Genomic DNA, 57,671 nt, shown 5'->3' on the forward strand with positions numbered 1-57,671 from the left:
TAATGGAGCTTTGATGACTTACAATAGTATTAGGAGGTATCGATTCTGCGATCCAAACATTAGCCCCAATAATACTATTTTCTCCTATCACAATATCACCTCCTAAAATGGTAGCATTTGCATAAATAGTCACATTATTCTCTATTGTAGGATGTCTTTTTGTATTTGCCAATTCCTTACTTACCTGAACACCTCCAAGTGTTACACCTTGATAAATAGACACATGATTTTTAATCACAGAGGTTTGTCCTATCACAATACCTGTAGCATGATCTATAAAAAAAGACTCTCCTATTTGAGCACCGGGATGAATATCTGTTCCTGTTACGCCGTGTGCATATTCACTCATCATACGCGGTAAGATTTGTACGCCCATATTTAATAAAACATGGCTCATTCTATAAATAGCAATCGCATAAAAACCTGGATATGCTAAGTATACTTCTTTGATGCTTGTCGCTGCTGGATCTTTATCATAAGCAGCTTGCGCATCTAGTGCTAATTTTTTATGAATTTCAGGAAACTGTCGTATAAACTCATACCATATATTTTGAGTATTTGCGTAATCTAATTGTTTGAGGATTTCAACAAATTGTTTTTTAATTTTCTGCGATTGTTCACTTTCTACATTTGTAATTTCATACAAACTATAAAATAATTCTTTTGTAAATGCTTCTACTTTACATTTCAGTCGGAGTGGCCAATTGGGTGTTGAATCCATGTGTATGTCTTTTATACTTCTTGAGCTATTGTTAGTTTTAATCCATTGAGTTGTTCTGTGATAGGTATCTGACAGCTTAATCTACTATTTTCTTGTACGTGAAATGCTTCTGCTAGCATCGCATCTTCATCGTATTCCATCTCATTAAGTTGATGATCTGACGTAATATAACATTGGCAGGAAGCACACATTGCCATACCACCACAAACACCAATGGTGCCTTCTGGAGCTAATTCGTAGGAACGAACTACCTCCATCAGATTCATTGCCATATCTGTGGGTGCCAAGACTTCGTGTTGCACACCTTCTCTATCTGTGATATATACGGTTACATCTTGCATATCTCGAATCTCTTAGACGATCGCTTTTACAATAGCTTTCGGTGCTTGCTTTTTTGTTCCATCAAATCCTTCTACACCACCAACAGTTGTGTACTTCATGACATATTTTTTATCTGGAAAAATACGCTTATAAGCACTTTGACACATTAATGTTGCTTCGTGAAAACCACAAAGAATCAACTTTAATTTACCTGGATAGGTATTTACATCTCCAATCGCATAAATTCCAGGAATATTGGTTTGATAATCTAGTGTATTATCTACTTTGATGGCATTTTTTTCTATTTCCAATCCCCAGTCTCCAATAGGGCCTAATTTTGGCGAAAGCCCAAATAACGGAATAAAATGATCGGTATCTACAATAAATGGATCTTCTCCTTTCTTCTCAACAGCTACTCCTGTTACCTGTTCTTCTCCTAGGATTCCTTTTACTTCTGCAGGCGTAATCAAATTAATCTTACCAAGATTTTTTAATTCTTGTACTTTCTCTACAGAGTCCAACGCTCCTCTAAACTCATTACGTCTATGTATTAATGTCACCTCACTTGCTACATCTGCTAGGAAGATACTCCAATCTAATGCCGAGTCACCTCCCCCTGCAATGACTACTCGTTTATCACGATAAACTTCTGGGTCTTTAATAATATACTCGACCCCATTATCTTCAAATTTAGAAAGCTCTTCTAACTGTGGTTTACGAGGCTCAAAACTCCCTAATCCACCTGCAATAGCAACGATAGGCGCATGATGTTTTGTTCCTTTATTTGTTGTCACTATAAAAGAACCGTCTTCTAATTTTGTAATGGTTTCTGCTCGCTCTCCTAAAGTAAATGATGGTTCAAAAGGCTCAATTTGTTTCATAAGATTATCTACCAAATCACCTGCTAATACATCTGGAAAACCAGGAATATCATAGATAGGTTTTTTAGGATAAATCTCTGCACATTGACCTCCTGGAATAGGCAATGCATCTATAAGGTGGCATTTTAATTTTAATAGTCCCGCTTCAAAAACAGTAAATAGTCCTGTAGGACCGGCTCCAATTATTAATATATCTGTTGTAATCATTTCTTTTAAGCTTCTTTTTTTTCTACTAATCCTTTGGTAAACTCATTTAAGGTTTCGACTTTTTCTTCAAAATCTCCTTTAATGGTCTTTCTATATTCATTTAAATTTTGAACCAGATCATCTACTTTATCTGGTATTACTTCTTCAAAAAACTGACGTAATCGTTTGGCTGTTGTGGGAGATTGACCATTGGTAGAAATGGCTATTTTCACATGTCCTTTGGTCACAATACCTCCCATATAAAAATCACAATATGGTGGATTATCAGCTACATTTACCAGTTTATCTCGCTTCCTACAATGATTATATACTTTGATGTTTACTTTGGGCTTATCTGTTGTGGCTATAACAATGTGTTTTCCTTTTAGCAACTTCTTTTTATACTTTCCATGAAGCATGGTCACTTGATGTTTTTCGGCAAGCTTAATTGTTTCTTCTCTATACATTGGAGAGATCATTGTTACTTTTGCATCTGGACTTGATTTCAATAAAAATCGCAACTTTTCTTCTGCTACATTTCCACCACCTACAATAAGCACATGAAGATTTCGCACTTTTAAAAAAACAGGATATAAGGTATTGCGTTGCTCCCCAACTGGAGTGGTTTGTGAACTATGCATAACGTAGCTGCTTTTGAGGTAATTCTTTTTCTTGAATTGTGGCAATTCTTTCAGACAATATGCTTCTATTTTCCACTACTTTTCCAATTACAATAATGGCAGGAGATGTGAGCTTTTTCTCTGCGACTACTTTTTCAATAGTTTCGATGGTACCAAAGCCAGTTTTCTCATCATCTCGTGTTCCATTTTGGATAATGGCTACGGGTATTTTTTCTTTACCCGCTTTCGCGAAAGCGGATACAATCTCACCCAATTTGCTCATTCCCATTAAGATGGCAACCGTTGCATTGGATTGTGCTGCTAGCGCAACATCTGTAGACATTTTATGGGACTTTGTTGTTCCGGTAATTACCCAAAAACTTTCTGCACTCCCGCGTTTAGTTAATGGGATTCCTTGATAAGCAGGCACTGCTAAAGCAGAAGAAATACCTGGCACCATTGCTGTTTCTATAGAGTATTCACTAACAACATCTAGCTCTTCCGCTCCTCTTCCAAAAACAAAAGGATCACCGCCTTTTAAACGCACCACATGACCGTGACTAAAAGCTCTACTAATGATCAAATCATTAATTTGTTCTTGCTGGTAGACATAACATCCTTTACGCTTCCCTACAAAAATCTTTTCGGCATTGGGAGCATAGTCTAGCAGTACTGGATTTACCAATGCATCATAGAGCACTACATCTGCCGTAGCAAGTGTCTTAATTGCTTTGATGGTGATTAAATCAGGATCTCCTGGTCCTGCACCAACCACTGTTAATTTTGCTTGTTTCATACTCCTAGTTATGATACCAGTTCTGCAACTCGGTATGCTCTTGTTTTTTGCAGAAATTGTGCTGCGTTTTTAATATAACTCGTTGCAAACTCCTGACTTGGAGCATATTCTTGAATTTGATATATCAAATCACTAAAAGAAGTTCCTAAAGGGATTTTTTCTGTATCTACATATAATTCATCAAATTGTCTTACAATGCTTGCTTGTGTATTGGTGCGTTGTCTATCTGAAATTAGAATTGCTTTTGCAGCATTAATCAACGAACTATAAGCATAATAAATAGCGTTAGAATACACCGCGTCGTTTAAAGATTGTTTTGCATTTTCGATCTTCTCTTCACACTCTAAAAAGAGTGTCTCAATAAGATCTATTACTACACCTGCGCATTCTCCTACTCCTATTGCTTTTACATATTTTTCTTCTTCTCCCCAATCGATAAAGTCTTCTTGCGTAAGATTATCTACGTTTGAAAGATCCGTTAATAATTCATAGAAATATTTTTCACCTTGCAATGCATAATATTCTTGAAACGTGGTGCCATTAGCATTTGCTTCAAAATCATTTAAAATTCTGCGTAGCGCTTCTGGCCCTCTTCTACTAGGTACTTTCACTACTTTATCTGCAAATACACCTTGTCCATTTCCATTGTTTCCTCCTCCTAAAAGTACTTGTAGTGCTGGTGCTGTCAATTTATCTTTTGTACGCACAGACATTCCCTGAAAGCCAATATTTGCCATATTGTGTTGTCCACATGCATTCATACATCCACTTATTTTGATCACCAGATCTTGGTCTTCTAAATACTGTGGGTACTCTGTTTTAAGAACACGTTCTAATTCTTCGGCAATTCCGGTACTGCTTGCAATCCCTAAATTACAGGTGTCAGTACCGGGACATGCCGTAATATCTACTGCTTTATTATATCCTACTTCTGTGAATCCAAGTTTTTTTAATTCTTTATAAAAGAATGGGATAAGCGCTTCTTTCACATAAGGAATTACAATGTTCTGACGCAATGTTAGTCGTACCTCACTTGCCGCATATTGATCTACTAAATCTGCTAGTAACCTCGCTTTATCTGTATAAAAATCTCCTAAGAGTACTTTAATACCTATTGCTACAAACCCTTCTTGTTTTTGAGGAATGATATTCGTGCTTTTCCAAAGTTCATATGCTTTTTGATCTTCTATTTGCACTTCCGGAATTGCGTTGATTTCTACGGGAACGGTAGGAGGATATGAAGTCACATCAATAGGTACAGTATGTTGTGATAATGCTTTTTGCTCAGCTTCTATCAGTTCTTTAAACCTATCTAAACCTATATCTTTTACTAAAAATTTCAAACGTGCTTTGGCTCTACTTCTTCGTTCTCCATGACGATCAAATATGCGTATCACACTTTCCATCAATGGAATGATCTTATCTGATGGTAAGAATTCATAAAACACATCTGCATGTCTAGGTTGAGACCCTAGTCCACCAGCAAGCATTACTTTAAATCCGCGTACACCATTTTCTATTTTGGCTATAAAACCTAGATCATGCATATAAGATAATCCTGTATCGCGATCTGAAGAAGAAAAAGAGACTTTAAACTTACGACCTAACTCCTGACCAATAGGATTTCTTAGAAAGAATTTAAAAATTGCATCTGCATATGGAGACACATTAAATGGTTCTTCCGGATCGATTCCTGCTAGTTCAGAAGCCGTTACATTACGCACTGCATTACCACAAGCCTCTCTCAATGTAATATCATCTTTTTCAAGCTGCGCCCATAATTCTGGTGTACGATCTAAGTCTACATAATGAATTTGAATATCCTGACGCGTAGTAATATGTAAACGTCCTCTAGAATATTCATCAGAGACATCGCTTATTCTATGTAATTGTGCACTAGACACTTTTCCATAAGGAAGTTTAATACGTATCATCTGTACACCAGGCTGACGCTGTCCGTATACACCTCTCGCTAGACGAAGACTTCTAAAACGCTCTTCGTCTATCTTTCCTTTGTGAAAAAGCTCAATCTTATCGGCAAGCTCGATAATATCTTTTTCTACCAAAGGGTTTTCTATTTCTGTTCTAAAACTTTGCATTCTTTTTCTTTTTTATAGCGCTTTCTTTCCCGAAAGACTTCGTATTACCAATAGCTTCTCATAGCATTTATAAAGCTTTGATCGTATATTATTTTACAAATCCGACACCGGCGGTCGTATTTGTATGAGCATCTATTAATATGAAGGAACCCGAAATTTTATTTTCAGTATAAGAATCATATGCTAGAGGTCTACTCATCAAGATATTTACATTTCCCACTTCATTAAGCTTTAAGGAATTTGCAGTGATATCTTCTCCTGAAAAATCGGTATGTATCACTCCTGACACTCCTTTTATTTTTGCTAAAATTCTATTACTTCCACTTTGCAAAAAGTATTGTGTCCCTGGTTGTAATTCTTTTGTATCCATCCAGCATACTTTTGCTTCTAATTGTTTTCCTACATTAGGTCTTTCAGCATTTTTGACAATCATGTCACCTCTACTAATATTTAGATCGTCTTCTAATGTAATTGTACACGAACTCCCTCTACCTGCTTTATCAAACTTTTGATCAAAAAAGTAAATCTCTTTGACACGAGAAGTTGTTAATGATGGAAGTACTGTAATCTCATCCCCTACTTCAAGGTCGTCTCCATAAATCTTTCCTGCATACCCTCTAAAATCATGAAAGTGGGTTTGCTTTGGACGAATTACCATTTGCACTGGAAAACGCATATGGGACTGCTCATATACATCTTGTGCTTCTAATCCTTCTAAATGATCTAGCAGTGTATTTCCAGAATACCATGGCGTATTTTCTGAAGTTGCAACCACATTATCTCCCAATAATGCACTCACAGGAATAAACGTAATGTTTTGTTCCTTGTACTCGCTTTTAGCAATCATTTCTTGAAAATCTGCTTTGATTTCTTCATAAATGGATTCAGAAAAATCAACCAAATCCATTTTATTAATTGCTACAATAATGTCTTTAACGCGCAACAGGTTATTGATAAAGAAATGACGATACGTTTGTTCTATCACTCCTTTACGTGCATCTACTAAAATGATAGATGCTTGTGATGTAGAAGCTCCCGTCACCATATTACGTGTATACTCAATATGCCCTGGGGTATCTGCGACGATATAACTTTTTGTTTTTGACGAAAAATAAATATGCGCAACATCAATGGTAATTCCTTGTTCCCTCTCTGCTACAAGTCCATCTGTAGCTAAAGAGAAATCTAAATAATCAAATCCATTTGCTTTGCTTTTTGCTTCAATCGCTTCTAACTTATCTGTAGTTAAAGATTGTGTATCATAAAGGATACGACCGATGAGTGTACTTTTTCCGTCATCTACACTTCCTGCTGTTGCTATTTTTAATACTTCCATGGCTTCCCACCTAACCTCCCAAAGGGAGGAATTTTCACTCCTGTGGTTTAGAGCTGTTTTAATTAGTACTCTTTTATTCTTTATACGCTTTAACGTTTCACTTTGTCTTTGGTCATGAATCTCGCTAGCTCGATTTCGCGAAAGCGTATACAATAATCATCTTATATTCCCCTTTGGGGTTAGGGGATTTAGAAATACCCTTGTTGTTTCCGTTTTTCCATTGCGGCTTCAGATCGTTTATCATCTATTCGAGCGCCTCTTTCAGAAATTGTAGAGGCTCTTATTTCTTCTACTACTTTTTCTAATGTTACCGCGTCAGAAAGTACTGCTGCAGTACATGACATATCTCCTACGGTTCTAAAACGAACCAATCGTTCCTCAACTACCTCATCTTCTTCTCTATATACGGCGTCATCGGCAGACCAGATCATTCCATCTCTCACAAATGTCTTGCGGGTATGTGCAAAATAAATAGATGGAATTTCTATTTTTTCTTTTGCTATATAACTCCAAACATCTAACTCTGTCCAGTTACTTATGGGAAAGACGCGTACATTCTGTCCTAAACTTATTTTTCCATTAAGATGATCAAAAAGTTCTGGACGTTGATTTTTTTCATCCCATTGCCCAAAATCATCACGTACAGAAAAAATACGTTCTTTAGCTCTTGCTTTTTCTTCATCGCGTCGCGCTCCTCCAATGGCAGCATCAAACTTAAACTCTTCTAATGCATCTAATAAAGTCGTGGTCTGAAGACTATTACGACTTGCATATTTCCCTTTTTCTTCAATCACTTTCCCTTGGTCTATAGAATCTTGCACATATCTCACAATTAATTCTACACCCAACTCTTTTACGAGTTTATCTCTAAAAGCAATGGTTTCTGGAAAATTATGCCCTGTATCGATATGCAATAATGGAAATGGGATTTTTGAAGGGTAAAATGCTTTTTGAGCTAATCTCACCAATGTAATGGAGTCTTTCCCTCCAGAAAAAAGAAGTACTGGTTTCTCAAATTGAGCCACTACTTCTCTAAATATATAAATAGCTTCACTCTCTAAAGGGTTTATCGCAAGAGTTGCTGTATTGTTATGTGTTTCTATAGCTTCCAAGGGGTCTATTGTATTTCTATCTTTTGTTACTAATTCCATGTGTCTTTTAGCTTAATTACTGTGTAATCCACACTCACGGTGCTCTAACACTTTAGTAGGATCAAAATAATTGAACTCATTAGGCAATACATTCTCTTCTAGGTATACGTCTAATTCTGTATCACTGTAGTAATAAAACGGACTTACTTTAATGACGTTGTTTTTATCTAAACTTACAATGTCTAATGAATCACGTAAAGCCGTTTGTCCTTTTCGAAGATTGGTAAACCATACATCTGGTTGTAGTTCACTCATGGCTCTTTTAAAAGGCTCGAGTTTTACTTGCTCTGTAAAAACAACATGATTAGGATCATCTATTTCTGGAATACCAAGTGTAACAGCACGATGTGCCACGGTTTGTTTAGGCACGTATAATTGTATATTGAGTTGTAGTTTTTCTATAACAGATTCTGCGTGCATATAGGTTGCAGGCGTATTATAGCCAGAATCACACCATACCACAGGAATTGTAGGATTGGCATTTACACAAGCATATAAGATAGCTGCTTCATAAGGTCTGAAATTGGTCGTCACAATAGGATTCTTCCCATATGCTATAGCCCATTTACAAATCTCTAAAGGTGTTTTATCTCTTAATTGCAGATTAATTTCTGTTAATTCTTCTGTTGTCATATTCCTTATTTCTACTTGTGTTTAACTATTTACCCCATTTTATAAGATTCCAGATACGCTCATGAAAAAAGTATAAGATCATTTTTGTTACAAAATCTATAGAAGCTATAGATGTCGCAATTCCTATTTCTCCTGTAAGGATGTATGAAATTAATAGTGTATCTAATGTTCCTATGAATCTCCAACTTAATGCCTTTACAACACTTCGAATAGGTTTCTCTGAAGATTTCACCTCTTTATAAGGAGTTTCTTTTGCTTTATTTTTCGCTAAAATAAATTGATCTAAAATCATATATTTAATTTAAATACCTATTATCCTATCGGATTACTAGGATAATAGATTTACAAATTTAAAATTTATAGTCATACACTTTATAAAAACCTTATTTTTTTTATGTTAAAGTTTAAAAAATTATATGCTAACTAATGCTTTTTCAACATCTTGGATGATATCTTGCACATGTTCTAACCCCACAGAAATACGAATGAGACCATCTGTAATTCCTACAGCTTGTCGTTCTTCTACACTTAATTTTCCGTGTGTTGTACTCGCTGGATGACTCACAATCGTTCTAGTGTCTCCAAGATTTGCCGTAAGTGAACACATCTCTATAGCGTTTAGAAATGTCCGTCCACTTTCTAAGCCTCCTTCTATTTCTATCGTGACGATATTTCCGCCTAATTTCATTTGTTTTTGTGCAAGCTCAAATTGTGGATGCGATGGCAAAAAGGGATATCTTACCTGCTTCACTCTAGGATGTTTCTCTAATTGTTTTGCAAGTGCTATTGCATTTTCACAGTGCTTCTCTACTCGCACAGCGAGTGTTTCTAAACTTTTAGAGAGCGTCCACGCATTAAATGGCGACAACGCAGGCCCTGTAATACGTGCAAATCTATAGATCGTGTCTATAAGTCCTGCAGATCCTACTGTAATTCCACCCATCACACGTCCTTGTCCATCTAGTAATTTTGTTGCTGAGTGAATCACTATATCTGCTCCCCACTTGATAGGTTGTTGCAAATACGGGGTCGCAAAACAATTATCTACAATAAAAATCAGGTTATGCTTTCGCGAAAGCGTACTAAGCAAGGCTAAATCCACAATATCTGTTGCTGGATTTGTAGGAGACTCTACATATAAAATTTTTGTTTCTGGTTGAATCAACGATTCAATACCCTCCAAATCATTCACATCAAAATAGGTATGCGAAATATCCCATTTAGGGAAATACTTTGTGAATAATGTGTGCGTATTTCCAAAAATAGAACGTGCCGAAAGCACGTGATCTCCGCTATCTAACAACGCAGCAAACGTGCTAAAAATAGCTGACATTCCTGTCGCAAATGCATGTCCTGCTTCTGCTCCTTCTAGCAAACACATTTTTTGCACTAATTCATGGTTATTTGGATTTGTATATCTGCTATAGATATTACGTTGTTTCTCTTCGGCAAAAGAGGCTCTCATCTCTTCGGCATCATCAAACACAAAGCTTGAGGTTAGATATACTGGCACCGAATGCTCTTGATGTTGAGAACGTTCTGATTGTGTACGTATTGCCTGTGTTTCTGGGTGTATATATGTCATTAGTAGGATTCTTAGTATGTATTAATTATTAGATTGTGCTACTTTTAAGATATCTCCAAAAACTCCTCGGGCTGTTACCGCAGCACCAGCACCAGCACCTTGAATAACCATAGGATGATCACCATAAGACTCTGTGTAAATTTCAAATATAGAGTCTGACCCTTTTACTTGTCCTAACGAACTATCTTCTGGTACTGATACTAATTGCACATCCAACATTCCTTTATCTTGAGATAAATCACCATGTAAATCTCCAACATAACGGAGTACATGTCCTTCTGGTTGTGTCTCTTTTATTTTTGTAAAAATTGCATCAAATTCCTGTATGCTTCCAATAAATTCTTGGGCGGTTCCCTCTCGCAAGTGCGCTGGAATTAAATTATGAATTGTAATATCTTCAAATTCATTTTTCAGATCTAATTCTCTAGCAAGCACTAATAATTTTCTAGCCACATCATTCCCACATAAATCTTCTCTTGGATCTGGCTCTGTAAACCCATTATCCATTGCTTCTTTTAGCACGTCACTAAAAGGTCTGTTTTCTTTTGAAAAAGTATTAAACAGATAACTCAATGAGCCTGAAAAAATGCCTTTTATTCGGGTAATATTTTCTCCTGAAAGATGGAGTAATTTAATCGTTTCAATAAGAGGCAAGCCAGCACCCACATTTGTTTCATATAAATAGTGCTTCTGGTGGTTTTCTAGGGTTGATCTAAGTGATTTATAGAATGCATAATCAACTGTATTAGCTACTTTATTAGAAGATACCAAATCAAACCCATGGGATACTAAGTGTTTATAATTGTATACAAAATCTTTACTAGCCGTATTATCTATAGCAATTACGTTTTCCAGATGATGCTTATCTGCATATTGTATAATATCATCTAGTGTATAAGGTAGGCCTTCCTCTTGTAGTGTCGTTTTCCATTGATGATCAACTCCGTTGTTACTTAGAAACGCTTTTTTTGAATTGGCGATTGCAAAAATATTTAAATAAATACCCTTTCTTTTTTCTATTTCATTCCTAGACGCTAGTATTTGATCAATCAATGTCCCTCCTACTAGACCATGTCCAAATATGGCAAGATTGATTGTTTTTGCAACTCCATATATCTCTCCATGAATCACATTGAGTGTTTTATGTAATTGTTTTTTAAGAACAACTACACTTACATTTTTCCCTGTTGCAGTATTATTAACTAACAACGGAACAATCTGATTTTTAATTAGTCTATTATACGGTTTATGAAACGTACTTAAGTCTTGTCCTATAATAGAAACAACCGACACATCATCTTTGATTGTGATCGCACTTACATCTTTTTTATAGATATCGGTTTTGAATTCTTCTGCTAGTACTTTTTTTGCCTTGGAAGCATTAGTGCTATTTACGATTAATCCAATACCTCTTTCGGAAGATCCTTGTGAAATAATACTAATACTTATATTTTCATTTGCCAATGCTTGAAAGATTCTAGCATCTACCCCTACACGACCTAAAAGTCCTCTTCCTTCTAAGCTAATAAGAGCTACATTTTCTAATACCGATAGTTTTTTAATACCCTCTTCACTTTCTTCAGAAGTAATCAATGTACCTTCATTTTCTGGATCAAATGTATTTAGGATACGTAAGGGTATTTTCTTTTCTACAAGTGGAATAATCGTTTTAGCATGCAACACATTTGCACCAAAATGGGCTAACTCATTAGCCTCATCAAAAGATAGTTTTTTAATCTTTTTAGCATCGGTAACTAGATCTGGATTTGCCGTATAAATACCATCTACATGCGTAAAATTCTGAAGCTCTTCTGCATCTAAAAAACTAGCTAACAAGGAAGCTGTATAATTACTTCCATTTCTTCCTAGGGTTGTTGTTTCATTATTACTGTTGGATGCTATAAAACCAGTTACAACATTTACGGTCGTACCATTATATTTTTTAAAATGGGCTTGTACCTTTTCTTTAGACACACTGTCTATAGGTTGTGCATTTCCAAATTGATCATCAGTAATAATTAAGGATCTACTATCTGTAAAATGAGCATTGACTCCTTTTTGTTTTAATAATGCTGTGACTACTCTTGCAGAAAGTAATTCTCCATGAGAGAGTACCTTGTCTTTAATTTTTTCGCTATAATCTCCCAATAAAGAAACACCTTCAAAAAGAGCATCTAGGGCATGAAATTCTTCTTGAGCATCTAGGGCTTTATACCCTTGAAGCTGATAGTTTTTAAATGCTTCTAATTGTACTTTATAATTTTCATTTTTAGAAGCTTTTTCTAAAATTTCTTCAAGCTCGTCTGTAGAAGTTCCTCTTGCCGAAAGCACAACGGTGATTGCCTCCCCTCTTTTAGCCTTCTTCTCGATGATATCTATTACAGTTTGGATTCCTTTACCGTTAGCCAGCGATTTTCCTCCAAATTTTAAAATTTTCATTTTGATATTTTGTATTAAAAATAGTTGTCAATATGTTGTTTAGTTGATCATATTCTATAAGGAAAGCATCATGCCCATGAATAGATTGTATTTCGTGATAATAACTTTGTACACCCACACTTTTCAATAATTGATGTGTATTGTAAATAGGCGCTGGATAAAATAGACCATCAGAATCTATCGCTACAAGATGTACAGTACTTTTGATTGTTTTTAAAAGATGATGTATTTCTGATCTTCCTTTTGTAATAGAAGCGGTACCTAGCAAATGGTTCATCAGTTTATAAGTGGCTAATTCAAAACGTTCTTCCAATCGTTTTCCATGATGTAACAACCAACTCTCAACATTATAAATTCCTTTTTCAGAGTGAACAGATCTATTAAATTTAGCTGTAAATGAAGCTGCTGTTCTATAAAAAGTCATGGCATGCATACGCGCATCATGAATAGGTTTTTCGGAATTGCATAATATCTGCTCTTGTATTGCACATTGCGCGATCACCCAATCAGTTGCTTTCCAATCGGTTGCGACGGGAATAAGATATTCTATTAATTCTGGAGCTTCCATAGCAAGTTCCCAAAGAATTTGCCCTCCCAAAGAACCTCCTATGGCTGCATATAATGATTTGATATTTAAAAAATTAAGCACTTCTAATTGTACTCTTGCGATGTCGCGGTTATGAAACTCTTTGTATGCTGCGATTAAATTTTCAGGATTTCCATCAAACCCGTTACCAGGGATATCAATTGACAAGACCGTATAATATGCTGTATCAATGACCTTATTTTTTCCTATAAGATTATTCCACCAACCGTCTTCTCCAGTTACAGAAGAATTTCCCGTAAGGGCATGATTTACCAGAACTACTGGAGCAGTACCTAATTCCTTACCGAATACCTGATAGGTCACTGTAAGATTAATACTATATCCAGTATCTGTTTGGAAAGATGGAATAAAAAGACTTTTTATCATAGCTCATATGTGCATAAAGCAGGAACTCTTCTAACAATCACAAAGAGTTCCTACTTAACCAACTAACAAATAATTACACTAAAACTCTTTTAGCCACTTTAGCAAAGGCCGCTATGAGATCTTCTTTTAAATCTTCTATATCTTCAAGACCCACCGAAAGACGGATCAGATCATTTGTCACACCTGTACTCTCTTGTTGCTCTACCGTGAGTTGTTGATGTGTTGTGCTTGCAGGATGAATAATAAGAGATTTACTATCCCCTATATTTGCCAATAATGAGAACAATTCCGTCTCATTTGCAATAGTTTTTGCACTTTCAAACCCACCTTTTACACCAAAAGTAACAATACCGCTTTGCCCATTAGGAAGATATACATCTGCAAGATATTTATAAGCACTACTTTCCAATCCTGGATAATTTACCCATGCTACTTCATCTTGTGTTTGTAACCATTGCGCGAGTGCTAATGCATTTTCAGAATGTTTTTTCAAACGAATTTCTAAGGTTTCTAATCCTTGTAGAATTTGAAATGCATTAAATGGACTTAACGCAGCACCATGATCTCGAAGACCTTCAATACGCACTTTGGCAATAAAAGCTGCTTCGGCTAATGCCTCGTGATATACGAGGCCGTGATATCCAGCAGAAGGTTCCGTAAATTCTGGAAATTTTCCGTTACCCCAGTCAAAGTTTCCTGCATCTATAATCACACCACCTAGAGCAGTTCCGTTACCATTTATGTATTTTGTAAGCGAATGAATCACAATATCAGCTCCATATTCAATAGGATTCAGTAATGCAGGAGTTGCTACCGTATTATCTACGATGAATGGTACTTTATACGCTTTCGCGAAAGCGGAAATACCTTTTAAATCTAGTACATCTAGTTTAGGATTCCCTAATGATTCTACAAAAAATGCTCTTGTATTTTCTTGTGCAGCATTTTCAAAACTTTCAGGATCAGACGGATCTACAAATGTGGTTGTGATTCCAAATCGAGGAAGTGTCACACTCAATAAATTATACGTCCCACCATACAAACTACTAGATGCCACAATATGATCTCCTTGCTTTAATAAAGTCAATAAAGTTGTATTGATAGCAGCCGTTCCTGATGCTGTTACGACAGCGGCAAGTCCTCCTTCTATTTCGGCAAGGCGTTTTTCCAAAATATCATTAGTAGGATTATTGAGTCGGGTGTAAATAAATCCTGGCTCTGAGAGATTAAACAGATTTGCTGCATGATCTGCATCTTTAAAAACGTAGGCTGTACTTTGATAAATAGGGACCGCTCGAGTTCCTCCATTGGCTGCATAATCATGTCCTGCGTGCAACGCTTTCGTCGCTAATTTTTTTGTACTCATTTTTCTTTTTTTTGAGTTTAATAATTGCCAAATCACTTCGTGTGAATAGATTAAAAACAAAAGCTTAACATTTCGCTTTCGCGAAATACCTACAAGAAAAATATTATAAGAAAAACATAAGCTACGCCACTGGCGTGTCTCGATGTTATCTATCCTCAAGTTTCGGTAATGAGCGATTCTTGGGTAGAATGTAGCACCTTCTTTCTAAGTGAAAGGGTTGCTAAGGCTTCGTCGGGTCATTTCCCTCAGCCTTTCTTGATAACATTTCAATAAGTTGTTGAACTTTGTGAGTGCAAATATTGCAATACAAAAATGAACTTTCCAAATTTTAAATGAAAAATTTTCTAAAAAAATCAATTATTTCAATTTAAACAGATGTTTTTTCTATAATAAATTAAAAACATAGATTTATAAACATGTATTCTATATACTCTATATCACGAACGAATTACAATAAAAAAGCTCATCGCTAAACATTTCAAAATTTCACTCAAAATTAACTATTCTTATTTAGAATAAATAAGAATAATTTTCTTACTTTGACAAAAGAAGTTACAATTCTTTCGCATATGAAGACAGCACATCTTGAAGAAATAGCAATTGTTGATCAAAATATCATCAATAGAAAAACGCAAAAAATATTAGCAAACGAACCTTGGCCTGTTGATGAAACTAAAAAAGAAGGGCTTAAAAAAACCATAGAAGCTTTATTAGATTTAGCGCAATATGCACCTTATCATTACAAAATACAAGAAGACTATTATACGAATAGTAAACTTACTTCCTGTGTACCTTGGCGTTTTTATGTGTTAGATACTAAAGCCTGTCGAAATTTATATACTCATATTAAAAATCCGAATATAAAAAAGGATAAAATACGTGATATGTTGGGAGCTGCAGATGCCTTATTAATGGTTACTTGGTTACCCCATCCTTCTAGAAAAGACATAAAAAACCCCAATCCAGAAAGGGATTTTGAACCTATTCCCTTTGAAGGTAATGGTGTAAATATGGAGCATATTGCAGCAGCATCTTGTGCTATCCAAAATGTTTTGATAGGTGCAACAGCAAGGAATATTCCCAATTATTGGTCTTCAGGAGGTAAATTAAGAGATAAAGCCGCCAGAGACTATTTAAAAATTCCATTGGAAGAGGTCCTATTAGGAGCTATTTTCTTATTTCCAGAAGATGCTCAAGAAAGGCAAGCCACCATCATTCCGGGAGCAAAAAGACATGACGGAAAAGAAAAAACCACTTGGAGCACTTGGTTAGATCTAGATTCTTAAATCCATATAGCATAAGAAGAATAGCAAATAAACACATTAATTTCACTTTCATATCGTATGACGTGTATCAGTAGTTACAATATCGTTAAAGGAATACTTACCAAATTTTTAGAAGAAAAAGGACATAGAAAAACACCTGAGCGATATGCTATTCTAGAACAAATTTATAGTTGTGATGAGCATCTTGATATAGACACATTGTTTGTAAGGATGAAAAATAAAAATTATAGAGTCAGTCGTGCTACATTATATAACACCATGGAGTTATTAATAGAATCACGTTTGGTACGCAAACACCAGTTTAATGACAATGTTGCTCAATTTGAAAAATGCTTTTTTCATGGAAAACATGACCATGTGATTCTAACAGATACGGGTGAAGTATTAGAATTTACAGATCCTATTATTGATGAAATCAAAAAAACTATTGAAGAAATGCTGGATGTAGAAATTGATCATCATTCGTTATATTTTTATGGCACTCGGAATAAAAAATTGGATGGAGATGATGAAAAAGTGGCTTCTGCTTGAGAAAAGCATTTTAAACAAGGAATAGTATTTCATTAAGAGATCAAGTTTAGACAATTATATAGCTAAGATAGAAACCCTATTATTTTGTGCTTCGCATTTTACAAAATAACACCCTTGTTAAGAGATTGAAAGATACATACTACAACAAGCACTGATATACAAACACAAGTAGCGGAGTCGCAAAAGGTTCATCTAAGATAGATTTGTACTGTAAAATACGGATACGCATCCTATTATTTTGTGCTTCGCATTTTACAAAATAACACCCTTGTTAAGAGATTAAAAGATACATACTATACTAAGCTCAGATTTACAAACACAAGTAACGGAGTCGCAAAAGTTTTTTTTGTACAAAAAGCTACAAAAAAACCTTTTGCTTACCACCTCGTTAAGAGATTACAACACACATAGTGCAACAAGAACAGATTTGCAAAACAGCATTACGAATCGTGGTTATTGTTTTTGTAGAAAAATGTACAAAAACAATAACCACTCACCACCTCGTTAAGAGATTATTAATAGTATTGCTAATTTTAAAAGTTTACTTACATTTGCATCTGAAATAACGAGGACAGATTTGACCGCTTGCAACCTCTTAAAAAAATGCCTAAATAATTACAGTTGAATCTTCAACTTCGGTGTAATTTTCCTAGGGAGCTTTCGTCAAATCGACTTCAAACTATCAAACAAATAGCTAATGGCATATTTATTCACTTCAGAAAGTGTATCTGAAGGACACCCAGATAAAGTAGCAGATCAAATATCTGACGCACTCATTGATAATTTTTTAGCCTTTGATCCTGAATCAAAAGTAGCTTGCGAAACATTGGTTACTACAGGACAAGTAGTACTTGCAGGAGAAGTAAAAAGTAACACCTATTTAGATGTTCAAAAAATTGCACGTAATACCATTAATAAAATAGGATATACCAAAGGAGAGTATATGTTTGATGGAAATTCTTGCGGTGTTCTTTCTGCAATTCATGAGCAATCTGACGATATTAATCGTGGAGTAGATCGTGCTTCAAAAGAAGAGCAAGGAGCAGGAGATCAAGGAATGATGTTTGGATATGCTACCAAAGAAACAGAAGATTTAATGCCACTAGCCTTAGATCTTTCTCATAAAATTCTTATCGAGCTCGCAGCATTACGTCGCGAAAACAAAGAAATCACTTATTTACGTCCTGACTCAAAAAGTCAAGTAACTATTGAGTATAGTGATGATAATGTACCACAGCGTATTGATGCTATTGTTGTTTCTACACAGCATGATGATTTTGACGAAGACGAAGCCATGCTTGCTAAAATTCGTAAAGATATCGTTGATATCTTAATTCCTAGATTGGTTACCAAACTTCCTGCGCACGTTGCTGGCTTATTTAATAACGATATTAAATACCACATCAACCCTACAGGAAAATTTGTGATAGGAGGACCTCATGGAGATACAGGACTTACTGGACGTAAGATTATTGTAGATACTTATGGAGGTAAAGGAGCGCACGGAGGTGGTGCTTTCTCAGGAAAAGACCCATCAAAAGTAGACCGCAGTGCTGCGTATGCAACTCGCCATATCGCTAAAAACCTCGTTGCTGCAGGTGTAGCCGATGAAGTCTTAGTACAGGTATCATATGCTATTGGGGTTGTAGAACCTATGGGAATTTTTGTAGATACTTATGGAACTTCAAATCTTAATATGACTGATGGTGAGATTGCTCAAAAAGTCACTGAGATTTTTGACATGAGACCTGCTGCTATTGAAGCACGTCTTAAATTACGCTCACCTATGTATAGCGAAACAGCTGCCTATGGACATATGGGACGTAAAAATGAAACGATTACCAAAACTTTTGAACGCCTTGACGGAACTACAAAAGACGTGGAAGTAGAACTTTTCACATGGGAAAAATTAGATTATGTAGATCAAGTAAAAACGGCTTTCGGATTCTAGAACAGTTGTTATTCTAAAAATAGACAAAGAGGCAATCGTCATGATTGCCTCTTTTTTTGTTTGTATTTATACGCTTTCGCGAAAGCAAATTTATGACACCTCCCTGCTAGCCAGCAGGCTCACAGCCGTAGGAAGCATAAAACGTTAAAGCACATACAGAAATAATATCCATTTGATTGTAACCAATCCTTATCATTAATCGTCTTATAATTAATCAATCAAAAATCACCTTTCATGAAAATTTTTAAGACACTACTCATTCTACTTGTCGTTTCTTCACTAAGTGCGCAAAATATCACAACTACTTTTGATCAGATGTTTCAGAAGAAGTATCCAGACGATGGCCCTGGAGCTACTGTTTTAGTTACTAAAAAAGGCAAGATTCTATACCGAAATGCCTTTGGAAATGCTAACCTAGAAAACAATATTGTGATGAATCCTGATCACGTTTTTGAAATAGGATCTATTACAAAACAATTTACAGCTGTTTCTATCTTAATGCTTGAAGAAGAAGGGAAACTAACTATTCAAGATAAGCTTTCTAAATATCTTCCGGAATATCCAAATGGAGATCAAATTACTATTCATCAACTACTAAACCATACCTCAGGCATTAAGAGTTACACTGCCATGGAAGGACTTAATACATTTGGAAAAATTGATAAAAGCCCCATTGAAATAATAGACTATTTTAAAAACGAACCTGTAGATTTCCAGCCTGGAGAACAATGGGAATATAATAACTCTGGATACATTGTTTTGGGATATATTATTGAAGAAGTAACTGGAATGTCTTATGCCGACTTTATTCAAAAACGAATTTTCGATACACTCGGAATGAAAAATTCATATTATGGAAACAAAGCAAGGATCATTAAAAACAGAGCTTCAGGATATCAACCAACAGAAAACGGATTTCAAAATGCAATGCAAATAAGCATGACCATTCCATATGCTGCAGGTTCTCTAATGTCTTGTGTAGATGACATGTTTTTATGGCACAAAGCGATACGAGACAACACATTAATTAGCGAAAAAAGCAAAGCCAAAGCACATACAAACACCGTACTCAATAATGGAAAACCAACTAATTACGGATACGGATGGCAGATTAATGAATTAAACAGAAAACAAAGCATAGAACATGGAGGAGGTATTTTTGGATTTGTTACACAAGGCGTATATGTTCCAGATGAAGATATTTATGCGATTGTATTGACAAATGCAAATGGTAATTCTCCACAAGATATCACCTTAAAACTTGCTAGCATGGTCATGGATGACCCTATGTTTACAAATACGGCTTCAATAAGTCTTTCTCAAAAGCAATTACAAAAATGGACAGGCACGTATGAATTTGAAAATGATGTATTGCGATTTATTACTTTAGAAGGAAATCAATTATATAGTCAGCGAGAAGGGAGTGAAAAAATTGCTATTTCTCCTTTAGATGACCATACTTTTATTTTTGAAGATAGTTTTACTACCTATATTTTTTCTGACGAAAATGGAAAGAAAAAAGCTGTTTTCAAAAATCGTATTGATGAAAAAATAGGTGTAGAAAGTACTAAAAAAGCTACTGCTAATAAAGAAGGTATCACACTTGATCCAAACGTAATCAAAGACTACACAGGAACCTACGAATTAAATCCTAATTTCAGCATTGCAATCACAACAGAAGGGAATCAAATTTTTGCTGAAGCTACAGGGCAACCAAAAATTGAAATCTTTGGAGAAGATACCGATGCTTTTTTCTTAAAAGTAGTTCCTGCCAAATTGATATTTACCCGCGATTCTTCAAATAATGTAAGCCATGTCACGCTTTATCAGGGAGGACAACAAATGAAAGGAGTAAAAACAAATTAATAGCGCAATAAGATATTATTAAAAGAGTGTTTAAAAATATTTTTTTCATCAAGCTGAACTTGTTTCAGCTTCTCACAAAATTAAGAACTAATACAATGAGATTCTGAAATGAATTCAGAATGACGTTTTAAACTACTTTTCAAACACTCTTTTTCATTTCTATCATAAATCGCTCTAACAAGACTCATCTTTTTAGATGGCTCTTTTTGTTACTAATTACGCTTTCGCGAAAGCGTACTTCAGCTTTCAAGAAGTTTATGCTGAGCAAAGCCGATGCATTAAAGCGTATAAAATCATTTATCTAATAGTATCTATTACTTTATTTTTTTCTTAAAACGACGATCTATAAAAAACTGAAAAACAAATAACAGTAAGAATATCAATCGAGAACCTAGAGGCAATGCAGAAGCTATTAAAGAGGCAACTATCCATACTACCATTACATTTAAACCACGTGCACGATACCAACGGTAATAGATTCTAGTAAATCCTGTTTTCTGCTTCTCTTGGTGGTATACATAATGTAACATCCATAAATTAAAAAATCCAATAACCGCAAGATTGATACAATAAAATACAAAAGGACCTGCATGATTAAATCCATTTACATACATCGCTGTAGAAAAAGGTAGTATGACAATAGAAAGTAAAAAGAAAATAGTAAGCCATAATAGCTTTCCTTTAACAATACTTACGTATTTCATTAATTTAAGATGTCCTATCCAATAAAGCGCACTTACCAAGAAACTCACAATAAGACCAATAAAATCGGGAATCCTATTAGATAGTAACGTGGTAAATTTTGTCGTACTTATGGCATTTGCAGAGGGTACGGCTACTTCTAAAATGAGAAGCGTCATGACTATAGAAAATACCGCATCACTAAAATTAATGACACGATTCTTATCATATGTAATTTCTTTCATGGAATAGTAATCGTTAGTTACAGAAAAGATATGGCTTTATTTTTGATTACATTCAACTACTAATTAAAAAACAATATTCTTATGAAAACCGATCTATACACAAAAAGTATTTTAACAGTCATTGCAATTGCGCTTTCTATTATTGTATTAAAAGACATTTCCATAATTCCTGAAGCACATGCTACGACAGCAAATACTACTATCCCAACAACAAATAGTAACTACGGACTTATTCCTATAAATGAAGATGGGTCTATCAATGTACGTTTAGTGTCTACTGAGCAACTAGATGTAAATATCAAAAATATAGACACCTATGATGAATTGAGAGTAGATTTACGTCGTATTAATACAAGTGACGAATTGGATATCAATCTAGATGAGATAGGTGGCGGATGGATTTCTAATGGAGGCCCCATTTCTGTTAAAATAGAACAATAAAAAGTTACACCAAGATCCTGTTGAAAAAGCGAGGTTAACCTACCTACAGAGGCAGATTCAACTATCATCAATATAAAAATACGTTTTAGTTTTAAGAAAATGATTACTAAAAGCTAAAACGTATTTTCTCAAAGATCAGAATATCTTGTTTTCAAGATAACGTATTAATTGTCCAGCAAACGCCTGTGGTAATTAATCTGTCCTAAATGATATGTTAAGTGAGATGACAGGTGTATTAAAAAGAACTCATAGGTCATCTTCTCATTAAATACTTGAATTGGGTATTGTGATATAAGCATCTCATTATCTACGAGTGCTAATGCTTCCTGTACAGCCTGTATTGTATCATCTATCTGTTTTACAAGAGTCGTTACAGGAACGTTTTTTCCTGTAAATTCAAATTCGCGATCACGTACATATCCTGTTTTCCCTATCTGTGCACCAATAAATGCATTGAGGTTTCCTAATAAATGTAAACAGAGGTTTCCTCCTGAGTTTGCAATATCTCCATCTATAATCCATAAGTTTTCTTCTTTAGTATAAGAAGTGATTTCTGTTTTAAGTCGCGTAAGATCTCTTTTATAGAGTTGCTGAAGTGTATGTATCGCCATCTGCTATATTATTTAAAACGAATATAATCGATCTCCATCATAAAAGCACTTGCTTTTTTATCATTAGATATCACCCCTAATCGTATAATGCTAGCTAGCTCTTCTTCAGATGGATTTCCAGAAAGTTGATTACCTAATCTATATTTTTTAAAATTCCGTAACGGAAGTGCTATTTCCTTCCACTCTCCATTAGTTACAGGGAGTTCTTGCTTAAAATTAGGTTTATAAAACCTTCGATAATTGTTTAATGTAAATGCAAAGTTTTGTCCCGTAGATTTATAACGAATCTGCACTTCTGTATAGTTTGACAGATCATAATTTCCATATGAACTTCTGTAGGATGCAAACCCTCCATTATTTTCAAGTGATATTTCTCCACTAAAAATAATACTCTCTTTCGTTTCTGAAATCGATGCCGTAGAGCGACCTCCCATCACTCCATCTACCACAACAAACCAATCGCAATTACTACAAGAAGTGCCAAAATCAATTGTATAATTGGCTACGTTCATAAAAAATAATGCTGTTATAAGTATACTTGTTTTCATGAACAACGCCAGACCTATTCTTCGTTTATCGTATTATAGCAAGTTTTCTATTTCTTCTTTTATAGTATCTGCAATACCAGGGATAAATCCAGTTTTCAGGAAGACTATATTTCCTTCTTGATCTATTACCATGTTGGTAGGATATCCTGTAATACCATTTTCTATGGCATAAGGCATACTATCTGGAACAATACGATAATCAAACGTATGTTTTTCAAAGAAAGAAGGCAAACGGTCTTTTGCCGTTGTCGAAAACCCTATAAATTGCACATTAGGATTATCTTTATAAGTCGCTACCAGCTCATTAAGCTCTGGCATTTCATGTATACAAGGTTTGCATTCTTTAAACCAGAAGTTTATAACAGTTATCTTTCCTTTAAGATCACTAGAAGTAACTTCTTTTCCATCATAATCAACAAGATTAAATTTTGGAAGTGGCTGTCCAACACTTTCTTGAAGCTTTGCTTCTTGTTCTTCAAACTGAGCCATCATTTTCGTCATCTCCGCTTTTTGCTCCTCACTTGGAGGTGCAAGTACCCCTACTGAAACTTCTCCACTTTTGTTTTTATAAAGTTTAGGAAAAGAACCTCCATTAAGATACTCCATTGCCTCATCTTGTGTTAAAGAATTTCCTTCTTCATTATAAAATGTTACGTCTTCAATCTCAAAACTAAGACTTTCCATCTCTTCATTTGGAATTTCTGTCAACCCATCTAAAAAAGAAGTTTTATCTGTTGTCTTTTCGTTTTTGCAGGATACTAATATGAATAACATACATAAACAGACGGTTTGTAGGATTGTTTTAGTTCTCATAATGGTTTACAGTTTTATATACGCTTTCCACTTCATTTCGCTCAGCATAAACTTCTTGAAAGCTGAAATACGCTTTCGCGAAAGCGTAAAAAGCATATTATAAATTATACTTTACTGTAAAGATAACATATCGAGGCTGAACAAAATATTCTGTATTCGAAATCAAAATATCATTCACATTATTATTACTAATCACATCTACATCAAGTAAATTAGTTGCTTGCACTCTAAACTCCCATTTACTTTCTGGTTTTTGATAATACAAGTTAGCTTCTAAAAACTGATAGGTATTACTCAAATCGGTACTATCATCATTATCATCATAATCATAATAACTCCAATCTGCCGCAAATGTAAATCCTTTTAAGAAGTTTACTTCCATGTTTGCAAAAGGTCTATTGGTAACAAATGTACGATCGGTAAATCCGTTATCAGAGCGTGTGCTTGTATAGTTATATCCTATCTCAAAGTTAGGCGCTTCTTTAAAATTGGTCTCTAAACTTGTTTGATAGTTTTGTGTAAAATTCTTGGTATTACGATCTTGCCCATTAATCACATTATTCAAATCACTCCAAGAAACATTTCCTCGTACATTCCATTTGAATTTTTTGAATGTTTTAGAAAAACGAGCATTCCCTCCATAGGTCTCATCTACAAAATTGGTGTTATTTATAGGCGATGAGATTTGATCAATTCCTTGAAATACTCCTGCTGTTTTTACTGGATCTATACGTCTGCTATAATTTACACCTCCAAAAATACTTGTAAAGTTAAACATACTAAAACTGAAATAGTTTAGGTTCACATTATGAAAAAGTGCGTTTTCAAGATTACGATTTCCTCTAAACAAGCGGTTAAAGTTATTGAACACAAGCCCCTCAGCATAATTACTTACATCTGTATATTGCGCAGTTACTTGGTAATTTAATTGTAACCTTTTACTCTGAGCAAATTGAGCTATGGCAAAAAAGTCTGGTAATACCAACCACTGATTGTCTTCTGTAACACTCCCTGCTTGATCACTTTTGATACCATATCTATGTAGTGTCAATCCAGGTGTAAATGTATAAATACCTGTTTTAAACTTATAGTGTGCGCCTAAGAACCAATCACTAAAATTAAATTGAACATCATTCCCTAATGAAGCAACTTCTCCTGTCTCTGGATCTGGTAGTGAGTTTTCAAAATCTTCACGCCCATTATTTTCTAAAATCTGAAAGATATTAGAGTTAAAATCTTGCCTACTCAATGTGCTTCCAAAAGTTAGATTAATATTACTCTTATTATTAATCACATAATAGTAATCTATTTTTGCGTCTAGTTTATTAGAACGTATGGTCTTATCTTGATTTACATTAAAAAGATCTTGACCTTCTGTTGTTAATGGCAATACAGATTGAAAAGGCTGCTGACTCACTAGTGCATTATAAAAAGGATCTTCTTCTTGAAAAAGATGCTGTGCAGTAGCCGCAAATATATTATTCTCATTTAGCGTGTAATACACATTTAAATTCTGATTAATAGAAAACGGACTGTTTTCTTTACTTTGGTCTACATTATCAATTTGCTCTACAAAGTTTCCATCAGGATCTGTAAATCGTTCTATAGATGTACCATCAGAAAATTCTGTTTGCTTAGAAAGTTTTGCCAGCACATCATAATCTACTTGGAGGTTTGTACTAGGTTTATGCACTGCACTAAACTTTACCATTCCTAATTGATTACGCTGATCACTTACTTCATTAAACTCCTGAGATACTCCTCCGTTTATAAAGGTATTTAAAGAGTTGTTTATAAAATTAGTACGACCATCATTCAGAATTGTAAATCCGCTAAGGTCCCATGTTTTAGAAGGACTATACGTAAAATTAGCTCCTATAAAATCAGATTCTATCTCATTGGCCCTATTATTTTGTGTTGTTAAAAATCCTAATCCTCCATCAGAAATATTAAAAGACGTACCTCCTCGTTGATTAAAACCTCTAAATCCTCCTGTAAAATTAAAGTAGTCTCTAAATGTAAAAGGGACTTCTCCTGTATTATTAAAATTTCCAATAATATTAATGCTGCCTTTAGGGCTATAGTAAAACAATTTAGGCTTAACAGTATATCTAAATGCGTCATCTCCTACTCCTCCTCCAGTAGTTATATCACCAAACCAAAAGTTCTTTTTCCCTTCTTTGAGTTTTAAATTAATGGCTATATTATCTTGATCATTTCCAAGTCCTCGCATTTGAGATACTTCATTATAATTTTTTAACACCTCTACTTTCTTAAGTGCATCTGCAGGAATATTTTGTGTAGCCAATTTACTATCTCCATCAAAAAAATCTTTTCCTTCTATCATTACTTTAGAAACCTTCTGCCCATCTACCTCTATCTCTCCCTCATCGGTAACCTCAACTCCCGGGAGTTTCTTTAAAACATCGCCTAGTTTCTTTTCGTTTCCATTGGTAAAGCTATCGGTATTATATACGATCGTATCTCCTTTTACAGACACTGGCATTTCATAAACCAACTCTACATTATCTAACTGATTAGGATCAGAAACTAATACAAAATCTTTGGTGTCATCTTGTGCATTTTCTGAAACGGTATAATCTACAATTTCAGATTTCAATCCTAGAAAACTTACTTTAAGCTCATACGTTGTATTTACGGCTAATTCTAATTTATACCTTCCTTGAGCATCTGTAATTCCATAGGATTCTAGGGTTCCCTCAGCTTTATTTGTTGCAATGATATTTGCCAGTTCTAAAGGGTTTCCTATACTGTCTTTTACAGTCCCTCTAAGCTCTATACTTTGAGCAAAGAGCCCCAAGGGCATTGCTAATAGCAACACCAACATACTAGTTTTTAAACGCATTTTGTGATTGTGTTTTGGTTGATTTCCCAAGAATATGTATTCCTTGGAAACTTCTTTTGTTTTTCTCTGTAAAGTATTTTACTTATCCTCCAAATCGGCCACCGCCTCTTCTTCCACCGCCACGACGGTTATTACCTCCAAAGCGTTCGGCCATTTCTTTGGCTTTTTCGTCTACGATTTTTTGGTACTCTTCTCTTGTTACTTCTTTTCCTTTTTCAGGGACTTCAATGACAATTTCTTCTTTAGGATTCAATACTACTTTTGTACATAACATCGTTGTATTATTGGTGTTCAGTTCTAAAATAAGTCCTGGAAGACCTCCAAAATCATCAGGTCCATGACTTGCCGGAATCATAGGCGTATACCAAGCAACAATTGTTTCTATTTTTGGTTCTGGTTTTTCTGCAACTTTATCTTCATTACTAGCTGTCTTAAGCGTATCATTTGCTTTTTCTCTTGCTTTTTGAGCATCTCTAGCACGACGTCCCATTCTACTCCAAATATTCTGCTCGATATCTCTTGTCGCAACCGCTTTAAAGACAGGATACTGACCTATCATTTTACTTTCCTTTACCAATTCCCATTCTAGGTTATTAATAGTATCCTTAATTAAGAAAGTCTTCCCAAACATATTGTTTTCTCTGGAGTACATATTTTGATCTACATTTTTATAGATGCCTCCTTGTGTAAAACCTCCTCCCCATCTACCACCGCCTTGTCCAGGTGTTGCTAGTTTTTCTTCTTCTTTGTAAAAAGATTCATTATTGGTAAACGAAAGGGTAAACTCTTTTTCTAAAAAGTTTTTCATTCGTTCCATAATTTGTTTTTTACGTTGTTCAGACATTTGCTGTCCATCTCTTGTAAAACGAGACATATCTATTGTTGTCTTTGTTTGATAGGTAGCAACTCCTTGTACATTTTGCGCATTCGCAGTGAGTGTAAACAAACTTGTTACAAGTATGAAAACACCTAGCATATTTTTGAAAACCATCGTTTAATTTATTTAGTTGGTTAGACTTTAAAATTAAACCAAAGTTTAGGCGACTTTCTTTTTTTAAGAATACTTTATGATTTGCAGCAATTTTATTTACCCTCCTATTCTGATAGAAAAGGAACTCTGTTCACCTTTTTTTCTTCCACCACCTTGATAGCGCTCCATCATTTCTTTGGCTTTTTCTTCAGAGATTTTCTCATATTCTGCCTCACTTACCTTTTTACCTTTTGTAGGGATTTCAAGGGCTACACCATCTTTAGGGTTAATTACAACTTGCGTACACATCATGGCCATTTTTCCATCATTCACCTCCAGTATAAGACCTGGCAATCCCCAAAAATCATCGGGTCCATGTTGTACAGGTATATCAAGCGTATACCAAGCTGTAGTTACTTTTTCTACGGTTTTTACTTCCTCTTCTCCTTCGCCATTTACACTTTTAAAAGAACGTTCTTCTACTTCTTCAGTTAAAGTAGCTTTAAAACAGGTGTATTGTCCAATATTCTTTGTTTCTTTTTCAAGTTTCCACTCAGGTTTTTCTAGTTTGTCTTCTACTAGAAATTGTTTTCCCATCAGGTCACTTTGTTGTGTGTAGGTTTGGTCTTTAATATTTTGATATAAGATATCGCTATTACCACTTAACACAATACTAATTCCTGAAGTAGAAGGCGCCTGAGGTTTATCTAGTGCTACTTCTTCTTTCCATATAGCGGCTGCATCATTAAACGATAATGTGTATTCTTTTTGGAATTGCTTACGCAATTGCTCTTGAATTGATTTCTGTATTTCATCGTTCATCCCAGATGTGCTATCCATTTTTATATCAACATGACGTTGGGTTTGATAAGTGGCTACTCCTTGGATGTTTTGAGCGTGTGCTTTCGCGAAAGCAAACACTAAAATAAGTAAGATGATATTTTTCATAATATGGTAAAGTTATATAATTTTTAGTTTTTCTTTTTTTCTTCTTTTTCCTCCTTTTCTGTTTTCTCCTCAATCTCTTCGATGGTCTTCAACACGAGTTTAATCGCATCACTATCTTCTAATTTTGCAGAAAGTTCTTTTATTTTAATTTTTACTTCGTCTAAATCAACATCTTCCGATCCTTCTAACGTTTTTACTTCTCCATTTGAAAGAATCTTTACTTTATAGGATTTTGATTCGTCATCTGAAATATCAATTGTTTTAACAATAACTTTTTCATGTGTACTATCTCCTTCTTCAAATTCTGAAAGCACTTCTATTAATTTCTTTAATGTACCATCCTTCATGTCGTCTTCATCAATATCTACATCTATATCCTTAGTAGTGAAAATCTTATACTTCTTGACTGTTTTACTTTCTTTTCCGTCTTCTCCTTCTGTCTTTGTTATTACTTCTTTTGTTACTATACTTTGTGCCATACTTATCGTCGTTGCGCACACTAAAATCATAAGAGTTATTAAAGTTTTCATAGTGTTTCGTGTTTTATTTTAGGTTTAGATTATGTTTGTTTTTATTTTATGAGGTAAGATGTTCTTTTATATCTTTAATAAGATATTGATCATATCCTGTCCATTTTTTTATCATTTTCCCTTCTTGGTCAAAAAGAACATATGTAGGTGTTCCAGCCACTCTGTACTTTGTAAATGCGTCACTATTTCTGCCTTTTTTATTCCATAGACTTGACCAGTTTACATTATTTTCTTTACTGGTTTTAATCCAGTCGTCTTTATCATTTTCTACATTAAGAGTTACGATAGTCAATGCTGTTGACTTTTGATTAGCCAGTTTTTTTATTTCTGGCAATGCTTTTTTACACCAACCACAATGTGGAGACGAAAATTCTAATAACACATACTTTTTGTTATCAAAATGGTCTGAAAACTGAACAACCTCTCCTTCTTGATTTTCGGCTTCAAAATCATATAAGTAATCATTCGTTTTTAAGGGCTTATGCGCTAAAAACGTATTAATTACTTGAACATATTCTGTCTTCTTAAATTCCGGTTGTAATTTTTTTAATTGATTTTCAATAAATAGTTTAGATAAATTATTCTTATTACTATTTAGTACTTTGAGTCCATAATGTGTATTGATATTTTTTTCTATAAACTTTTGAGTTATACTTAAAATATCATTGTCTATGGTTTCAAAAACTCCTCCTTTTCCCCAATACACAGTTTGCAAACTATCATTCCAAGCATTTGCTTGACGTTGTGCTATCATACTTTGAATTTCTTCATCATACTTATTATTTAAAAATGCAGTCTCTTGTTCTAATGTAGATTTAAGCACTTGATGTAACGATCCTTTAATTTGAAGTTTATTTGAAAAATCTTTTTTATCTCCTTTTATTGTTATTTTCTCATTACCTACAAATAAAGACACCATACTTGTACTATTGTCTTTTTCTTTAATTAATAACCTTAATGAAGTAGGTGTTTTAGAAAGTGTATCTACAAGAGTAAATTTTCCACTTTTGAGCTCTGTAGTTACTCGTGTTTTAGAACTAATACCATCTATTAAAGTAACCTCTGCATTTTCTGAAAACCCAGTCAATATAGCTGTTATCTCAAGTGTCTGCTTTTCTTCTTTACAAGAAAGACAGAGTATAAACATGCAAGAAAATAATAAGATGGTATAAATAGATTTCATAGATATAAAATGTTTTAAGAGTTTGTATTAAATCTCACAAGAGTCTCTTTATTATTTATGTGTCATAATATTTCAACACTACAAATGTGCATATCTCTAGTTGATATTTACGTTAACCAACGTTAACGAGTGTTAACCGATTTTTTTTCAAGGAAGTAACCCCCTACTTTTGAAGTATGCAAGAAAGAAATTATAAAACCATATTATATTTTATAAGCAGTGTGATCCTGATTACACTTGCTATACAAGTATATTGGAATTACAAAAATTATCAAGCTGGAAAACAACAGCTTATTAATGATGTTCAGGCAAGTCTAGATGATGCGGTAAGCATTTACTACGAAAATAAGGCAGCTCAAAACACCTTAGGTTTTTTTAGCAACGAAACGAATCCCAAAGATTTTTTTAAATCAGATCGTTTTAAAAGTTTTACTGAGCGTACTGCAAATGGTATTACTAATAACTTAGCGTCTATTGTTATTACAGATTCTATAATTGATGGTGATTATCTTACTATTGAGGGTGCTACTTCACAAGAAATAGATTCTATCATACAAAATTCTTCTAAGTCTCTAGCCACTTTTAAACAGAGTACTTATGAAATAGATACTTCGAAACCTAAAAGTTCGTTCACCATAAAAAGTACAGATGGTGAAGGTTTAGATACTATTTTAAAAAGATTAAATAATCGCACACACAACGATACTGTATACAGATGGGGGAAAACAATAACAGGAGATTCTTTACGCACCAATGCGCTACAAGATTTAACGACTAAAATTGTGCTTTCTTTTACGGATGACTCTGTAGATGTTCCAATTATTGATTCCTTGTTTTCTAATGAATTATCAAGAAAGAATATCTCAACAAAATACAATCTTTCTTATGGAGACACTTTTGAAGATTTACAAGATGAGATTGTTGTGATTTCATCTTCGTTATTATTACCTGAAGAAAATATTTTAAAAGCTGGTGTTCAAAATATTGCAGGCGTTGTTTTAAAAAGAAATCTATTAGGTATTTCATTATCCATATTACTACTCGCAGCTGTCATAGGCAGTTTATTATACCTCTTACATATTATACAGCAACAAAAGCAACTCGCCGAAATCAAGAATGATTTTATTAGTAATATGACACATGAATTTAAAACCCCTATTGCAACGATAGGTGTTGCTATGGAAAGCATTCAACATTTTAATGCCTCTAATGATATGGAGAAGACAAAAAAGTATGTAGAGATGTCTTCACAGCAAGTGAGTAAGCTTAATGAAATGGTTGAAAAATTACTAGAAACGGCTACGATACGTAGTGAAGCACTAGCACTTAATAAACAAGAGACGAATATCGTTGATCTCCTTGAGTCAATACATCAAAAATATGTAGCTACTCACACTGAAAAAGAAATTATTTTTCAAACAAAAGAAGATAATATTTGGGCTCCTGTAGATGCTTTTCATATGGAGAATGCCATAGATAACATTGTAGATAATGCTATAAAATATGGTGGTCATACCATTCAAATAGCGATTCAAAAATTAAAATCAAACGTAGAAATTGTGATTTCAGATTCTGGAAATACACTTACAAAATCTCAAGTCACTCAGATTTTCGAGAAATTCTACCGCGTACCTAAAGGGAACACTCATGATGTAAAAGGCTTTGGAATAGGACTCTATTACACCAAAGTAATCATAGAGAAACATGAAGGTACTATTGCCGTAGAGACAAGTCCAACGCGTTTTAAAATCCTTTTGCCTTATGTCTAAAATAAAATTATTACTCGCCGAAGACGAACCTGCTTTGGGCCAAATTGTAAAAGAGAGTTTAGAGACTCGCGATTTTGATGTGACCTTATGTGTAGATGGTCAAGCGGCATTACAAACATATATAGATCATCATCCAGCTATTGTAGTATTAGACGTGATGATGCCAAAAATGGATGGTTTTACAGTAGCTAAAGAAATTCGAAAAGTAGACGATACGATTCCTATTATATTTCTTACTGCAAAATCTCAAACTGCAGATGTTGTAGAGGGGTTTAGTATTGGTGGAAATGACTATTTAAAAAAACCGTTTAGTATCGAAGAACTCATTGCCCGTATTAATAATTTACTCAATAGAAGTTTAGAGCAAAAGAATGCAGATACGTTAAAAATAGGGGAATATACTTTTGAATTTCCAAAACAGGTATTACGCTTTCGCGAAAACGAACAAAACCTCACTCACCGGGAAGCACATCTGTTATTTCATTTGTGCAAAAACAAAAACCAAGTTCTCGACCGCTCCCTCATCCTCAAAAAATTATGGGGTGATGATGATTTTTTTAGTGGAAGATCTATGGATGTATTTATCACCAAACTACGCAAAAAATTAAAAGAAGATCCCAATATCTCTATCGTAAATGTAAGAGGATATGGTTATAAACTTATATGCTAACTCTATAAACGGGGTGGTGGTTTTCTAGTTTTTGTAATATGCGAAGCACAAAAAATAGAAAACTTTCCGTTACCTGAAAATTTCTGTTTTTAGTGGAAGATCTATGGATGTATTTATCACCAAACTACGCAAAAAATTAAGAGAAGAGCCCAATATCTCTATCGTAAATGTAAGAGGATATGGTTATAAACTTATATGCTAATGTAAAGGGAATACTCATATATAAGCTTTCGCGAAAGCGTACCCAGAAAAACGGCTAGATTTTTGTACTTTGCTTATTCCTATGAGAGTATTCGTGTTTTTCTTCTTAGTGTGTTTTCAAAGTATTACTTTAGGACAGTCATATACTGTTGCCAAACTAAAAGAAGTCCCTTTACAATGTGACTCCTTTATTGGCGTCGATAATTTTCAAAACCTCTATTATACTTCTAAAAGTACCTTATTTAAAAAAAGTGATACCGATATTATTGAATATGCAGCACTCAATCTAGGAGAGATTACTAGTGTAGATATTATCAATCCTCTTAAACTAACTGTTTTTTATAAGGATTCTAATACTGTTGTTATTCTTGATAATACATTAGCTGAGATTAGACGTATAAATTTTAGTACCATAGACAATTTCAGAAACATTAGTCATGCTACAAATGCAGGTGATAGACGTCTATGGATTTTTAATACGGATATACAACGATTAGAATTGTTTGACTATAATCAAAACAACATTATTATAGAATTTCCTCCTACTTCCTTACCAGCAATAGAGCTTATTAGTAATTTTAATGTGTGTTGGGTTAAAACACAAGACGCTATAGATTCATATACGGTATACGGAAGTTTGATTCATTCACTTTCTACTAATGATAACATGCATACAATTACCTCTTATAATGATGATATTTTTGCTATCATAGAGGATACACTCATATATACACAGAAAAATGGATCAGAATTCTCAAATATTGAAATTCCAGAAATTAAAGTAAAACAGTTTTCGATCAAGGATGAAATCCTTTATATTTACGATGGTCAAATTTTGACCTCTTACAGACTCAATCTATCAAAAGAATAATCTAATGCACATTGCAATCGCCGGTAATATAGGAGCAGGAAAAACAACGCTCACAAAACTTCTTGCTAAACATTATAAATGGACTCCGCAATTTGAGGATGTGGTAGATAATCCCTACCTAGATGACTTTTACAACGCTATGGAGCGTTGGTCTTTTAATCTACAGATATACTTTTTAAACAGTCGTTTTCGCCAGTTATTGGAAATACGTAATAGTAAAAAAAGTATCATACAGGATCGTACTATTTATGAAGATGCTTTTATTTTTGCACCCAACTTACATGCGATGGGCCTTTTGACTAATCGTGATTTTAATAATTACCGCTCTCTTTTTGATTTGATGGAAAGTGTTGTAGACGCTCCTGATTTAATGATTTATTTGCGTAGTTCTATTCCTAATTTGGTATCTCAAATTCATAAACGAGGACGTGATTATGAAAACTCTATTAGCATTGACTATTTAAGTAGACTTAATGAACGTTATGAGGCTTGGATACATGATTACACAAAAGGAAAACTTCTTATTATAGATGTAGACAATATTAACTTTGTAGATAATCCAGAAGACTTAGGTGAAATTATCAATAAAATTGATGCACAGCTACACGGATTGTTTTAAAATTTTCAGCGTAACAAATTTTATGATATTTTAAAACATATCATCTCGAAACACATCTTTATACCTGATTATGAGACATTCATACACTTGAATTTTCAGTTATATATATTTCATTACTTTCGTCACATATTTTTAAATCCTAAAAACTACGTGTAATGAAAATTATGAAACCAATTTTTATGCTATTATTCGCTATTATTATGATTTCTTGTAGCGATGATGACAGTACTGACACTACCGATCCTATGGGTGAAGAGTCTCCCGGAAACATGGATCAACCTTCTGATGAGATGAATGATGATTCTTCTAGTATTATTGATATGTGGGAAGTCACTTCTATTAATGCTACTGGAACTTCAACTGTTGAAATTTCAGGACAAACCATACAAACTGATTTTGTTGGAGAAGGGATTGATCTTAACTACACTGTTAACTTTACTGAACAACCAAACGAAGTTACTTCGGATGGAGATTACAATATTGAATTAACCACTACTGTTGCAGGTCAATCTATCACAGAAACTATTCCTGGTATTTTATTTATTGATTCAGGAAATTGGGTGATCGATGGAGATCAAATCACTATTACTTCTAGTGATAATGATATGTTAGAAAGTACTGGTACTATTACAACGCTAAATGAAACAAGTCTTGTGATAGAAATTACAGATACAGAATTTGTAATTGAACAACAAGGTATTGAAACTACCGCAACAGTTAGCGCAGCTGTAAGTCTCGAAAGACTATAATTCAACTTATATAAACAAAAAAGCGAGCTAAATAGCTCGCTTTTTTGTTTATATATAGTTACAAGCTAGAATATAATAAATACATCTTATCTTAAGATGGGTAACAAAAGTCTTTTTTCTTGAACAGCTTGATTATTAACATATATATAGCTAACATGAAAAAACAACTTTTAAATTTAAAATGGATTATTGCAGTTACAGCAATACTCGTATCTATCTCTTGTCAAACCGAAGATGAAGATATCTTTACCAGTTCAGATATTTTAAATCATAATACTACAAAAGAGGCATCTTCTCAAATTACTACCAAGCCTAATTCTGATATAACGAGAAGACCTGGTTGTAATCCAAGTTTTGACGGTGCAAACAACCTTACCACTTGCGATTTTATAAATTATATCACTCCGATAGCAACAACTACTATTTGGACTATTGGTGACAACGGACCTGGGTATATAGATTATGAATTGGAACAAAACTTCCTACCAAGTTGTGAGTTTAGTTACACCTGTATCCGCCCTTGTGGTCCTCCTGTAGAAAACACTTTTGGAGAAGTCTTTTTTATAGAAAGCCCTGCTTTTAATTTAGATACTTTTGAGTATGATTATTATGAATACTTATCAAGTGACGCTATTACTCCAGAAAAAGCAAATGAACTTAAAGATCATTTTGCCTGTAAAATAAGAGAATACCAACAAACAAATTATCCAGATTGGATTGTCTCAGAAGTAAACTTTTTTGGAGATGCATTACTATGCAATACATTTGGCATTAGTAATCGTTATTTAAAAGCATCTTTCAAACTCACAAAACATCAGTGTAATTAAAAATAAACAAAAAATCCAGCGAAGTTAGCTTCGCTGGATTTAGTAAATTATCTATAAGCAGTCAACCTATTTTTAGGGTGACTCAAAAACAGATTTTACTTCCCTGTTTTTACTTTAATCGTAACATTTTCTTTAGAAGATTCTACAGAAGCTTTTACTTCTTCAACAGTACCTTCATATACTTTTTCTTCAGAAGTTGTTTTTCCATCTTTAGTCACTGTTGCAATAAATGTAGCTTTTGCCTGTCCATTATCATCAGCATTCATGTTAACTTCTACTTTCTTTTGTACTTCCTTATCAGAAGTTGTATTTGCTACGACTTCAATTTCTTGAATTTCAGTTAAGGCAACACCATCTTCGGTATGTCCTCCCAAAATTGGAGCAATTACTAATCCTATTAAACACGTAAGCTTGATAAGAATATTCATAGATGGCCCAGAGGTATCTTTAAATGGATCTCCTACAGTATCTCCAGTAACTGCTGCTTTATGCGCATCAGATCCTTTGTATGTCATCTCTCCATTAATCTCTACACCTGCTTCAAAAGATTTCTTAGCATTATCCCAAGCACCTCCTGCGTTATTCTGGAAAATTGCCCAAAGAACTCCACTTACAGTAACTCCAGCCATATAACCTCCTAACATCTCAGCAATCGCTAAATTATCCATTCCAAAAAGTAAGGGCACAAAAGCAATCACTAATGGGAAACCTATTGTCAATAATCCAGGTAACATCATTTGCTTTAAAGAAGCTTGTGTAGAAATAGCTACACACTTATCATATTCTGGTTTTCCAGTACCTTCCATAATTCCAGGAATTTCTTTAAACTGGCGACGTACTTCCTGTACCATCTCCATAGCCGCTTTTCCTACAGCATTCATTGCTAAAGCAGAGAATACTACTGGTACCATACCTCCTACAAAAAGCATTGCAAGTACGGGTGCTTTAAATATATTAATTCCGTCTATTCCTGTAAAGGTTACATAGGCAGCAAATAAGGCTAGAGACGTTAAGGCTGCAGAAGCAATCGCAAATCCTTTTCCTGTTGCTGCTGTTGTATTTCCTACAGAATCTAAAATATCTGTACGCTCACGTACAATAGGCTCTTGCTCACTCATCTCTGCAATTCCACCAGCATTATCAGATATTGGTCCGAAAGCATCAATAGCTAACTGCATTGCAGTTGTTGCCATCATTGCAGAAGCAGCTAGTGCTACCCCATAAAAACCTGCAAATGCATAAGATGCCCAAATAGCACCTGCAAATAATAATACTGAAGGGAATGTTGAAATCATCCCTGTTGCCAAACCTGCAATAATGTTTGTTCCTGCTCCTGTACTAGATTGTTGTACTATTTTAAGAATAGGACTCTTCCCTAATCCTGTATAATATTCTGTCACCGAAGAAATAACAGCCCCAACAACTAAGCCTACAAGTGTTGCATAAAATACACGCATTGCAGAAATTTCTTGTAAACCTTCTCCAAAGAATTCCATTTTCATGGTCTCAGGAAGCATCCAAGTACATAACCCAAAACACGCTAATGCTACTAAAATAATAGAGGTCCAGTTTCCTTTATTAAGAGCTCCCATTACTTGTGCTTCTTTTGCCTCATTACTATTTATTTTTACCAGCATGGTTCCTATAATAGAAATGATAATACCTACTCCTGCAATTGCCATAGGTAATAAGATAGGTCCTATTCCTCCAAAGGCGTCAGAAATACTACCTCCCATATCTTTAATTACATAGTTACCAAGAACCATTGCTGCAAGTACTGTTGCTACATAAGATCCAAATAAATCAGCTCCCATACCTGCTACATCTCCTACATTATCTCCTACGTTATCAGCAATCGTAGCTGGATTACGAGGATCATCTTCTGGAATACCTGCTTCTACTTTCCCTACAAGATCGGCTCCTACATCGGCAGCTTTTGTATAAATACCACCACCTACACGTGCAAAAAGTGCGATAGATTCAGCTCCTAAAGAAAAACCAGCCAAGGTTTCTAATACAATTGTCATCTTATCTGTAGAGACCCATTCGCCCCCCATAAAGTAATTATAAAAGATAATAAAGAAAGCTGTGAGTCCTAAAACTGCTAGTCCTGCAACACCAAGTCCCATTACAGTTCCTCCTCCAAAAGAGATTTTAAGTGCATTAGGCAAACTTGTACGCGCTGCTTGTGTCGTTCTTACATTGGTTTTTGTAGCAATTTTCATTCCTACATTTCCTGCATATGCAGAAAAGATAGCACCAAAAATAAAGGCTACTATTATAAGCCAATGTGTTGTAGGCACCACAAAAGAAACAATTGCCAATAAAACACTTACAATAACCACAAAAATGGCAAGTAATCTATACTCAGCACTTAAGAAAGCTAAAGCCCCTTCATAAATGTAATCCGAAATTTCTTTCATCTTACCATCTCCCGCATCTTGTTTCATTACCCAAGAGCGCTTTACTCCCATATAAATTAGCCCTAATACTGCCATTGCAATAGGCATATAAATCATCATTGATTCCATATAATATATTTTTGGTTTAATTATTTTTTAAGCGTCGCTAATGTAGGAAAATCAGAGCGAACAAAAAAAGCCTCAATCCAAAGGATTGTGGCTAAAGGCTAATTCTTTTAAAAAGTGTAATCTAGTAGATACTTACTTCACTGCGTGGCACGTCACTTTCTTGGTAACGTTCTATACATTTTGCAACAATTTCTTTTGCTTCTTGTACATCACCCCATCCACCTACATCTACTTTTTTCTCTTCAAGATCTTTATATACTTGGAAAAAATGCTCAATCTCCTTTATTAAATGTGGATTTAATTCAGAAAGGTCATTTACTCTACTAGCTATTGGATCACTTACAGGTACACATATTACTTTTTCATCTGGTCCTTTTTCATCGGCCATGTGAAAAACACCTATAGGCTTCACTTCAATTACACATCCTGGAAACGTAGGTTCTGTTACCAATACTAGCACATCTAGAGGATCTCCATCTAGTGCTAATGTTTCAGGTACAAATCCATAATCTGCAGGATACATCATTGATGAAAAGATCATACGATCATATCGTATTTTCTTTAATTCAAAATCATACTCATACTTATTACGACTTCCTTTTGGGATCTCGATAAGTACATCAAACGTTTTTATTTTATCTGCTGTCATACTCTAATTTCATTCGATTTTTGTTTTCACAAAAACCATACTTAATTGACACTAAGGTCATTTGCTTTTATACGCTTTAACGCTTCGCTCTCCTTGTAGTCGTGAATCTCACAAGTTCGCTTTCGCGAAAGCGTACCCAGAAATTTAACGAACACAATTAAGCAACTGAAAACCAATTGTTTAAATACTTAAAAAGCATGTGTTCTTCGTTTTCGGGGTGCAAAAATACACTGAAACAACGATATAGCCAAGGAATGGCATGTTAAGTTTATGTTAGATGATCACTCTACAGTAATCTTCTTTCCAGATGTGTTTCCTGAAAATTCAGGCGCATACATACTTTGTATCGTACTCACACCGTTTGAAAACACTCCTTTATTATTAACTCTTAACTCATACTCTAATACATAGGTACCCATAGGCAAGTTGTCAAAAAAGAAATGTGTTGCAGCATCTCGTGTACTTTGATAGTAAGAAAGTCCATCTTGGTACTTATGCCTTGATATGACATCTATAGGTTCTAGCCCACTTGCCCTCATATCTTTAAGATGTACAAATTCCATAGTACTTTTTACGTTAACCGTTAATCGCACTTTAATAGTTTGTCCTAATTGTAATGGCGTTTTATTAGTGATTTCTTGTAATGGCTTGGTAGGATTGCTTTTATCTACTAGAAACAACGCTTTAGACATATTTAAAACGGCACCTTCAGTTTTCTCAATTTTATCCAGGTCTTCAAAGTATTGCCAATACATACCTCCATAACCTACTGTTGTTCCTTGATTCTTGATAGTTGCTTTACCCAAAGATGTTGTTACGTCATCACTATTCCAAACTGCTTTCACATATCCTGTTCCTTGTTCTCTTGGTGCTTCATCCATTCGTTTTTGAAGTTCTGAAGTTTGCATTTCAATTTGAGTCGTATCATCTAGCGATGTAAAGGAATTACCCGTCATTAAAAGAGCATATGTTGCCGCAGCGGTTGCCTTGGTTGTTTTCCAATCACTAGTACGTTTTTGTTGCAGTAACCATATCTTAAGCTCTTCTACAGTCTCTTGATCTTTTAACACCTCATCGAAGGCTTCTATAAGTAATGCCTGTGTTTCTATAGGAGCTTCATACCAATACCATCCAGAACGATTATCTTTCCAATACATCCCATTTATTTCAGATTGCACAGCAGATTCTTTAAGACCAGTAAGTATCTTTTTTGACATTGCTACATTACCAAGTCTATAATTGACTAAAGCTAATAGTGCTTTTTCATAGATAGATTTAGACAACCAAGTATCATTATAGATTTGTAATGATCTATTTGTTATTTCTTGAACTCTTACTGGCAAAGGATATTCTTTTACAAAATAGGATCTAGCATATAAGAAATGTAAATGATCTCTACGGCTATAAAACAACGTTGTATCCTTATTGTGTTTTATAAAACGTGCTAATGCATCTTCCTCCTCTATGTCTAAATAATCAATAGCTTTTTCAATCATTAAGGGGGCATTTACACCTACTTCTAATTTTTGCAAATGTCCCATCCCAGACACGATATGTCTTGTGATATATGGATTACTTTTCCCTCCTGAAAACCAAGGGAATCCACCATCGTCGTTTTGTTTTTCTTTTAATTTGGCCAGTGTATTTTCTTGCGCTATTGTATTTTTTTGAATATCAAATAATAATCCTAAGCGCTTTTTCTGCTCAGTTTCAGAACGCATATCTCGTAGCCATGGAGTTTCAGCGATAAGAATAGATTTTAACTCCTCATTTTTTTCTAAAGCACTTTTCAATTCACCATCACCTCTCCATGAATCAAACACCTTTTTAATTTCAGGATTGCTATTCAAAACTTTCGCCGAAAGGCTATTGGCATACATTCTAGAAAATGTCTGTTCTGAACATTCATGTGGAAACTCCATCATATAAGGTAATGCTTGCAAAGCATACCAAGAAGGGTTGGAAGTGTATTCCAACGCAAATTTTTGGTGTTTTAGCGTCTTTGAGGTTGTTTGCATCAAATGATTCATGGTCACTTCTCGTTCTTCTCCTGCTCTCACAAGAAAAGGAACAGATTCTGTAATCATCATTCTATTAGATAAAACGGGGAGTATATTTTCTTCTCCATCAGAAAAAGAACCTGCTTTTGCAACCATACGGTACATTACTGCTTGAACTCCTGCAGGAATATCTAATCTCCAAAATACATTTGTATTACCGTAGGGTGTAATGGTCATTTTCTGAGATGCTTTTGTATTATTGAGTGCTACATCAATAGGCTGCATAGTAAGTGCATCAAAAAGCTGTAATTGCACAGCACCATACATCTCTTTACTTGTAAGATTTGCAATTTTTGCACTTAATTCTACGGTGTCTCCTTCTCTTAAAAAACGAGGTGCATTAGGGACTAAACTTACATCTTTCTGAGTAACTACTTCTTTTTCTAGATTCCCAGTAATGATGTCTTTAGAGTGCGCAAGCAACCTAAAACGCCATTGTGATAATAATTGAGGGGCATCAAATGTAAATTTAACCTCTCCTCTACGATTTGTAGTGAGATGCGGATAGAAAAATGCAGTTTCGTTAAGGTTTTTACGAATTTTAACGCCCTTGAAATCAAACACATCTAGATCTGCATCTGATCTTGAATTATAAAGTAATGCTTTATCAGAATTAAAATTAAATGCTACAGTATCTGTTAGTGTTAATGCATTCCCATCTGCATTAAAAGCATAATCTGCATCATCTGCAACTACAGAAAGTTCATTTAACACTTCAACACTTACTTCTTCAGATTCCACTTCACTTACAGCGTACCCTAGTGCTTTTTTCTCTCTTTTTATTCCCTGCGCAGTGATTACAATACCATTTGCAGTAATATCTACCTCAAGCGTCATATACATTACATCTCCTGTTACTTTATATTCTTGGGTTATATATCCTACATTAGATATCACTAAAACATCAGATGATTTTGCTTTTATAGAAAACTCCCCATAAGCATCTGTCTGAGTATGCATACCAGTACCTTTGACTGTAATTTCTGCTCTTGACAAACGATTTCCATTTTTATCTAACACGACACCTTTTAGATTCCCAAGGCGACTATTAGTGACCTTAGTTTCTTGTTTTTGAAGTATTCGTTTCTCCCTAAGGTAATTATTGTATAAATACTCATACCTCTGAAGATATAATCCATAGAAGTTTATTCTATCAAATCTGCTATTAAAAACAAACTTTCGCCCTTGCTTATGTCTGAATCTAAAAACACTCACAAAACCCCTATGATCATTCTCTAAGGACGGTATCCTATTATTAATATAGGATCTAATACCAAAGTTGTGATTCCAATAGCTTTTTGCATAGGTGTCTAGTGATTTGTCATACATAGATGCTAGAATTTCTGCCTGAACTTTTTCGTCTTTGGAATTTCTAATTTTAAAACTCCATTTTTCTTTAGCATCTGGATAGAGTTTACTTCTAAATGTTTGTGTTTCTATTTGAAGGACATCTTTAGGAATAGATATATCTACCGGAATGTCTTCATGAAAAAATCGACCAAATCTTGCATATTTTAAACGAATTGTAACTGATTTTTCAAAAGAAGCATCTAATTTTATTTTAATAGTCTCTTTACCATCCAGTTGAATTACATCCTTATAAAATCTAGTTTTCTTGTGAAAGCCATCTACAAAAACAGAAAGATCTTTTAATGACGTTTTAAGTGCTAATGAAATAAAGCCATCTTTTTGAGGATTCTCATTCAAGAGCTCATAACTAAACAATTGATTTTTGGGAAGATATTGCTGTTTAGGCTGGTGTAGCTTAAATTGTTTTTCTGTAACCAGACGAGTCCCCTTTTTACTTATCGCCGTATGTTCTATAATATATGTTCCTGCTTCCCATAAATCATTTGCTAAGATTTCTTTTGTATACTGAGATTGATCATTAAAAACACCTTCATATACTAAAGCGCCTTTTGACTTTGGAATACTATCTTGATCATATAATTCATTTGGAAATGCTTCCTGAAAATCTTCTCTAGAGATTTGTTGAAATTCTGGAGTTTCCCAAAGTCTATCAAAAAGAATTTTATTGGGTGTTTTTAATTTAAATATCTTAATTGTATTATCACAAGCAACTTGGGTATCATTAAGGTTTTTATTTTCAACCTCAATAGAAAAGGCCTCCCCTCCTTTTACTTCTTCAGGAGCAGTGAGTGTAGTCAATAAATTCTTATCACTTATTTTAAGTGTTTTTAGTGCAGTACGCGTCTCTCCATTAAGGTCTGTAATTTCAACATTAACTGAAAACTCAAAAATAGTAGCTGGGGATATTCCTTCATAATTTGCAAGATATTTGACCTCAAAATTTCCATCGGCATCTGTTTTAAAAGTACCATTATCTAGTTGACGACCTATTTCTCTATTCGCTCGGTAATACCAATAACGATACACTTGTTTTCTAGTCACTGTATACGTTCCGTCTGCTTCTGTAATATTGGATCCTAAAAAAGCTTTTGCATTTCCAGTAATGGTAATCGTATCATTAGGCTTGTATGCCTTTGAAATAGTATCAAAAGTAATTTCAAAGGTAGGACGTTTATATGCTTCTACTTTAAAATAGGTATATCCATTATTATGTCCTGAAATATCCTTCCAAAATCCAGTATTATTGTTTCCTTTTTTTACATATATCCTAAATTGACCTGTAAGCACATCCTTTGGAATCATAAAATCTCCAGAGAAAGATCCATATTCATTAGTGATAAATTCCTTTTCTAATAATACATCACCATTACTGCTTTCTATATATAATCGTACTTCCTCCTGAGATACAATAGTAGATTTTTTACCTTCCTTTTGTAATAAGATTCCTTTAAAAAATAGCGTTTGCCCTGGTCTATAAATACCTCTATCTAAAAATACCTCAACCTTAGACCTCTTTCCGATATTACTATCACCGCCATAAAAAGGATATATTCGATTCCTAAATCGTAACGTATCTTTATTATATATAGCTGTAAAAGTGACATTACTATTACGATAGTTGTTTTCTTTATTTTTATTTTTTTCTATTACATACTCTCCAGAAGCATCAGTTACTCCAGAAGTATTATACACATCTGAACCTCCTTCTGAAGATACTCTCACCTTTTCTAAAGGTACCCCAGATGCTTTATCATAAAATTGAAAAACTTTCTTCCATTCATAATTTGTTACTGTATATCCTATTTGCGTAACTTCTGTAAATCCAAAAGCGTAACTTTTTGTAGAAATTAGCTGCTCATTATCTACATAAAAAAGATATTTCCCATGTGGCAATTTAGGTAGAAGCACCTCTGTAGAATGCTGATTCAGATCTTTAGATTTTGGCAAAATATACGTAAGTGAATCTACAATAGCATTTTGATTTTTTTCACCACTTATAATATCCCAAAATTCTGAGTCTATAGTATAAGCATTATGCACGTTATAGGATGTAGGAGCTTTAATAATTTTTACACATAGTGTATCTACATTTCTATAGCTAACAAACATTCTATTTGCCTTACCAGGTAATGTTTCTGCTTGTACCTTTATAAAAAGTTCTGCTTGATGAATCTCTTTAAGTACATGTGTTGCGCGTATAGAAGCCTCAGAATTAGGATATTTTTCAAGAAGTAGTGTACATATATCTTTTGCTTTGAGGTAATAGTTTTCTTCTTTATTTTCAAGGCCACGTGCTAAATTTACATAATGACTCGCTAGTTCTACTTGTAATACCCCATGAATAAAATGCTTTTTATGCTTTCGCGAAAGCGCACTCAACCCCTTTTCATATAACGAATCTTTCGCACTATTTGTAGCATATTGCTTTGCAAACTGTAACCGTCTTAATTGTGCGTAAACATATGCTGTAGGATCTTCATCTAGCGCGTGTAGCTCCTCTATTTCTTGCATAAGTCTCACCGCATTATAACTGGAAGCGAGCGTGTCTTCAGTTTCAAACTTTAAATGCCTAAACGCTTCAGACGTATTAAAAAAAGAAGGATGTTTTATTTCAAATAAAACAGCAGGTCTATCTATTCCGTATAATGGATTTTTATAAAAATTTAGCGCTTCTTGAGCTATAAGGTCATACAATGTGGGTTTGTAATGCCTATTTAGTAATCCTTCCAAAAGCAAGGGTTCTACTTCAGAAATTGGAATTTTAATGAGTTTTTCTTTATTGCGAAGTACTTCTTGATATATATTTATAATTTCGTTTACAAAATCTACACCTGACCAAGTGGTAATATCTTCTTCTTTTTTTGATACTGAAATTCGCTCATTAATTCTATAACGGTCCTCATTATAATAATCATACAGTAGTCGAGCTTTTATTACTTGCAAAACTGCTTTTTGTGCAACAGGCAGTTTTTCTAACGTTTCATCTATTTCCTTAATAATTGTATGTTCAGCATCTTCTGTAACTATTTTAAGAAACTTCCATCGATACAGCGATGCCTTCACATAATCATTAATATTTGATGTATTATCGCTTACTTTTCTAATACCATCAACTAGTTGTAATGCACTTTTTACTTGCCCTCTAAGTTCTAAGGTATCTATTTGTATCCATTGTTTTTGATAAGGAGATTCTTGCGCTTTAACTAGCTGAAAGCTAAGCACAAAAAAAAGAGTCATTACGATTGTTTTCATTACAGGTTGGATTTTGATCCAAAGTAAAGATACTACACCTTTGGGTGCTAACCATAATGAGGCAACATATGTTTTGAGTTAGTAAACTATTCTAATAGATGTTTTTGCTTTCGCGAAAGCAAAATTATTACAACACCTTATTTTTCTTAAAAGAAGAATCCAAAAGATCCTGTAACACCAAAAGTACGCGCATCAGGAAGGTCGTTATAATTCCCTCTAAAGTTTACATCAATACGGAAGACTTTAAAGATATTCCCTACTCCAAAACTATATTCAAAATAAGGCTCTGCGGTAGGTGCAATATCTTGAGGAGTCAATGTAGAGATGGGCAAGTCATTTTGAATAAATCTAAGATTCTCAAAAGCAGGCCTGTTTAGATCTATATTCTCTTGTGAGATATTACCTACAACACCTCGTATCCCTACGATTTCTCGAAGGTTTAATTTCTTTAAAAATGGTATTCGAGAAAAGATACGTCCTCCAAAATTATGTTCTAATTGCACGGAAGCATATTCATCTGTTACAAACTCATAGAAATTAAGTTGACTGTAGGTATTAAAGATCGAAAATAACGATTGATTTCCTGGTACTGGACTTAATAATGCCAATGGTACCTCTCCAAACGTTTTCCCCACTTCTGTAGAAACGTTTAATGTTCCAAAACCACCTATACGAATGCCTTTCCTAAAAGAGAACTGTAATCTTTCATATTCAAAATCACTATTCAGAACCCCTTCAAGACCTCTTGTATAACTTAAGAAAAAACTTGGGAACCATTCATTTACAACTCTTCGCTCTACACCAAACCCAGAGGTTTTCTTTCCAGGCTCCCATATCGTGGTAAGCACAACTTCTGTTTGTGTAAGGTCTGCCTTTGTAGTTGTCTCTGAAGCATCAGTAAAATACTCGAGATTAAATGTTTCTGATGCAGATTCAAGACTTCTTAATGAAAAATCTGTTCGGAATTTCAGATTACGTATAGGTTCAATTTCAGCAGCAAAATTAGCAAGTTTAATAGAGGTTAGTTTATCATTACTTGCAGTATTTACTAAGGAAGAAGAAGCTAAATTTCTTCCTAAAACATCTCTAGATGTTGTAAGACTTGCCCCTATTTGCTCTACATCTTGCCGGTAACCACCTGAGAATATAAGTCGGCTTTTCTTATCAACAAGCCATTTTGCTGATAATCCAAATTTAAATTTCTGATCTTTAAATCCATATGCTAAAAACCCTTCAGCTCTCCATAAATCATTTTGTCCAAAATAGGTTCGAGCTCCCGTACGAAGTCGTAATCCTTCTACTTCATTAAATCCAAACGTAGAGAAGATAGGACCATAATCCAGATTTAAACTAGGAAACTCCCAATACCCAGAAGCGAGTACTGAACCAAGGTTATAAAGATTTCTAAACTTTTTTACTGTTTTAAGTGTATCCAGCATTTTATAAACACCTTTTTCATCAGCGTTTAATTCTTCTTTCCTATTCTTTTCCCAGAAATCATCATCTCTATTGTAGACATCTTTATCGTAATAGTATACTTCCTTTTCGTAGAATTCTTTATCCTTCTTTTGATTAAAGACATAATTATCATACAGTGTTGTACGCTTTCCATAAAGACCTCTAGACTCTTCTTTTTTTCTGAATGCAAAGTCAGATAAGAAGTAGTCTCTTTTCAACAAGAAGGTAGTATCATTTACAATATCAAACTCTTGCTCTAGATAAATTTCTTTTACCCAGTTAATGTTTGCACTCTTAGAGAGTTGCATATTAATTTCTTTAATAGCCCACGTAGAATCATTTACCCAAAAATCTCCTTTAAAGGTAAGCTCATTAGTTCGTCTAGGATAATAAATAATATTATAACACCATTTGTTATCGATATATGCACTATCAGAAAGCACATAATTATATGTCTGTATTCCTGTACGACTTATAGGGCTCGTAAATGTTTTATCAAAAAACTTAAGATAGTTTTGATAGACATCGTAATCATTATATAAATCTTTTACAAAACCTATAATCGTTTGGTTTTCACTAAACCCACTATTTTTATTTCCTAGTAAATCTTCTTTTTCTTTTCTGGATTCGTTATTACCATATATTTTAGAAACAGCTTCGTTTACAAAAATAGGAAGGTATGTTTTTCCTGTTATGCGAGAAGTATCTGTTTGCTCAAAAATAAATTCCATCCCCTTAAATAGTTTACTATTTATCAGGGCACTATCAATAGTATTAAGATCAAATTCTATTTTTTCATACTTATCGTACTCGTATTGTTTAAATTGACGAAGGCCGTTTTGTTTTTTACGCGACCATATTTTACGAAGTATATCTATAGCTGGGTTATTCTTTTTTGATGTCTTTCCAGAGTAGATAAAGACTTCATCTATCGCAGCGGCTTCTTGAGCAAGTACAATTTTCATGTCATAATTGACACGTGACGTAAGTGTAACTTCTTTGTCAGTAAATCCAATAAAAGATATACGTATTTTCTCCCAAGTATTTTCAGACTCAAGGTAGAAACGTCCATTTTCATTTGTAATAGTTCCTTCATTAGACCCTACATACACCACATTTGCAAAAGGAACGGGATTATCTTGATCGTCATAGACAACACCGCTCACTTTGGTTTGAGCGACCATAACGAAAGGAAAAAATAATATAAGTATTAATATTCTATAACTATTCATATATAAAATGAAAGAGCTTCATTATTATGATTAATGAAGCTCCATTATTGTACGTTAACGTACTATTTATCTATATAGTACTTTTTTAACAGCTTTTATGACATCTCCGCTATTTGGCAACCATTCTTCCAATAACACTGGAGAATAAGGCGCAGGAGTATCGGCTGTATTTATTTTTATAATAGGTGCATCCAAGTAATCAAAAACTTGTTCCTGTACTTGGTACGTAATTTCAGTCGAAACATTACCAAAAGGCCAAGCTTCTTCAAGAATAACAAGACGATTTGTTTTCTTTACAGACTCCATAATGGCTTTGTGATCCATAGGACGTACCGTACGTAAGTCTATGATTTCACAAGAAATTCCTTCTTTTGCTAGCTCGTCTGCTGCTTTGTAAGCCTCTTTAATTATTTTACCAAAAGAAACGATGGTAACATCTGTCCCTTCTCTTTTAATATCTGCAACACCTATAGGCAGTACGTATTCTCCATCAGGCACTTCTCCTTTATCTCCATACATTTGCTCAGACTCCATGAAGATTACAGGGTCATTATCTCTAATAGCTGCTTTTAAAAGTCCTTTTGCATCATATGGATTAGAAGGAACAATTACTTTAAGTCCTGGTGTATTTGCAAACCAGTTTTCAAAAGCTTGAGAATGTGTCGCTCCTAATTGTCCTGCAGAAGCTGTTGGACCTCTAAAAACAATAGGACATGGAAACTGTCCACCAGACATTTGTCTAATTTTAGCAGCATTATTAATAATTTGGTCAATTCCAACCAGAGAAAAGTTAAACGTCATATATTCTACAATAGGACGACATCCAGTCATGGTACTTCCTACGCCAATACCACCGAAACCTAACTCGGCAATAGGTGTATCAATAACACGATCAGGACCAAATTCATCCAGCATTCCTTTTGATGCTTTATAAGCTCCATTATATTCGGCGACTTCTTCACCCATTAAATATACAGAGGCATCGCGACGCATTTCTTCGCTCATCGCCTCACATACGGCTTCTCTAAATTGGATTGTTCTCATTAATTATGCTACTTTAAAATAGGGTAACAAAAGTAAGCATTTATGATTGCTCTTTAAATTGCTTTTTTATAAAATTTTACTATGCGCGCATAGTAAAATTAAGTTTTTTACCGTACTTTTGTTACGAAAACGAAATAGTAGGGTTATCGCACCAAAAAAATATTTTTAGAACTTAGTGTAGTAATCTTTATTTCTTTTTTCGACAGATGTTATAAAACACAAAAATACTTAAAATATCAAATACTAAATTGTTATGAAAATATTAGTATGTATAAGTCACGTACCTGACACTACTTCTAAAATTAATTTTACAGATAATGATACGCAATTTGACACCAATGGGGTTCAGTTTGTGATCAATCCAAATGATGAATTTGGACTTACACGGGCTATGTGGTTTAAAGAAAAACAAGGCGCTTCTGTAGATGTAGTTAATGTAGGAGGTCCAGAAACAGAACCTACATTACGTAAAGCCCTTGCCATAGGTGCTGACTCGGCAATTCGTGTAAACACACAAGCTAAAGATGGATTACAAGTAGCAAAAGAACTTGCTGCTGTTGTACAAAATGGCGGTTATGATTTAGTGATTGCTGGTCGTGAATCTATCGATTATAACGGTGGGATGGTACCAGGAATGCTTGCTGGAATTACAGGAGCTAATTTTGTAAACACCTGTATTAGTCTAGAAGTAGACGGCACAAATGCAACGGCTACTCGTGAAATTGATGGAGGGAAAGAAACTGTAGCAACAAGTCTTCCTCTAGTTATTGGAGGGCAAAAAGGATTGGTAGAAGAGAGTGACCTTCGTATTCCTAACATGAGAGGAATTATGATGGCGCGTAAAAAGCCACTTAACGTTGTTGAACCAGCGGGTGCTTCGGCAGATACAACTACCGTTTCATTTGAAAAACCAGCTCCAAAAGGTGCTGTAAAATTGGTAGATAACGTAGATGCACTGATTGATTTACTTCATAACGAAGCAAAAGCAATCTAACTAATTCCAATTATATATACGCTTTCGCGAAAGCGTACACAACATTAAACAAAATAGTAGGGTTGTTTATTTATCATATAATAGCAACCACATAAACGTCACAAATTATGTCAGTTTTAGTATATATAGAATCAGAAAATGGTGCTTTTAAAAAAACAGCTTTTGAAGTAGCTAGTTACGCAAAGGGTATCGCAGATATGATGGGAACTACTGTTACAGCAATCTCTATAAATGGAGGTGACGCTGGAGCTTTAGGTACCTACGGAGTAGACAAAGTATTAAATGTAAGCGATTCAAATCTAGATGCTTTTAATGCTGCTGCGTATGCAAAAGCAATTGCACAGGCTGCAAAAGCAGAAGGATCTCAAGTTATTGTTGTAAGTCAAACAGCAGATGCAAAATACGTAGCTCCTTTACTCGCTACGCAACTAGAGGCAGGATATGCTTCTAATGTTGTTGCGCTTCCTGAAAGTGCTGCTCCATTTAAAGTAAAGCGTACTGCTTTTACGAATAAAGCGTTTAACCAAACAGAAATTACTACAGCTGTAAAAATAGTAGGTCTTGGTAAAAATGCATATGGTCTTAAAGAAAATAGCGGTGCTGCTGCTACAGAAAGTTTTACACCTAATTTTGATGATTCAGATTTTGGTGTAAAAGTACAGTCTATAGATAAAGCTTCCGATAAAGTATCTATTGCAGATGCTGAAATCGTGGTTTCTGCAGGTCGTGGTCTTAAAGGCCCTGAAAACTGGGGAATGATAGAAGAAATGGCAGATATACTTGGTGCAGCTACAGCTTGTTCTAAACCTGTATCTGACTTAGGATGGAGACCTCATGGAGAGCACGTAGGACAAACTGGAAAACCTGTAGCATCAAACCTATATATTGCCATTGGAATTTCTGGAGCTATCCAACATCTTGCTGGGATTAACTCTTCTAAAGTAAAGGTAGTGATCAATAGTGATCCTGAAGCACCTTTCTTTAAAGCTGCTGATTATGGAATTGTAGGAGATGCTTTTGAAGTTGTACCAGAACTTAACGAGAAATTAAAAGCTTTTAAAGCTGCTAATAGTTAATATAACAATATAGTTATTTATAAAAATAGGTGAGGATTTTAGGGTTCTCACCTATTTTTAATTTAAAGTATAGACAACTATTTATGACTATTTTACGCAAATTGATGTCTTCTAAATAAAAAACTATAAACTCATCGCTATATAAACTTCAAAACTCAATTAACTTTTATTACTTTTACCAACTATGAGTTTAGTACGTTTAAACATAAAAGGGATTTCCTATAGTCAGACACAAAATGGAGCCTACGCCCTTATATTGAGCGAAGTAGATGGTGATCGTAAATTACCTATTGTCATAGGTGCATTTGAAGCTCAATCTATAGCTATTGCACTAGAGAAAGAAATACGACCGCCGCGTCCTCTCACACATGATCTTTTTAAAAATTTTGCAGATCGTTTTGATATTGTTATTAAACAAGTAATCATACACAAACTTGTAGATGGTGTATTTTATTCTAGTATCATTTGTGAAAGAGATAAAATAGAAGAGATTATTGATGCACGTACTAGTGATGCTATTTCACTTGCATTACGTTTTCAAGCACCTATATTCACCTATAAAAATATTCTAGATAAAGCAGGTATTTATTTAAAAGGGAATACCGATCCTGAAGAATTTACTGATGAAGATGAAGTCTTGATGGATGAAATTATTCTTGAAGAAGAAGAGGAAGAATTACTATCTAGTGAAAATGATTATCAAAGAATGTCTTTAAAAGAGTTAAATATTCAACTTGAGCAAGCCGTTACTGATGAAGATTATGAGCTTGCAGCAAAAATAAGAGACGAGATTTCTAAACGCAACTAACTTAACTAACTAACCACATGCGCAAATTATTACTAACAATCATAGGGCTACTCACGCCTCTTTTAAGCATTGCGCAAACCAACCAAGAACCTATTGCTCTCGACCCTGATTTAGGAATAGGATTATCCTTTACGAGTGTAGGGCGTGGTCTTTTAGGAATGCTCTTTTTGATTGGTGTATGTTATGCGCTTAGTAGTAATCGATCAAAGATTAACTGGCGACTTGTGCTTACCGGTTTAGGATTACAGTTATTATTTGCGATCTTGGTTTTAAAAGTAGATTTTGTTGCTACTGGGTTTGATTGGATATCACGTAAAGTAGTAGACTTCCTGAATATTGCTGAAGAAGGAGCCTTATTTGTATTTGGGAAATTAGTAGATCCATCTGCGAGTATGGGATATATTTTTGCTTTTAAAGTATTACCCACTATTGTATTCTTCTCTGCTTTTACATCCTTATTATATTATTTAGGAATTTTACAAGTCATTGTAAAAGCATTAGCATGGGTAATGAGCAAAACGATGCGTCTTTCTGGAGCTGAAAGTCTTGCTGCAGCTGCCAATGTTTTTATTGGCCAAACAGAAGCGCCTTTAGTTGTAAAACCCTATTTAGATAAGATGTCAAAATCTGAAATGCTTTGTCTAATGGTAGGTGGTATGGCAACGATTGCCGGTGGTGTATTGGCTGCTTTTATCGCATTTTTAGGAGGAGATAGCATTGGCGAACAGGCTATTTTTGCAAAGCATTTGCTTACGGCATCTATTATGTCTGCACCAGCAGCAATCATCATTGCAAAAATACTATACCCAGAAACCGAAAAAGTAAATAGAAAACTAGATATCTCTAAAGAAAAGGTAGGCACCAATATATTAGATGCTATTTCTAGAGGAACTACAGACGGTTTAAAACTAGCGGTAAATGTAGGTGCTATGCTCTTAGTCTTTACAGCTTTAATGGGCGTACTCAACTGGATGCTTGGTGATTTAATAGGGGATGTTACAGGGCTGAATGGAGTCATTGCAAGTGCCACAGATGGTCGTTATTCTGACTTATCTATGGAGTTTATTTTAGGAAATCTTTTTGCTCCTATTGCTTGGTTAATTGGTGTGCCCGCCGAAGATATTACTACCGTTGGGCAACTTTTAGGAGAGAAAACAATCTTAAATGAATTTTATGCTTATGGTTCATTGAGTACTTTAAAAACCAGTGGTGCCATTACAAATTATCGTTCTATTGTTATTGCAACTTATGCCCTTTGTGGTTTTGCAAATTTTGCTTCTATAGGAATTCAAATTGGTGGTATAGGTGTACTTGCACCTAGCCAAAGAGCAACCTTAGCTAAATTTGGTATCAAAGCACTTATAGGAGGGACTGTTGCTGCCTTACTTACAGCTACTATTGCAGGAATGCTTATTGGATAATTAAAGTTGGTTATTTAGAGTTTGGAGAGCTCGACTACTTTTTAATTGGCAATCTGGCTATTACATTTCCTTTCAGATCTAAAAACGAATGATTAAGAATTTTAATTTCTTCATCTAACGGCATTTTTGATAACGTATCTACAAAATCTCTAGTAAATTGTTTTACCGCATCACTTGGATTTGTAACACCATCTTCCTGCATTTTTTTTCTAATTTGATAAATCCCAATAAAATGTGCAACATCTAGTTTTCCCATTTTACTCCTTTAGTATAGATCATACGTCATATATAAAAATTATTCTATATACGCTTTCGCGAAAGCATATACCTAAAAACTATCTTTTAAAGATATCCCTTAGTTGATAGAAGAAACGTTCTATAAGTCTCAAATCTTCTGTAACGATATCTCCCGAACCTCTCATTTCTTGTTGAAATTCAATCTCTTTATCAAACGTGGTTATTAATGTTTTAGGCATTGACACATCAACAGCATACATCCCATCTGCATCTGCAATAACTGATATCTTCTCTATTTTACCCTCTATTGTTCCAAATTCTGTGTCAGGATAATTTTCTAAGCGTATAATAACATCTTGACCTACTTTTACTTTCCCTGAATTTTGGGCAGGTGTTTTAAGCTTTGCTACATATTCTGAACCATCTTTAGGAATTACAGTAAAAACAACATCTCCTGCATTTACCGTTTGATTTTCACTCCAAAAATCTAGAAAAGAAACTTCCCCATCTAATTTTGATGTTAATGCATAAGTAAGCTCCCAATCTTTAATACTTTTCTTAAGCTGATTAAGAGATTGTATAACTCCTATTAATAACGTTTTCTCTTCTCTAATACCGCTAATTTCAGTTCCTTTGGAAGTACTTTGCGCACCGCTTATCCCTTCTCTTAATTGAGAGATAGAAGCGTCTAAATTTTTAAAATTACGTTCTACTTGAGAATATTCTATTCTTCTTCTTTCTATTTCTGAAGTAGAAATTACTCCATTTTTGTAGAGTTCTTCATAACGTACTTTTTCTTTCTTAGCAAGTTCTAATTCTGTCTTATTAAGTTGACGCTGTGATTCTGCAAATTTTAATCTTCTATTTTGTTCTGAAATGGAGATACGATTCGCAATCGCTTGATTAGAAAAAGGTTGATACTCTTTGTTAAGTTCATATAATATATAATTATTAACAAAAAGTGCATAATCAGACTCTATATTTCCTAAAGTAAACAATGGCATTTCTGTATAGGGAAAATAAAAAGAATCGCCTTGTAATGATATAGTATCTAATGTTGCCTTGAGCTTGTAAACATCTTCATGATTTGCTGTATTTTCAATAACCGCTAGGGTTTGTCCTTTATAAACTTCTTGTCTATCATCTACTAGGATTGCAGAAAATCTCCCACTACTTCTAGCTACTTCTTTCTGAGGAGGTACCTGTGTGGTAATAATAGCTTGCGAAGTGATAATATCTGGATATTCCAAAAACCAAGAAATAGCAAGTAATAGCACTATTAATCCTAAAAAAAGTGCACTCCCCCAACGTATCATCCAGTTAGGAGGTCGTGTTAAAATCTCTTGAACTTCTTCGCTACGTAATTCTATGTCGTCTATTTGATCTGGCATTCTTTACTCTTTTTACGATCCTAATTCTAACTGATTTTTTACTAGGTTATAATAATACCCTTTTTCACGGGTAAGCGTTTGATGGTTTCCAACTTCTACAATTTTACCTTGATCTAATACTACTATTTGATCTGCATTTTTTACGGTACTTAATCGGTGGGCAATCACTACTGCTGTTTTATTTTTAAAGAATTCGTCTAGCTTTTCCATGATTACCTTTTCATTGTTTGCATCTAATGCACTGGTAGCTTCATCAAAGAATAAGAAACTAGGATCTTTATATACTGCTCTGGCAATAAACAAACGCTGCTTTTGTCCTGTACTCAGTCCAACGCCTTCCATTCCGATTTTTGTATTGTAAGACAATGGTAACGTCTCTATAAACTCTTTAATATTTGCTACATCGACTGCATGTGCCAGTTTTTTTCGATCTACATAATCATCTCCTACAGCAATATTATTTGCAATCGTATCATTAAAGACATATCCTTCTTGCATCACAACTCCACAAGAAGCCCTCCAAGAATATTGTGATACATTTTGAAGATCTGCACTTCCTATTTTTATGTGTCCTTCATTAGGCTCATAAAACTTAAGAAGTATTTTCATTAATGTTGTTTTACCACTACCACTTACTCCAACAATAGCAGTCACTTTATTTGCAGGTATATGTAAACTTAAATTATCAAGCACCTTCACATCAGATCCAATGTATCTAAATGAGATATCCTTAATATCAAAGTCGGCATTTTTAGGAATATCTGTTATTTTAGTTTCTTCTCTTCCTTCTTCATCTTCTTTATTATGTATTTCTCCTAAACGATCTAATGAGATACGTGCATCTTGTAATTCTCTAATAAAGCTTATCAATTGTGAGATTGGAGAATTCAATTGTCCTACGATATAGGTAACAGCAAACATCTCTCCTAAAAGCAGATCTCCATCAATAACTAAGGTTGCCGATAAAATGGTGATTAAAATATTTTTAAGCTCATTGATAAACCCAGATCCTACACTTTGATATTGTTCTAACGCAAGGCTTTCTATAGAGATTTTAAAGAGGCGTGCCTGCATAAATTCCCAAGACCATCTTTTCTGTTTTTCTGCATTATGAAGCTTGATTTCCTGCATTCCATTAATAAGCTCAATCACTTTACTTTGTTCCTGACTTACTTGAGAGAAACGCTTGTAATCAAGATCGGCTCTCTTTTTAAGGAAAATTACAATCCAGAAAAAATACAGTACACTTCCCAAGAAAAAGACACCAAAAATCTGAAAACTATAATACGCTAATACAAATCCAAACACCACAAGATTTACCATCGAAAACAAAACATTTAACGACGATGTCGTTAAAATACGTTCTATACGTCTATGGTCATTTATACGTTGTAGAATATCCCCTGTCATACGGACATCAAAAAAGGATATAGGCAGGTTCATTAATTTAATAAAGAAATCTGAAATTAAAGAGATATTAATACGTGTACTTAAATGTAATAGAATCCAACTCCTAATCACCTCAACACCTGTTCTTCCTAGGAATAAAGCAACTTGCGCGATAAGTATTAAATAAATAAAGTTAATATCACTTGTCTTTATACCTACATCAACGACACTTTGCGTTAAAAATGGGAAGACAACTTGTAATAAACTTCCCGCAAGAAGTCCTATCACTAACTGGACAATAAACTTCCTATATCGAAACACATATTTGAAGATGAAAGAGAATCCAAAATTCTTTTTTTCTTCTTCAAAATGTTCTTCAAAAAACTTAGGTGTTGTTTCGAGTAATAGAGCTATTCCCTCTACAGTAGCATCGGTTGCATTATTACCTATCCAAAATTTAAGGAGCTCTTCTTTT

The 57,671-nt window shown here is 34.3% G+C and carries 46 protein-coding genes, 1 pseudogene and 1 riboswitch (2 of these 48 cut by a window edge); of the genes and pseudogenes, 16 read left to right on the forward strand and 31 right to left on the reverse strand.

The annotated features are described in order from the left end of the window. The 14 genes from epsC to Q1A01_RS09345 form a co-directional block, all read right to left on the reverse strand. Window positions 1-721 carry the 5' portion of a serine O-acetyltransferase EpsC gene (epsC, locus tag Q1A01_RS09280; protein WP_299679362.1) on the reverse strand. Its footprint begins 32 nt before the window's first position, so 721 of the gene's 753 nt are visible here — the first part of the coding sequence; its start codon is at window positions 719-721; its stop codon lies off the left edge, out of view. 11 nt (window positions 722-732) lie between these two features. Next, window positions 733-1,062 (reverse strand): 2Fe-2S iron-sulfur cluster-binding protein, encoded by a 330-nt coding sequence (locus Q1A01_RS09285; RefSeq protein WP_299679365.1) that lies wholly within the window; start codon window positions 1,060-1,062, stop codon window positions 733-735. Between the two features lie 12 nt (window positions 1,063-1,074). Further along, complete coding sequence (locus Q1A01_RS09290; RefSeq protein WP_299679368.1) at window positions 1,075-2,130, reverse strand: NAD(P)/FAD-dependent oxidoreductase; 1,056 nt, start codon at window positions 2,128-2,130, stop codon at window positions 1,075-1,077. Window positions 2,131-2,135: 5 nt separating this feature from the next. Beyond that, a complete protein-coding gene (locus tag Q1A01_RS09295; RefSeq protein ID WP_299679371.1) occupies window positions 2,136-2,750 on the reverse strand; it encodes a bifunctional precorrin-2 dehydrogenase/sirohydrochlorin ferrochelatase in 615 nt (204 codons plus the stop codon). After that, on the reverse strand, window positions 2,743-3,525 hold the full coding sequence (gene cobA / locus Q1A01_RS09300) for a uroporphyrinogen-III C-methyltransferase (protein ID WP_299679374.1): 783 nt from the start codon (window positions 3,523-3,525) through the stop codon (window positions 2,743-2,745). The genes Q1A01_RS09295 and cobA overlap by 8 nt, the downstream gene beginning before the upstream one ends. Window positions 3,526-3,533: 8 nt before the next feature. Next, window positions 3,534-5,624 carry a HEPN domain-containing protein gene (locus tag Q1A01_RS09305; protein ID WP_299679376.1) on the reverse strand — a complete coding sequence of 697 codons (2,091 nt, stop codon included), beginning with the start codon at window positions 5,622-5,624 and terminating at the stop codon, window positions 3,534-3,536. Between the two features lie 88 nt (window positions 5,625-5,712). After that, window positions 5,713-6,960, reverse strand: coding sequence for a GTP-binding protein (locus Q1A01_RS09310; RefSeq protein WP_299679379.1), 1,248 nt, complete (start codon window positions 6,958-6,960; stop codon window positions 5,713-5,715). 188 nt (window positions 6,961-7,148) lie between these two features. Beyond that, window positions 7,149-8,111, reverse strand: coding sequence for a sulfate adenylyltransferase subunit CysD (cysD, locus tag Q1A01_RS09315; protein ID WP_229746946.1), 963 nt, complete (start codon window positions 8,109-8,111; stop codon window positions 7,149-7,151). Between the two features lie 12 nt (window positions 8,112-8,123). Further along, window positions 8,124-8,744: a phosphoadenosine phosphosulfate reductase family protein gene (locus tag Q1A01_RS09320; protein WP_299679386.1), complete on the reverse strand. Its 621-nt coding sequence runs from the start codon at window positions 8,742-8,744 to the stop codon at window positions 8,124-8,126. 25 nt (window positions 8,745-8,769) lie between these two features. Beyond that, window positions 8,770-9,036 carry a DUF2061 domain-containing protein gene (locus tag Q1A01_RS09325; protein ID WP_299679389.1) on the reverse strand — a complete coding sequence of 89 codons (267 nt, stop codon included), beginning with the start codon at window positions 9,034-9,036 and terminating at the stop codon, window positions 8,770-8,772. A gap of 120 nt (window positions 9,037-9,156) precedes the next feature. Further along, on the reverse strand, window positions 9,157-10,329 hold the full coding sequence (locus Q1A01_RS09330; protein WP_299679392.1) for an aminotransferase class I/II-fold pyridoxal phosphate-dependent enzyme: 1,173 nt from the start codon (window positions 10,327-10,329) through the stop codon (window positions 9,157-9,159). Between the two features lie 21 nt (window positions 10,330-10,350). Next, entirely contained in the window at window positions 10,351-12,768 is a 2,418-nt protein-coding gene (gene thrA / locus Q1A01_RS09335) for a bifunctional aspartate kinase/homoserine dehydrogenase I (protein ID WP_299679395.1), read from the reverse strand. Next, the gene (locus tag Q1A01_RS09340; protein WP_299679398.1) at window positions 12,731-13,741 is read right to left on the reverse strand and encodes an alpha/beta fold hydrolase; all 1,011 of its coding nucleotides are present in this window, start codon (window positions 13,739-13,741) and stop codon (window positions 12,731-12,733) included. The genes thrA and Q1A01_RS09340 overlap by 38 nt, the downstream gene beginning before the upstream one ends. Window positions 13,742-13,814: 73 nt before the next feature. Continuing rightward, window positions 13,815-15,107: an O-acetylhomoserine aminocarboxypropyltransferase/cysteine synthase family protein gene (locus tag Q1A01_RS09345; RefSeq protein ID WP_299679401.1), complete on the reverse strand. Its 1,293-nt coding sequence runs from the start codon at window positions 15,105-15,107 to the stop codon at window positions 13,815-13,817. 142 nt (window positions 15,108-15,249) lie between these two features. Next, window positions 15,250-15,372, reverse strand: a riboswitch (SAM riboswitch). A 304-nt stretch (window positions 15,373-15,676) separates the two neighbouring features. Here Q1A01_RS09345 and Q1A01_RS09350 point away from each other — a divergent pair. The 4 genes from Q1A01_RS09350 (at window position 15,677) to Q1A01_RS09365 (ending at window position 20,741) form a co-directional block, all read left to right on the forward strand. Then, complete coding sequence (locus tag Q1A01_RS09350; RefSeq protein ID WP_299679404.1) at window positions 15,677-16,393, forward strand: hypothetical protein; 717 nt, start codon at window positions 15,677-15,679, stop codon at window positions 16,391-16,393. Window positions 16,394-16,450: 57 nt separating this feature from the next. Continuing rightward, a complete protein-coding gene (locus Q1A01_RS09355) occupies window positions 16,451-16,924 on the forward strand; it encodes a transcriptional repressor (protein ID WP_299679407.1) in 474 nt (157 codons plus the stop codon). A gap of 697 nt (window positions 16,925-17,621) precedes the next feature. Then, entirely contained in the window at window positions 17,622-18,875 is a 1,254-nt protein-coding gene (gene metK, locus Q1A01_RS09360) for a methionine adenosyltransferase (RefSeq protein ID WP_299679409.1), read from the forward strand. Window positions 18,876-19,109: 234 nt separating this feature from the next. Beyond that, the gene (locus Q1A01_RS09365; RefSeq protein ID WP_299679411.1) at window positions 19,110-20,741 is read left to right on the forward strand and encodes a serine hydrolase; all 1,632 of its coding nucleotides are present in this window, start codon (window positions 19,110-19,112) and stop codon (window positions 20,739-20,741) included. A gap of 314 nt (window positions 20,742-21,055) precedes the next feature. Here the strand turns inward: Q1A01_RS09365 and Q1A01_RS09370 are convergent, their stop codons facing one another. Continuing rightward, the gene (locus Q1A01_RS09370) at window positions 21,056-21,667 is read right to left on the reverse strand and encodes a TMEM175 family protein (protein WP_299679414.1); all 612 of its coding nucleotides are present in this window, start codon (window positions 21,665-21,667) and stop codon (window positions 21,056-21,058) included. Between the two features lie 81 nt (window positions 21,668-21,748). Here Q1A01_RS09370 and Q1A01_RS09375 point away from each other — a divergent pair, with 81 nt between their 5' ends. Next, entirely contained in the window at window positions 21,749-22,108 is a 360-nt protein-coding gene (locus tag Q1A01_RS09375) for a hypothetical protein (protein WP_299679417.1), read from the forward strand. Window positions 22,109-22,272: 164 nt separating this feature from the next. Here the strand turns inward: Q1A01_RS09375 and Q1A01_RS09380 are convergent, their stop codons facing one another. The 8 genes from Q1A01_RS09380 to Q1A01_RS09415 all read right to left on the reverse strand — a co-directional run bounded on the left by Q1A01_RS09380 (window position 22,273) and on the right by Q1A01_RS09415 (window position 30,577). After that, window positions 22,273-22,719 (reverse strand): DUF1572 family protein, encoded by a 447-nt coding sequence (locus Q1A01_RS09380; RefSeq protein ID WP_299679419.1) that lies wholly within the window; start codon window positions 22,717-22,719, stop codon window positions 22,273-22,275. 8 nt (window positions 22,720-22,727) lie between these two features. Further along, on the reverse strand, window positions 22,728-23,267 hold the full coding sequence (locus Q1A01_RS09385; protein WP_299679422.1) for a CIA30 family protein: 540 nt from the start codon (window positions 23,265-23,267) through the stop codon (window positions 22,728-22,730). 33 nt (window positions 23,268-23,300) lie between these two features. After that, window positions 23,301-24,080: a TlpA disulfide reductase family protein gene (locus Q1A01_RS09390; RefSeq protein ID WP_299679425.1), complete on the reverse strand. Its 780-nt coding sequence runs from the start codon at window positions 24,078-24,080 to the stop codon at window positions 23,301-23,303. Window positions 24,081-24,177: 97 nt separating this feature from the next. Then, window positions 24,178-26,946, reverse strand: coding sequence for a carboxypeptidase-like regulatory domain-containing protein (locus Q1A01_RS09395; RefSeq protein WP_299679428.1), 2,769 nt, complete (start codon window positions 26,944-26,946; stop codon window positions 24,178-24,180). Window positions 26,947-27,028: 82 nt separating this feature from the next. Continuing rightward, entirely contained in the window at window positions 27,029-27,922 is an 894-nt protein-coding gene (locus Q1A01_RS09400; protein ID WP_299679431.1) for a GLPGLI family protein, read from the reverse strand. Between the two features lie 111 nt (window positions 27,923-28,033). Beyond that, complete coding sequence (locus Q1A01_RS09405) at window positions 28,034-28,864, reverse strand: GLPGLI family protein (protein WP_299679434.1); 831 nt, start codon at window positions 28,862-28,864, stop codon at window positions 28,034-28,036. A 23-nt stretch (window positions 28,865-28,887) separates the two neighbouring features. Then, entirely contained in the window at window positions 28,888-29,394 is a 507-nt protein-coding gene (locus Q1A01_RS09410) for a hypothetical protein (protein WP_299679437.1), read from the reverse strand. A 46-nt stretch (window positions 29,395-29,440) separates the two neighbouring features. Beyond that, a complete protein-coding gene (locus Q1A01_RS09415) occupies window positions 29,441-30,577 on the reverse strand; it encodes a TlpA disulfide reductase family protein (protein WP_299679440.1) in 1,137 nt (378 codons plus the stop codon). 176 nt (window positions 30,578-30,753) lie between these two features. On the opposite strand from Q1A01_RS09415, the gene Q1A01_RS09420 reads away from it, so the two are divergent. From Q1A01_RS09420 to Q1A01_RS09450, 7 genes and pseudogenes are all read left to right on the forward strand, one after another. Further along, window positions 30,754-32,346 carry a HAMP domain-containing sensor histidine kinase gene (locus Q1A01_RS09420; RefSeq protein WP_299679442.1) on the forward strand — a complete coding sequence of 531 codons (1,593 nt, stop codon included), beginning with the start codon at window positions 30,754-30,756 and terminating at the stop codon, window positions 32,344-32,346. Next, window positions 32,339-33,016, forward strand: coding sequence for a response regulator transcription factor (locus Q1A01_RS09425; protein ID WP_299679444.1), 678 nt, complete (start codon window positions 32,339-32,341; stop codon window positions 33,014-33,016). The genes Q1A01_RS09420 and Q1A01_RS09425 overlap by 8 nt, the downstream gene beginning before the upstream one ends. A gap of 88 nt (window positions 33,017-33,104) precedes the next feature. Beyond that, window positions 33,105-33,218, forward strand: a pseudogene (locus Q1A01_RS09430) (winged helix-turn-helix domain-containing protein); the annotation flags it as partial. 81 nt (window positions 33,219-33,299) lie between these two features. Next, window positions 33,300-34,088, forward strand: a complete 789-nt coding sequence (locus Q1A01_RS09435) for a hypothetical protein (RefSeq protein WP_299679446.1) — start codon at window positions 33,300-33,302, stop codon at window positions 34,086-34,088. Between the two features lie 4 nt (window positions 34,089-34,092). Further along, window positions 34,093-34,707: a deoxynucleoside kinase gene (locus Q1A01_RS09440; RefSeq protein WP_299679448.1), complete on the forward strand. Its 615-nt coding sequence runs from the start codon at window positions 34,093-34,095 to the stop codon at window positions 34,705-34,707. A gap of 164 nt (window positions 34,708-34,871) precedes the next feature. After that, entirely contained in the window at window positions 34,872-35,456 is a 585-nt protein-coding gene (locus Q1A01_RS09445) for a hypothetical protein (protein ID WP_299679450.1), read from the forward strand. A gap of 155 nt (window positions 35,457-35,611) precedes the next feature. Continuing rightward, a complete protein-coding gene (locus Q1A01_RS09450; protein ID WP_299679452.1) occupies window positions 35,612-36,283 on the forward strand; it encodes a hypothetical protein in 672 nt (223 codons plus the stop codon). A gap of 95 nt (window positions 36,284-36,378) precedes the next feature. Here Q1A01_RS09450 and Q1A01_RS09455 read toward each other — a convergent pair whose 3' ends face one another. The 5 genes from Q1A01_RS09455 to Q1A01_RS09475 form a co-directional block, all read right to left on the reverse strand. Further along, on the reverse strand, window positions 36,379-38,814 hold the full coding sequence (locus Q1A01_RS09455; RefSeq protein ID WP_299679454.1) for a sodium-translocating pyrophosphatase: 2,436 nt from the start codon (window positions 38,812-38,814) through the stop codon (window positions 36,379-36,381). Window positions 38,815-38,935: 121 nt separating this feature from the next. Beyond that, window positions 38,936-39,463: an inorganic diphosphatase gene (locus tag Q1A01_RS09460; RefSeq protein ID WP_299679457.1), complete on the reverse strand. Its 528-nt coding sequence runs from the start codon at window positions 39,461-39,463 to the stop codon at window positions 38,936-38,938. 281 nt (window positions 39,464-39,744) lie between these two features. After that, on the reverse strand, window positions 39,745-46,146 hold the full coding sequence (locus tag Q1A01_RS09465) for an alpha-2-macroglobulin family protein (protein ID WP_299679460.1): 6,402 nt from the start codon (window positions 46,144-46,146) through the stop codon (window positions 39,745-39,747). Window positions 46,147-46,292: 146 nt separating this feature from the next. Next, window positions 46,293-48,836, reverse strand: a complete 2,544-nt coding sequence (locus tag Q1A01_RS09470; protein WP_299679463.1) for a DUF5686 and carboxypeptidase-like regulatory domain-containing protein — start codon at window positions 48,834-48,836, stop codon at window positions 46,293-46,295. A gap of 66 nt (window positions 48,837-48,902) precedes the next feature. After that, on the reverse strand, window positions 48,903-49,880 hold the full coding sequence (locus tag Q1A01_RS09475) for a pyruvate dehydrogenase complex E1 component subunit beta (RefSeq protein WP_299679466.1): 978 nt from the start codon (window positions 49,878-49,880) through the stop codon (window positions 48,903-48,905). 253 nt (window positions 49,881-50,133) lie between these two features. Here Q1A01_RS09475 and Q1A01_RS09480 point away from each other — a divergent pair, with 253 nt between their 5' ends. From Q1A01_RS09480 to Q1A01_RS09495, 4 genes are all read left to right on the forward strand, one after another. Further along, window positions 50,134-50,874, forward strand: coding sequence for an electron transfer flavoprotein subunit beta/FixA family protein (locus tag Q1A01_RS09480; RefSeq protein ID WP_299679469.1), 741 nt, complete (start codon window positions 50,134-50,136; stop codon window positions 50,872-50,874). A gap of 107 nt (window positions 50,875-50,981) precedes the next feature. Continuing rightward, on the forward strand, window positions 50,982-51,950 hold the full coding sequence (locus Q1A01_RS09485) for an electron transfer flavoprotein subunit alpha/FixB family protein (protein ID WP_299679471.1): 969 nt from the start codon (window positions 50,982-50,984) through the stop codon (window positions 51,948-51,950). A gap of 184 nt (window positions 51,951-52,134) precedes the next feature. Next, the gene (locus tag Q1A01_RS09490; protein WP_299679474.1) at window positions 52,135-52,758 is read left to right on the forward strand and encodes a bifunctional nuclease family protein; all 624 of its coding nucleotides are present in this window, start codon (window positions 52,135-52,137) and stop codon (window positions 52,756-52,758) included. 17 nt (window positions 52,759-52,775) lie between these two features. Continuing rightward, entirely contained in the window at window positions 52,776-54,179 is a 1,404-nt protein-coding gene (locus tag Q1A01_RS09495) for a nucleoside transporter C-terminal domain-containing protein (protein WP_299679477.1), read from the forward strand. A gap of 34 nt (window positions 54,180-54,213) precedes the next feature. Here Q1A01_RS09495 and Q1A01_RS09500 read toward each other — a convergent pair whose 3' ends face one another. The 3 genes from Q1A01_RS09500 to Q1A01_RS09510 form a co-directional block, all read right to left on the reverse strand. Then, a complete protein-coding gene (locus Q1A01_RS09500; RefSeq protein WP_299679480.1) occupies window positions 54,214-54,435 on the reverse strand; it encodes a hypothetical protein in 222 nt (73 codons plus the stop codon). A gap of 79 nt (window positions 54,436-54,514) precedes the next feature. Next, window positions 54,515-55,807: an HlyD family efflux transporter periplasmic adaptor subunit gene (locus Q1A01_RS09505; protein WP_299679483.1), complete on the reverse strand. Its 1,293-nt coding sequence runs from the start codon at window positions 55,805-55,807 to the stop codon at window positions 54,515-54,517. A 12-nt stretch (window positions 55,808-55,819) separates the two neighbouring features. After that, window positions 55,820-57,671, reverse strand: the 3' portion of a protein-coding gene (locus Q1A01_RS09510; protein ID WP_299679486.1) for a peptidase domain-containing ABC transporter. 341 nt of this gene lie beyond the right edge of the window; the window shows 1,852 of its 2,193 coding nt (coding positions 342-2,193); the start codon falls outside the window, past its right edge; it ends in the stop codon at window positions 55,820-55,822.

The organism is uncultured Dokdonia sp., from assembly GCF_947492815.1.
Lineage (GTDB): Bacteria > Bacteroidota > Bacteroidia > Flavobacteriales > Flavobacteriaceae > Dokdonia.

Bases quoted from the DNA above. Each gene is read 5' to 3' on its own strand.
- Q1A01_RS09370 (WP_299679414.1), bottom strand. From the start codon at position 21,667: ATGAAAGAAATTACATATGATAAGAATCGTGTCATTAATTTTAGTGAT.
- Q1A01_RS09415 (WP_299679440.1), bottom strand. From the start codon at position 30,577: ATGAAATCTATTTATACCATCTTATTATTTTCTTGCATGTTTATACTC.
- Q1A01_RS09485 (WP_299679471.1), top strand. From the start codon at position 50,982: ATGTCAGTTTTAGTATATATAGAATCAGAAAATGGTGCTTTTAAAAAA.
- Q1A01_RS09380 (WP_299679419.1), bottom strand. From the start codon at position 22,719: ATGGCGATACATACACTTCAGCAACTCTATAAAAGAGATCTTACGCGA.
- Q1A01_RS09470 (WP_299679463.1), bottom strand. From the start codon at position 48,836: ATGAATAGTTATAGAATATTAATACTTATATTATTTTTTCCTTTCGTT.
- Q1A01_RS09455 (WP_299679454.1), bottom strand. From the start codon at position 38,814: ATGGAATCAATGATGATTTATATGCCTATTGCAATGGCAGTATTAGGG.
- Q1A01_RS09390 (WP_299679425.1), bottom strand. From the start codon at position 24,080: ATGAGAACTAAAACAATCCTACAAACCGTCTGTTTATGTATGTTATTC.
- Q1A01_RS09440 (WP_299679448.1), top strand. From the start codon at position 34,093: ATGCACATTGCAATCGCCGGTAATATAGGAGCAGGAAAAACAACGCTC.
- Q1A01_RS09475 (WP_299679466.1), bottom strand. From the start codon at position 49,880: ATGAGAACAATCCAATTTAGAGAAGCCGTATGTGAGGCGATGAGCGAA.
- Q1A01_RS09345 (WP_299679401.1), bottom strand. From the start codon at position 15,107: ATGAGTACAAAAAAATTAGCGACGAAAGCGTTGCACGCAGGACATGAT.
- Q1A01_RS09340 (WP_299679398.1), bottom strand. From the start codon at position 13,741: ATGATAAAAAGTCTTTTTATTCCATCTTTCCAAACAGATACTGGATAT.
- Q1A01_RS09295 (WP_299679371.1), bottom strand. From the start codon at position 2,750: ATGCATAGTTCACAAACCACTCCAGTTGGGGAGCAACGCAATACCTTA.
- Q1A01_RS09420 (WP_299679442.1), top strand. From the start codon at position 30,754: ATGCAAGAAAGAAATTATAAAACCATATTATATTTTATAAGCAGTGTG.
- Q1A01_RS09375 (WP_299679417.1), top strand. From the start codon at position 21,749: ATGAAAACCGATCTATACACAAAAAGTATTTTAACAGTCATTGCAATT.
- Q1A01_RS09400 (WP_299679431.1), bottom strand. From the start codon at position 27,922: ATGCTAGGTGTTTTCATACTTGTAACAAGTTTGTTTACACTCACTGCG.
- metK (WP_299679409.1), top strand. From the start codon at position 17,622: ATGGCATATTTATTCACTTCAGAAAGTGTATCTGAAGGACACCCAGAT.
- Q1A01_RS09500 (WP_299679480.1), bottom strand. From the start codon at position 54,435: ATGGGAAAACTAGATGTTGCACATTTTATTGGGATTTATCAAATTAGA.
- cobA (WP_299679374.1), bottom strand. From the start codon at position 3,525: ATGAAACAAGCAAAATTAACAGTGGTTGGTGCAGGACCAGGAGATCCT.
- Q1A01_RS09495 (WP_299679477.1), top strand. From the start codon at position 52,776: ATGCGCAAATTATTACTAACAATCATAGGGCTACTCACGCCTCTTTTA.
- Q1A01_RS09465 (WP_299679460.1), bottom strand. From the start codon at position 46,146: ATGAAAACAATCGTAATGACTCTTTTTTTTGTGCTTAGCTTTCAGCTA.
- Q1A01_RS09355 (WP_299679407.1), top strand. From the start codon at position 16,451: ATGACGTGTATCAGTAGTTACAATATCGTTAAAGGAATACTTACCAAA.
- cysD (WP_229746946.1), bottom strand. From the start codon at position 8,111: ATGGAATTAGTAACAAAAGATAGAAATACAATAGACCCCTTGGAAGCT.
- Q1A01_RS09330 (WP_299679392.1), bottom strand. From the start codon at position 10,329: ATGACATATATACACCCAGAAACACAGGCAATACGTACACAATCAGAA.
- Q1A01_RS09285 (WP_299679365.1), bottom strand. From the start codon at position 1,062: ATGCAAGATGTAACCGTATATATCACAGATAGAGAAGGTGTGCAACAC.
- Q1A01_RS09325 (WP_299679389.1), bottom strand. From the start codon at position 9,036: ATGATTTTAGATCAATTTATTTTAGCGAAAAATAAAGCAAAAGAAACT.
- Q1A01_RS09385 (WP_299679422.1), bottom strand. From the start codon at position 23,267: ATGAAAACAAGTATACTTATAACAGCATTATTTTTTATGAACGTAGCC.
- Q1A01_RS09450 (WP_299679452.1), top strand. From the start codon at position 35,612: ATGAAAAAACAACTTTTAAATTTAAAATGGATTATTGCAGTTACAGCA.
- Q1A01_RS09350 (WP_299679404.1), top strand. From the start codon at position 15,677: ATGAAGACAGCACATCTTGAAGAAATAGCAATTGTTGATCAAAATATC.
- Q1A01_RS09505 (WP_299679483.1), bottom strand. From the start codon at position 55,807: ATGCCAGATCAAATAGACGACATAGAATTACGTAGCGAAGAAGTTCAA.
- Q1A01_RS09445 (WP_299679450.1), top strand. From the start codon at position 34,872: ATGAAACCAATTTTTATGCTATTATTCGCTATTATTATGATTTCTTGT.
- Q1A01_RS09425 (WP_299679444.1), top strand. From the start codon at position 32,339: ATGTCTAAAATAAAATTATTACTCGCCGAAGACGAACCTGCTTTGGGC.
- Q1A01_RS09405 (WP_299679434.1), bottom strand. From the start codon at position 28,864: ATGAAAAATATCATCTTACTTATTTTAGTGTTTGCTTTCGCGAAAGCA.
- Q1A01_RS09365 (WP_299679411.1), top strand. From the start codon at position 19,110: ATGAAAATTTTTAAGACACTACTCATTCTACTTGTCGTTTCTTCACTA.
- Q1A01_RS09410 (WP_299679437.1), bottom strand. From the start codon at position 29,394: ATGAAAACTTTAATAACTCTTATGATTTTAGTGTGCGCAACGACGATA.
- Q1A01_RS09320 (WP_299679386.1), bottom strand. From the start codon at position 8,744: ATGACAACAGAAGAATTAACAGAAATTAATCTGCAATTAAGAGATAAA.
- Q1A01_RS09480 (WP_299679469.1), top strand. From the start codon at position 50,134: ATGAAAATATTAGTATGTATAAGTCACGTACCTGACACTACTTCTAAA.
- Q1A01_RS09435 (WP_299679446.1), top strand. From the start codon at position 33,300: ATGAGAGTATTCGTGTTTTTCTTCTTAGTGTGTTTTCAAAGTATTACT.
- Q1A01_RS09490 (WP_299679474.1), top strand. From the start codon at position 52,135: ATGAGTTTAGTACGTTTAAACATAAAAGGGATTTCCTATAGTCAGACA.
- Q1A01_RS09460 (WP_299679457.1), bottom strand. From the start codon at position 39,463: ATGACAGCAGATAAAATAAAAACGTTTGATGTACTTATCGAGATCCCA.
- Q1A01_RS09305 (WP_299679376.1), bottom strand. From the start codon at position 5,624: ATGCAAAGTTTTAGAACAGAAATAGAAAACCCTTTGGTAGAAAAAGAT.
- Q1A01_RS09395 (WP_299679428.1), bottom strand. From the start codon at position 26,946: ATGCGTTTAAAAACTAGTATGTTGGTGTTGCTATTAGCAATGCCCTTG.
- Q1A01_RS09290 (WP_299679368.1), bottom strand. From the start codon at position 2,130: ATGATTACAACAGATATATTAATAATTGGAGCCGGTCCTACAGGACTA.
- Q1A01_RS09310 (WP_299679379.1), bottom strand. From the start codon at position 6,960: ATGGAAGTATTAAAAATAGCAACAGCAGGAAGTGTAGATGACGGAAAA.
- thrA (WP_299679395.1), bottom strand. From the start codon at position 12,768: ATGAAAATTTTAAAATTTGGAGGAAAATCGCTGGCTAACGGTAAAGGA.